Source organism: Bacteroidia bacterium (genome assembly GCA_033391075.1).
Classification (GTDB): domain Bacteria; phylum Bacteroidota; class Bacteroidia; order J057; family J057; genus JAWPMV01.
In genome coordinates, this window is sequence record JAWPMV010000001.1 from 115,343 (window position 1) to 173,013 (window position 57,671).

Genomic DNA, 57,671 nt, shown 5'->3' on the forward strand with positions numbered 1-57,671 from the left:
GAAGTTTCCAAGAATAAGAAGCAACAATATGTCCGGATTCCAGATGCATTTTACCCAAAGCTTTATAAAGCCTTTCATGGATGTAAATCCGGTAATTATCTGTTTGGGAAGGATGGCTTACCTGGACCTGGGCATTTGAGCTATAATACAATGGGGAATAGGCACAGGAAGATTCTAAGATCGCTCAAATACCCCAAGGGATATATGCTGTATAGCTGGAAGCATACGGGTGCTGTGATGGCTGTGAAAGCCGGAATTCATATTAAGCAATTGCAGATCCAGCTTAGGCATCATAGTCTGGACCAGGTAGATCAGTATTTAAGAGATTTGGGAGTTAGTGATTTATCGGATTTGGCTAGGAGTTTTCCTGGGATTTAGCGTTGATTAGCTTCTTTTAGTTAGGTGAGGTTAATAGAACGATACCGGGAAACATTTATATTGTTGTAGTATTTAAATCGTAAATTTGTTCTATAAATTTATTAGGGCCTAACTTAGGTAAGTATTTGAAATTCAATTTACTGTTTCTGGCCCCTGATCTTAATAATATAGATATATGGCAGATAAGCCACATCTCAAACTTAACTCTGCTCAACAACTTGAAAGCTCAATTGAAATGAAATTTAACTATGGCTTTCCTGAGGAGGAGGAAAAAGATAAAAAAACAAAGGATACTGATTACGAATTTAAAATAGTTCCATTCAGGGGGTACCTAAGTCGAATTAATTCTGAAATTCAGCGTAGGAGATCAGAGAGGAATCTTTTATTACAAGTCCCTTCCCATATTAACTATGTTAAAATCTCGTTTGTGGGCCAATTTAATATAGAAAAGTACTATTCAGGCTGGATTAATGATTTTGGCTTGCTAGGTGTGAATTTTTCAAAGTTTAATAAAGAAGGATTATTTGCTGTGGCAGATGAAGAGAGGCTTCATAATTTTCTTGAAAATATTAACAATTTTATTATAAAAGAGTCTGGGGTTAATACTAGTATCGAATACAATCGAAAAATCTTGTATGTAGATGAATTTGAACTACTTACAACTGAAGATATCATTAATTATCAAGAAGTTGGTTCTTTAATGAACTTTCAATTAGTGAACTACCCAATAGAGTCTCCTGAGGGTAATCTGATTTTGAATCATCTGTATGGTTTTCTTGAAAGTAATCAGATTATTTATAGTTTGAATTCTGATTCCAATGTTCTTGAAATTGAAAGGGCTTCATCAGAAATAATTGAAGAAATAGTTCGGAATTTTGATATAATTTTGAATGTTACTTCTTCGATTTCCCCTGTAATTGGTCCTTCCTCCTTCAACATTCCTGAAAGGTCATATGGGTTCGTAGTGTCAAATCCTAATGATGATTTGCCTATAATTGGAATAATTGATACAGGAATCAGCAACTCTACTCCGCTGGGTCCTATTATTATAGATGATGATTCTTTTAACCTGACAGATTCGAGTCCATTTATTGACACTGCTAATGATGGTTATGGGCATGGAACTGCTGTAGGAGCATTAGCTGCTTTAGGCCGTAAGGCCTACCAGGCAAATTACAGAGGGGATATTGCAGCGGATGCTAAGCTGCTATCTATGAAAGTTTTTGAAGGCGATAACGATTATTTGTCTCAAATTAAAGTCTTAAGTCTCCTAAAAAGAGCTAAATCAAAATATCCGGAAATTAAGATCTTTGTTCTTACAATTTGTTTCAAGGAAAATAAATTAACTAACCAGGATATTTCTACTTATGCATTCGAATTAGATAGATTTTCTCATGAAAATGATTGTTTAATATTTATAAGTACAGGAAATAATAATGAAGCTGCTAACCAAGCAAATTATGATTTAAGCTATTTTTTAAATGAGGAGACAAATATATGTTCGCCTGCGGAGAGCATGAATAATATTATTATTGGTGCTGCCGCTGGGAATATGAAAGACGGTGTTTTTAAGGGGATATCAAATGGAATGGAATTCCCTACACTCTACACACGGAAGGGAAATATTGAACTAATACCTACGTATCCTAAGACTAAACAAAACAAAAACCTTTTCAAACCGGATGTAATTGAATTCGGAGGAGATTATGAAGTCTATGGTAGCTTTATTGTACAAGGTGAAGAGGCTTCTATTGAAGTCTTGTCTTCTAATCCGGCAGAAGGTTATTATAGTCATATAGGTACAAGCTTTTCAACACCCTTAGTGTCCAACATTGCTGCCCAAATTCTTAAACTATATCCATCTTTGAAGTCCCAAACTATAAAAGCCTTAATTATTAATGCCGCTTCCTCGGATAAAATTCCTTTTGAAGATCAATTTTCTAAGCTAAGAAATAGACTAGTTGGCCATGGTCTTGTAAACCCTTCCAGGAGCCTATTATCAAACGATAATCATATAAATTTCGTTATTGAAGACGAAATTTCTCCTGGAGAATTAAAGGTAATGCCAATAAATCTTCCTAGATATTTAACAGAAGATGATTTAGGGAAACGTAGAGGTTTATTAAAGGTTTCTTTAACACTTTGTTTTAGCTTTGATCCTGTATTTAATAACCATCTGGGGTATTGTCCTATTCATATGGCATTTTCAATTTTTCGAAATCATACTGCTCATCAAATCATTCAAAAAGAAGATGAAATCAAATCTAAATTAAAATCAGCCATTTCTTGGTCGCAGAATAATAGGTATAAACAAAGACCAATTCCTGCTTCTAATTCTCAGAAACTTCAATTTATGATTAATGTGAATGAATTATTAGATGAAGATTCGATATTTAAATTAGCCGTTCATTGTTTTCTTAGTCCGCAAATACTCTCAATTGATAAGTATCAAATTAGCCATCCGTTTTCAATGGCTATTTCAATAGAAGAAAACTTGCCTGAATCCAGGCAAACTGGAAGGCTTTATTCGGAATTAATAGAAATCAATAATCTTGAAAGCATTTCCGAAATTGAAATTGATGCTAATGAGTTGGGAGATCTTGAATTAGAATAACATAATATCTTGTAAAGATATTATTACTCTGCGTCTAAAGCCCTTTTCTCTTCTTGAATTAATTCATTCCAAATGGCGGTACTAATAATAGGGTGGGAAATACTTTTTTGGGATAAGATACTTCTCTTGATTGCCGTCACTAATGTTTTTTGGATACTATAATACGATAGATTTTGAGCACCCTCAATTATTTTATTAACAGTTTTTGAGGATTTGTCAAATTTGAAAATTCCATCTTTAAGAGTGAGTGAAATTAATTCTTTGATCCTTTTCGTATTAGGCAATTGAAACTCAATACTTAAGTCAAATCTACGCAAAAGAGCTTCATCTATCATTTTCTTCTGATTAGTCGCTGCAATGACAAGGCTGTCTTGAGGCAAATAATCAAATAATTGAAGAATTGTATTTACAACTCTTTTCATTTCTCCATGATCCTGGTCATAATCTCTTACTTTGCCAATAGAGTCAAACTCATCAAGAAATATTATACATTCTTCTGAAGATGATTTTCGAAAAATCTTTGCAAGATTTTTACTAGTCTCTCCAAGTTTAGAAGAGACTATTGCTCCCAGATTTACAACTACCATTAATTTTTCTAGCTCTCCTGCAATTACATAGGAAGTAAGTGTTTTTCCACATCCAGATGGCCCATGAAGAAGGATTTTATTAGAAATTGGTAAATCATGTTGTCTTAATAGGTCGATGTTTTGGTGTTCTTGGATAAGAAATTGTAACTTTTCTTTAATGTTATCTTCACAAACTAAATTGTTAAGTCGATAATCTGAGGTGAGTTTCTCTAAAATGAGATCTCCAAACTCTCTTTCATCAACCCTATTATAATATTCTTTCGTACCTACCTTGGTAATTCCGCTTATTTGTTGCTGACGCAACGATTCTTTTAGGATAGACTGAAGTTGGACCGCGAAATTGACCTTTTTCGTTTTCTTAGAATGCTCAATAAGTTTGTTTAAGACATCCATTAGTCTTTCTTGATCATTTTCCAGACCATATTTTGCAATGTCTTTTATATAATCAAATTGGCTCATTCTGGTATTAAAGTAAGGAAAAAAATAGAAAGTGCTTTTGTTTTGCTAAAAAAAATTGCAAAAATTAAACAACTTGTATTAAAACAAACATTGATTCTTTAATAATACGATTTGGTTCTGCTATCAACTAATAATTGTTCTCTAAGACAAGTTGGGAAATTGTTGGAGTAATTAAAATTACTTATTCGCGTAATAATTACCATCTAATCCTTTGCTCCAATTTATTTTTATACTCGTCCCACTTGCGCCTTTATCGGCATTGCCTCTTTGTGAATCTTTTTTCCGTAAATTTGTTCTCAATCAAAAACACCATGAAAATAAGATTACAAGGAAAATTTAGATCCCTATCTGATTTTGAAACTCCCGTGTTACCTAATCTTTGCATAATTACAGGGCTTAATGGATCTGGTAAATCACAACTATTAAGTTTACTGAATAATCTAAATGATCGACAGGAAAAGGAGGTCTTCTATGACGGTTATAACTTTAAGATTGAAATTATTTCTGACTCCTATGTTCCTGGTAAAATTGCCAATTTTCACTTCAATGGAATAAGCTTTAGTCATGATCCTTCATTTAGAGAAACCCCTGAGGCAATTAAACACAGAATTAGTTCGAATTTAAATACAATTCGATCAGGAAGCACTGGATATAAATACTCGAAAATAATTGAAAGTATTTCTAAGGCTTCTGGTAAGCCTCTAGACCAACTAACACAAAAGGATATTGTTGATTATGAAATTTCACCAAAAGACCTAATTGGAGATGAATTTTTTAGAGACCATATACACGAGGTTTTCTATTATTATTGCTGGATTAGAGAAGAAAATCAAGCAAAAAGTTACAGAAACGAAAAGTTTAGAACTTCCTTTGAGATTTTCTCAAATGAAGAATTCGATAAAAAGTACGAAGCACCTTGGATATTAATCAACAAGTTCTTGGAGAAGATCAAATCGCACTATCTGGTTGAAGGAATTTCTGTAGAAGAGTTTTATAAAGACAAAAACTTTATACCTAAACTCCGCCATAAAGAATCAAATGAGCTTATCCGATTTAACAGCCTATCATCTGGTGAAAGAGTTATGATGTCTTTGGCTGTAAGTCTATATAATTTTTATGTAAGTGGATCTCATACTTACCCTAGCATATTATTGTTAGACGAACCAGATGCGATGCTCCATCCCTCCTTAACCCGAGATTTTCTCGAAGTAATTCAGGAAGAAATTGTTAATAAGCGAAATATTAAAGTTTTCCTGACAACTCATTCCCCTTCGACAGTTGCTTTAGTAGATGAAAATTTTCTCTATGGGATGTCAGCAACTGGCAAAAGATTTTTTAAAACTACAAAAGATAAAGCATTGTCTTTATTAACCTCAGGCTTGAATACTTTAAGTATTGATTATGAAAATAGGAGACAGATTTTTGTAGAGAGCAAATATGACCAAGAGTTTTATGAGTTAATAGCTAGCAAAATAAAAGACCAACTCATTGAGGGCATTTCCCTGCATTTTATACCTTCTGGAATTGATAAGGTTCCTGTTTCAAACGAAGTGCCGGATGGCGATAGTAAACGTGTGCGTAATGTAGTAAAAGCGTTGTCTGAAGATGGCGGAAATAGAAATATTTTTGGGATAATTGATTGGGACGGTAAAAATAGCCCAAGCATGAATGTCTTTGTTAATGGAAATAGTATTAGATACAGTCTTGAAAACTATATATTTGATCCCATAATATTGTCTGCCTTTTTATTGGATCTGCAAATTCTGTCAAGAGATCAATTAGGTTTAAGCGATAAAGAGAATTATACAGATCTAAAAACCTTCTCTGATTTAAGATTGAAGGGAATTTCTGATTTTATTTGCGAAAAGATTAAAGCTAATATAAAACTTGAAAATTTAATTGGTGGCACAAGTACAGTGCAATACTTAAATGGTAGTAGGATTGAAGTGCCTAAATGGTACTTAGAATATCCTGCCCATGAATTAGAGAATTCCGTAATTGATACATTTCCAAAATTAAGGTCCGAGTTCGGCCAAAAGGTGAATATGCCTAATAAGCAGAAATGTCTTGACAGCGATAAAAACCAATCTTCAAAGAAAGAAATTGAGGCGAAATTTGAAAATAGACTTAAACAGCTAATTAAAAGGAAGATTGTCACCAAAACTTTTGACAATCTTCCTGGATTTATTCCTGTCGAAATCAAGGATCTACTCTTGGGTATTCAAAAAAAGAGCTGAAGCTTATTTTATTCAAAATTCAACCTCCTCCTCCTCTCTCTAACTCCCTCATTATACTTCTGAATCCTGCACTTCCTCGAACAAAACTTTGCCGATTTTCGCTTCATGATTGCCTGTTTCCCACAGTTCTGGCAAGTGATTTCATAGCCATGAATCTCCTTATTCTGCACAATAACTTTCTCAACTACCTTTTCAATGATATCGGGGTTTTTGGGTGCAGACGGGTCGTGTCTGCGTGTATGCGCATGCACTTTGTAGCCAATTTTTGAGGATTCCGGTTTTGATTTCGGAGGAGCTTGTCCAGGGATTTGTGTAGGCTCAATTCCCGTAATTTGAAAGTTTCGAGATTGAAGAAAAGCTCCCAATCGCTGAAGCTGAATCTCATAAGCTGTCTTATCTGAAGACGCTTCCAATGCTCCAAATTCAATTCCTTCGCGAGTTGACCTGGCTTTGTATACCCAACAGAATCTATGGCAAAGAATATTAAGAATCTCAGCCAAAACAATAAAGAATACCGCTATCCATGCATTGCCACCTGCGAGCTCGTCGTTTTTCATGAGTGCTGTAGAGAGTTGTGATTGTGTTTGGCGGTTTTGACGTTCGCGATTGTCTCGGGCTTTGCTGAGTTCATTCTGCATTTTGTCTGATAAGGCAATGGCTTCATTGTTGAGCCGATCTCTGAGGGTACGGTATTTCTTAGGATCATATCGCTTGATGGATTCCCGCTTTTGGTCGATGGAGGATTGGTAGTTTTGGACAATGCGGAGGGAGTCGCTGGTCCATGTGCTTTTAGTTGCCAATTGACTATTCTGAGCTCCGAGCTTTAAGTGCGCGGATTTGTCATTGATCTGATAGACCAGGAGGTATAATCCTAAACCACTTCCTACGATGGATAGGAGAGAAGTACCCACGGCCTGGTATAAAAGACTCGAACCTGCTTTCTCTTTTTTGACTTTGGCTTTGAAAAAGTCAGAGAGTGAACGGGTTTTGACGATCTCATTGAGAGATACCAGGCCTATGCACATAATGAGGCTAATGACTCCAATGATGCCATCTGTGAGGGTGATTCCTTCCTCTAAGATGCGGTTGATGTTGAAGGACAGGAATACTCTTAGAAACAGCAGGGTAATCCCTGAGAGGTAGGGGAAGAGCTGTTTAAAAGCATTGGAAAAAAGGAACTGCATGCTTTTTCGATCCCGGTAGGTTACGGGAGCGAGGTCTTCTTGAAAACCTTCGTAATCGTCTTTGCGATCTGCGAGGGTTTGGCTGTCTTCGTAAATGTCTGTTCCCAGATATTCACGGGTGGAACGATTGAAAAATGGAATGCCCAGCCTTGATTTAGATATTTGGGCGCCAATAAATCCTGGTAGACTCTTCTGATCTTGGGTCTTTGGAGAGGAAGTCTGAGATTCAAACCCTCTGCTTTCCAGATCCGATAGATCTTTTTGTGATTCCAGCCATATCCCAGATTTCTTAGGTAATGGAAAACCATCCAAAATCCCCAGGCGATGAATCTATTTGTTATCTGATGTAAAAGATCGGCTATGTACTGATCCACTTCTTCAGGCCGGTGGCCTTGTTTGCGACGATAGTAGGTCTGACGCCGAAAGCTCAGAACAACACACTTACGCCGGACACTTCGATCCGGCTTAATCTGATCTACCATTTCTTCCCTTTGTCCCGGGCCGAAATCTTTTTTGCGTATTCGTAGCCTTCTTGCAAAATCTCATGATCGATCTTCAGCTCTGCATACATTTTCTTGAGCCTAGCATTCTCTTGTTCTAGCTGTTTGATCCGGCGTTTGTCCTCATCCTGTTCTATGGCCAGGTCTTTTTTCCATTTGTAGAAAGTAGCTGGGCTAATCTGATGGACGCGGCAGATTTCGTCCACGCTTTGACCAGCATCGTGTTTGGCCAGAATGGCCATCCGTTGGGTCTCTGTGAATTTGCTCTTTTTCATCACTGCTTTTGTTGAATGTAAAAATTATCCATGATTTTTTCTACTTTTCAACGGGTGCTCCGTTTGGGAAGAGGACAATGCTGCTCGTCCTGAAAACCTTTGGAATTTTGTTATGTTTAAACTTCCTGATCTTAAAGAAACAGTTCATGGGTTATTGGAAAGTAAATGATTGGTATTTAAGAATTTCTCTACTTAGAATTTCTAACAATATCAACCTATCTTTATTTTGCCCAATACTTCTTTAAGGGGAGGAAACCAGAAACAGTTATACGTTTTTCAAGCAACATCTGTATATGATCATAATTCAACCTATCCTTGCCAGGATCAACATAGTTAAGTTTTTTAAGTTTTAATAAAGGAGTAAGGTCAATGTCAGATGTATTTCCAAGGTAAATTGTCTCTAATTCTTGGAGGTTTGAAAGAGGGGAGAGATCCTTTACGGAAGAGTATACAAGATGTAATTCTTTTAATTGTTTCAACTCTGAAAGAGGAGATAGATCCTCTACCTCAATGGAATTAAGATTTAAATATTCAAGGTGTATAAGTCCAGAAAGGGGGGAAAGATCTCTTAATCGATAGAGGTAGGCATCTAAACTTGGTTCAAGTTCTAAGTGCCTTAAATTCTTAAGCTTAGAAAGGGTTGAAAAATTTTTTACTTTTGTATTATACAGGTTAAGGTATTGTAATTGTTCCATCTTTGAGAGGAAAGAAAGATCTATATATACATCATCTACTAATGTTATTGTGACCCCTGAACCCTGCTTTCTTGTTTTCTTGTCTGCATCTAAAAAGCGAATATCTAAATGTTTAAGGTTATATAACTCTGATAAAGGGGAAATATCTAATACTTCTGTAAAAGATAGGTCTAATGATTCCAAATTTTGAAGATTTGAAATAGGAGAGATATCAAGCGTAAATTCGTGCGCAGCTCGCCTCAGGTCAAGGAGTTTTAATCCATTAAGTTCGCCTAATTTGGTCAGATCAAAAATTGGTGGCCGAATCACATTACTGTATCCACCTCGAGTGTAATGTTTCGCTTTTGCCCACTTCTCAGCTAGGTCCCAATTTTTAGGCTCCTTAAATAAGGGATAAAATTCTCCACCTTCAATATCTATCCCTTCAATCTCAGCGTCAAGAATACTCCTATTTACTCTTGCATTAGTAATGGTAGCGTGCTTAAGATTGCATTTTCTTAAATCCGCAAAGATAAAATCAACATTTGGAAGATAAGCGTGTGATAGGTCTTCTCCAGCGAGGATATCAGGATCCATCTTTAGTAGGATATTTGCTGCATTGCTTCCCATCCATTTATATTTATCCTTCTTATTACTCTCTTTTATAAGCTCGAGGAGCTTGCCTTTTTGGGGATTCAATCCTCTAATAAAAACATTAAGTTCTTCTGTTAATTTAGTCCTAGAAAAATAGTCTAATTCTTTATTATTGATCTCCTTTACAAATTTTCTAGCAGTAAGGTAATCTCTGAAAGATTTATGTGAGATCCTGAAACGCTCATTGCCTTCATTTATCAAAAACGAAAAGGTTAAAAATTCATTTAGGTATTTTTGATATTCCCACTCTCTTTTTATGTCAAAATAAGATTTTAATTCTAACTCATCTTCTAGTAGTGGCACTTCAAAATAAAGTGTATCGTTCATATGCATCCAAGCGGAAAGTTTCTCAAGAATTTCTATTCGTTCGCCTTGGGAAATTTTAAACGGGATTTCCGTATCTTTTCTATCAAGTTCAGAAGTGATTGCCTCCTCATATAAATCGGTTGCCTTTATAGATTCCTGGTCTTTCTTGTTTTTAATGGCGCCTTCTAAATGATCAATAATAATCTGTAGTAAAACAGGGCGGGAGGCCAAATCTTTTAATCCTGGTATCTTTTGTATTTGTCTCCATCTTTCTTCTGGATTCTTATCATGACTTTTTAAATACTGCCTGATTTGTTTATCATTAAAACTATTCAAATGAAGAAAGGGTAAATCTTTTTCTTGTTCCACTAAGAAGGTGTTCCAACGTTCTTTATCCGATGAAAAATATTCTTGTCTTACAGTCAAAATTATTTTTGACTTTGAATGGCTACTAATTAATCCCTTTATTTTAAGATAATTAGTACGTTTTTTACTACTATCAATCTCTTGGGTCATTTCATCAAATCCATCTAGAATAAGCAAAAACTCTCCAGAATTAAGTTTCTCTTTAAACCGATCCAAACTGAGATCTTTGATAGCTTTATTGTTAAGCTGTTTAAGTATAAATCCGTCCATACTTTCCTCAAAGTCCCTCAGAGTGAAATAAAATGGAATCGGCTGCTTATAACATTGAAATATTTGGTTCTCTCTATCTATCTCTAGATGATTATGAGCTAATTGATGGGTCAAATATTCAGAAAAAGTGGTTTTACCTGTTCCATATTCTCCTAAAATTACAAGGATATTCTCCTCAGAATTATCTATCCAATTTGACACAAAACTATCAATGGGCTCATATATTTTTTTTTCAAATGGTTTGAGATCGTTTTCTGATACCTCTTTGCTAAGGGCCTTTTGCTTTGTTATTTTTTCAAAGTCCTTATATTTCCTTTTATGTCCGGCAATAGGGATATAATGATCAGTATCTATGTATTTCTCTTGAAATCTCTCGCGCGAATATGCGAGTTGTTCCTGAATTTGATAGTCGAACGTATTTTTTCTATTCTGGTCTAATAAATCAGCTATCTGTTTATTTTGCCGCGTAAGTTCATTATATAATTTAAGCATACCTGGACTCAGGCTATTGTCTACCTTTTCTTGGAACTTAATAGTAAAAGATTCTATAAGCTTTTTTAGAGCCTCCTCATTATGATATTTAAATGGTATTCCTCCAAACCGTTCATTACTTGTTGTAAAATGGATAAACAACCAGTTAGTAAACTGCTCTTGATCAAATTGAGTATTTCCTTCATGTTGAGCGAGCCTATAGTTCCTTTCAAAAAACAATCTGACATCTTTATCCGCAAATAATAACATGATCTTTGGTTCTTCCCACATGATATCCATATCTAACAAGCTATGGATATAAACTGAATCAAATGATTCTTTATTCATCTCAACTGGTAAACCAAGTTTTTGTATAAACTTCACAAACCTTATCTGCTTACTGGCAGCTTTAAATGTTTTGGATATGACAAAATCAATCAGAGAACCTGTTATCTCTGGCCATAGCGGTTCAAAAGCTTTTGAAATACTCATCTATTAAGGTTTTGTTGAAATATACAAAACTGGTCGAATAGCTGAGGTGTGAGTAGTCTTAAACTTAAAACGAACTCTCAATAAAATTTCCTCGATTCCCCATAGAATCTTAATTTGTCTCCAACCCGGAGACAAACTCCAAATTCAGAGACAAAACTACCCCTGACTATCAGTGATTTAGCAAATATGTTGGAATTCCCCCCTGCGCCACTCTAAGCCACAGAATATTGACAGCAATATTTTGTGGCTTATTTCATTTCAGTGCCCTCCCTCACCCCCTCCAAAATCATACGTATCAGGAAAATGGACATATGGACAAGATCGAACTATCGATTTTGGCTAATATGCATTTGAGGCTTTGGACGAAAAATTAGCTCCTCAACGCTATACGTCCATTCCTCAGGTTCTGTAGCTTTCTTAATACTAAACTCATGCAAGAAAAAGAACCCATATCTAAATTGATCATAAAGGACAATCCCTGGTGGAAACCCCTCTATTTATTTCTCGAAAAAGTATTCCTGCCCCTGGAGTGGTTTGGCTTTTATGTAATCATGCGCCCCTTCAATTGGCTATTGGAACAACTGGATCCATTGAGCCATAAACTGGACGGCACCCAACTCAAAAGGGTTTTGCAGCTAGTCATTTACCCGCTCTTTATCGTCATCACAATTATCGTCGGTTTTAAGCTGGTAGAAAATGGATTTACCTTTCGGAGTTTTCTTGGGACCATCATCCTCTACCTCATTTTGGGGGCGATCTTTGCTCCCCTCGAACGCCTGATTCCTTTTAGCAGAAAGTGGCTGGCAAGTGAAGATGCATCTACGGATGTGATGTTGTTTTTTGGCGGGAAGTTTTGGGGAGATTACATCAATCAGCCCTTGAAGTTGGCTACCATAGCCCTTGTCGTTCAGGAGATTTCACCGGAAATAGGTCGGGACATCTGGCCCAGTTTTCTAAATCCTATAGTCCAGGTATTTCTATTGCTGAGTGTAAAGGATTTTTTTCGATACTGGTATCACAGATGGATGCATGAAAATGAATTTATGTGGCGCTGGCATGCCGTTCACCATTCTTCCGAACGATTGTATTGGTTCAATGGGACAAGATCGCATCCCCTCGAATGGCTGGTGTCCAGTTTTATCTGGGCCTTACCGCTCGCCTTTATTAAGGCGCCGGTTGAGATCGTTTTTGTAACCGGATTATTGGGCCGAACCATCGGACGTTTTCAACATACCAATATGGACCTCATCCTCGGGCCTTTGGATTACATTTTCTCTTCGCCCAAAAACCATCGCTACCATCACTCCCGCATACTCGAAGAAGGAAATTCAAATTATGGAGGGGATGTCATATTTTGGGATTTACTTTTTGGTACCTTTCATCTACCAAAAGGCGAAGAACCCAGCGATGATATTGGCCTGGCCGACATGCCCAATTATCCGCAGAGTTTCGTGGGATTGATGTTCGCTCCTTTTATTCATGGCAGCTTGAAACGGGAGGCAGAGGAGATACATTTACAAAAGGCAGCAGGACCACAGGAACCATAAACAAATACTTAAGCTTATATTTTCTATGTCAAAATCTTATCGTATTGCAGTAGTAAACGGGGACGGAATCGGAGAGGAGATTGTTCCGGTTAGCCTGGAGGTGCTACAGGATGTGGCGGCCACCTACGGCTTCGAATTATCATTTGAGTCCTTCCCATGGGGAGCTGGCCATTACCTCAAGCATGGCCAGTTTATGCCCGATGATGGCTTGGATACCCTGGCTAACTTTGACGCCATTTATTTTGGAGCAGTTGGATTAAAGGAAGTAGATGATACTTTGCCTGCTATGCTGTATACCTTCAAAGTAAGGACCCACTTTCAGCAATATGTAAACTATCGCCCGGCCAAATTACTGCCCGGCATCAAAAGTCCCCTGAGGTATAAAGGAGAAGAGGACATCGATTTTGTAGTGATCCGGGAAAATAATGAAGGAGAGTTTGTCCAAAATGGGAAGATTATCGATCCCGATAGCCCCTATGGACTTGCCACAGATACCAGTGTATTTACCCGTCGAGGCATAGAAAGGATTGCACATTATGCCTTTAAACTGGCGATGAGGAGAAGGAAAAGTCTTACCAATGTCACCAAGTCAAATACCCTGATACATAGCCTTGCTTATTGGGACCAGGTGATCGAAGAAGTTTCACAACAATACCCCGAAGTCAGCTACCAGAAAATGTATGTGGACAATGCCTCCGCTAACTTTATCCTGCATCCGGAATACTTTGATGTCATTCTTACAACAAATATGATTGGGGATATTCTCAGTGATCTGGGAGGAGCAGTAATGGGTAGCCTGGGCTTGGGACCCAGCGGAAATATCAATCCGGAAAAGGATTTTCCCAGCATGTTTGAACCTATTCATGGCTCTGCTCCGGACATTGCCGGTAAAGGGATTGCAAATCCCATTGGTCAAATTTGGTCAGGAGCTTTGATGTTGGAGCATTTAGGGGAAAGTCAGGCTGCGGCTGCGATTGTAGAGGCTATTTCGGAAACTACAAAAGCGGGATTACTGACACCAGATCTCGGAGGAAGAGCTACAACATCTGAAGTCGCTGCTTCCATTCGCCAGAAACTAAAACAGGCCAAAGCCATTAGCTAAATATCGTCCTATGGATCCTTTCCAAAATTATCGGATCATAGATCTGACAAGGACCCTGGCTTCTGATCAACCAGGGGTCGACTTTGAGCAATCTCGAACCGTGGAGAGAGACGGCTGGAATGCACGAACCCTCCATTTATATTCTCATACCGGTACCCACATGGATGCCCCTCTTCATTTTGGAGTGAATGAGCAAAGCATAGAGGAATTTCCTCCCAATAGATTGATGGGGAAGACCTGGATTGCGAAGCTGGATAAAGTGGAAAGTCATCAATTGCTGCGACCTTCAGATTTGGGAGGAATAGGGGATAAAATAAAAGCGGGAGACAACCTTATCCTTCAAACGGGATGGAGCAAGAAGGAAGATTATCAGGTATTCCGAGATGAACTTCCAAGAATTAGCAAAGAACTGGCTCAGTGGATCGTCGAAAAGGGAATCAATCTGCTGGGGGTTGAACCTCCTTCTGTGGCCGATGTGAATAATCTGGAAGAGGTTACGGAAATTCATCATATCCTGATGAAAGGCGATGTGATCATTGTAGAAGGCCTGGTGAATCTGGACCAAATACAATCCGAGATGGTTTACCTCATGGCTTTGCCCTTAAAATTAGAGAATGGGGATGGCTCCCCCATACGTGCGCTTGCATTCGAAGCCCTAAACGAATCCCCATGAATGAGATAATTTCTGTACGTGATTTTGAAGCGCAGATTCCTGTTTTGCCTGAAGATGATTTGCGAGAGGCAATCCAAGAGCGAATGAGACAAAGGGATTGTTCGGTCATTGTGCTGGATGATGATCCAACCGGTACCCAAACGGTACATGGGATTTCTGTGCTTACAGAATGGTCAACGAAAGTCATTCAAAAAGAACTGGAGGCAAAGACTCCTTTGTTTTTTATCATGACAAATTCGCGGAGTTTGCTTCCTCAAAAAGCGAAAGAACTTGCGATCGAAATTGGTCAAAACATCGGGGAAGCTTCCAGGAAGACCGGACGAGATACAATCATTATCAGTCGAAGCGATAGCACCCTGCGAGGACATTATCCAATTGAAGTGGAAGGTCTGCTGCAGGCATCAGGCGAATTGGATACCATTAGATTTATCATACCTGTATTTTTCGAAGGAGGCAGAATTACGTTTCAGGATGTCCATTATGTTCGGGAGAAAGAGCATATGATTCCGGCTGCCCAGACTCCTTATGCAAAGGATCCCGTTTTTGGCTATTCTTCTTCCGATCTCAAATACTACGTAGAAGAAAAAACGAAAGGAACCCTAAAGGCTTCTGAGGTATTTTCACTATCGATCCAAGAATTAAGGAATAGTTCTGAAGAAGAACTAGTGGGAAAATTGAGCGCTTTACCTGCGGCTACAACTTGCATTATTAATGCCGCTCATCCCTACGATTTGCAACGCTTTATTATCGCTCTCCTTGATTCCAAACGGGCTGCTATTTGTCGAACTGCAGCTTCTTTTGTTAGTGCCATGGCAGCTCTGCCCGATAAGGAATTGCTCAGGGCTTCAGATTGGAAAAGAAAGGAATCTTCGGGTAAACTGATTCTTTTGGGTTCCCATGTTCCTAAATCGACCGCACAGGTACTCAATCTGCTTTCTCATGATGCCTTACACAGCTTTGAGTTGAATCTGGAAGAACTCTTATTTTCGGATACGGCAGATGAGCAGTTGAAAAAGATTATCAAAGAAATGAATGCCTTACTTCAGGAGGATGCGTCGGTTTTGGTGTATACCCAACGGAAATTGATCACTGCGGCTAGTGATGCGGAGAACCTGCATATAGCTGAAAGAGTTTCGGATTTGCTCTGCCAAATTGCTGCTGGTCTGGAAAAAGCCCCTCATTTCATTGTGGCCAAAGGAGGCATCACTTCCAGCGATATCGCAACCAAAAGTCTCAATATAAAAAAGGCCCTGGTTATGGGGCAGGTTTTTCCCGGAGTTCCTGTATGGCGAGCGGGACCGGAAAGTAAATTTCCCGATATGCCCTATGTAGTTTTTCCGGGCAATGTCGGAGAAGAGGATACCCTCAGTAAATTGATTTTTTCAAGCTAAAAACATGTCTACTACTACTCAAACTAAATCCGGAATTGTACCGGGTCGATATATCGTCTCTTTGGGGATGTTCTTATTGGCTTTATTGCTGTACATCGATCGGGTGTGTATCTCTGTGGCCAAAGATCCCATTGCAGAAACTTTGCAACTTTCAGATAAGGCCATGGGCTGGGTACTTTCCACTTTTGCGCTTGGTTATGCCTTGTTTCAGGTGCCGGGTGGAATGATGGCGGATAAATGGGGACCGCGAAAAGTCCTGGCTGGCATAGTGTCTTTCTGGTCCTTGCTTACCGCACTGACGGGAGCAGCCTGGAATTTCATTTCCCTTCTGCTTTTTCGCTTCTTTTTCGGGGCAGGAGAAGCGGGTGCCTTCCCCGGACTTTCGAGAGCTATTTATTCCTGGATACCCCTCAAAGAAAGAGGCATCATTACCGGTATCAATTTTTCTGGTTCTCGTTTGGGGGCGGCTTTTGCTTTACCGCTGGTTGCCTGGTTGATAGATACTGTAGGTTGGCGACTTAGCTTTGCTTTTCTGGGAGGTATTGGGGTAATATGGGCCTCCTTATGGTACCTGGCCTTCCGGGATGATCCACAGGAACATTCTTTGATTTCTGAAAAGGAAAAAGACTTTATTGTAGAAAATCGACAAGAGCAAACAAAAAAAACAGAAGAGGCTAAACTCTCTTTTGGAAAAGTATTGCAAAGCACAAATGTCTGGTACACCATGCTGCAGTATTTCTGCAGCAATTTTACCTTCTTCTTCGCCCTGACCTGGTTGTTTCCTCATCTCAAATCGACTTATAATCTGGAAGCGGTAGAGGCCGGTTGGTATGCTTCTGCTCCTTTAGTTATGGGAGCAGTTGGAAACTGGTTTGCGGGCTGGTGGGTAGATGATCTCTATAAAAAAGGCAAGTGGAATCTTTCTCGACGACTGCCTGCAATTATCGGATTTGCCTGTGCAGCAATTGGTTTGCTCGGAAGTGTATTTCAGGAAAGTCCCTTTGGTGCGGTTCTGTTTTTAAGTCTGGCAATATTTGGGGCAGATATGACGCTGCCTCCTTCCTGGTCGCTTTGTGTGGATATTGGTAAACGAAATGCAGGAATGGTATCCGGCACCATGAATATGGCTGGCAATATTGGCTCCTTTATCACGGCACTTGCTTTTCCTTATTTAGCGGCCTGGACAGGAAGCTATACCGGCTTCTTTTATGTAGGGGCTAGCTTAAATATTCTGGCCATCTTTCTTTGGATGCAGATTAAAGCTGATAAGCCTCTTTTGAGTACCTAAGATCTCTAATTATGTCTGAGAAAGTCCTGAAAGTAGTTTGTGTTGGTGCCGGATATTTTGCGGACTTCCATTTGGAGGCCTGGAAGCGAATGCCAGGTGTCGAACTAGTGGCGATATGTGATTTGGACGCACAAAAGAGTGCTGCATTCGCCCAAAAATACCAGATTCCCAATAACTACACAGATTACCGGGAGATGATCCAAAAAGAGAAAGCCGATCTGATCGATGTCATTACCCCTCCTGCCAGCCATCTTGAAATCTGTACCTATGCTGCCTCTCAGGGACTTCATATCATTTGTCAAAAACCCTTAGCTCCTACTTATCAAGAGGCAATAGAATTGGTCGAAACGGTTCAAAGCTATGATGTACGCTTTATGGTGCATGAGAATTTTCGTTTTCAACCCTGGTTTCGCTTGATGAAAGAAAAACTCGATCAGGGAGTATTAGGAGATCGACTACATCAAATCAATTTTCGTTTCAGAACGGGCGATGGTTGGCAGGAAGATGCTTACATGAATCGTCAGCCCTACTTTCGCCAAATGCCCCGCTTGCTTATGTTCGAAACTGGCGTGCACTACATCGATACCTTCCGATTTTTAGGGGGCGAAATTTCGGCTGTTTACGCTCAATTGGATCGCTGGAATTCCAATATCGCCGGAGAAGATGCAGGTTTGATTATGTTTGAGTTTGAACAGGGAGGTAGAGCCATCTGGGATGCCAATCGATACAATGAATCTCAGGCAGAAGATCCTCGTTTTACCTTTGGAACTTGTTGGCTAGAGGGGAACAAGGGAGCCTTGCATTTAGGGACAGATGGAAAAATTGCTCACCATCCGCTGGGTGAAAATTCGACAGAAATCCCCTACAAACTGGAAAAGAAAAACTTCTCCGGAGACTGTGTGTATGCTACTCAAAAACACTTCATTGATGCACTACATGCAAATAAAGCCTTTGAAACCTCGGGCCAGGACTACCTGAAAACCCTGAGGATTCTGGAAGCGGTTTACGAAAGTGCCAAACGAAAGCAAAGAATTGAAATTTCTGCTTTTAGTTCATAAAGAAATTCCCCTCCAAAAGATTTTTTTTAGCAGGGGGGTGGGGTAAAACCCTTCCTACCTATTTCCTCATCAAATCATCAGAATGAGGAAAGCAATCACCTTTATTTTTTACCTGCTTATTGTTGTCTCGCTTGGGGCGCAGGATCTTAGCCAGGATTTTAAAAATTGGTATCTCTTCAGTACCAATCTGCGCTTCAGTAAGACAAGTTCGGTCACGATTGGCCATTTGTCATCCTTTGATGTCGAGGGCTATCAACACAAGTTTATCCAAAATCGGATCAGCTACAACCAAAAATTTGGGAATCAGTGGTCAGGAAGTATGGCTTTTTCGCATAGCCTGATCAAAAGGAGCTCTGAGAATCTTCCTTACCATCGTGCAGATGTTCAAATCAATCATCGGCTCAAATGGGATCACTGGCGAATGACCAATAGCCTGAGACTGGAAAAGTACTTCCCTCAACTTTCCAAATTTGGGGCACGAGCTGTTCTCTCTAACAAATTTCAATACTACAACAGAAAATGGCCTCTGCGTATCTCGCCCTTTGTCAGGAACCAGCTTTTCTATTATCAGGGAGGAGAAGAGATCCGATATTTTCTGGATGAGGGAGAAATCGGTGGAGAAGATGGATTTGAAGAGGAGAATTTCGTGGAAAGTTCACCCAATGGATGGCATCGATATCGATTCTCACTGGGAGCTAGGATGCGCTTGAGATCGAATTTATACCTGACTCTCTTTTACACCCTACAAAAAGAATTTAATACCGGACTCGGAGAGTTCAAGCAACTACATGTTCCCAATGAAGCGGGAACTTCAACCAGACTTTCATTCAACAATTATTCATTGCTGGGCCTGAGCCTCGCTTATACTATCAAATTATATTAGAGATGATAAACAACACAGAAATTAAAAAAGCAATAATCTGTAAATCCGTTAAGAACTTTAAGATCAGTACAGCGGGTATCAATCACTACATCCCTAAAGCTGGAGACGTTGCCATCTTTGAAGTCTTAAGCATAGGTAAACACAAAGCCATACAAGGTGCCAGCGGAAAGAATAGTTACATCTTCCCCGGGGATACCATCATGGCCACCTTCGGCAATCGCTATGCGACCAATCAATTTGAAGGCTATGTACCGACGCAGGTGGAAGAGCAATACCAGATTTTAGGACAAGGAGGTTGTATCGGCGTGCTCAAAAGTACCCATGCGAAATTCGATAAAATTGGTGCGACGGAGTTGAAATTGCTGGGCTATGCAGTGGATGAAACAGGAGGAATTATCAATACCAAATACCTTACAGAAAAACCCTTGCCCTTTAAGCCAGAAAAGAAGCGTGATTATGAAGTGATCCTCTCAGTGGGTTCCAGTATGGACAGTGGGAAAACCACTTCTGCGGCCTATTTGTGTAGAGGAATCAATAAGGCTGGAAAAACAGTAGGCTTTATCAAGTTGACAGGTACCGTCTATTCTCGGGACAAGCGATTTGTAAAAGATTGTGGGGCACATACAGCCCTCGATTTTTCCAACCTCGGCTTTCCGTCCACATATATGTCGCCCCTGGCCGAAATCCTGGATATCTACGAGACTCTTTTGGCAAAACTGGAAGAGATCAATCCGGATTATGTGGTAGTGGAAATCGCAGATGGTTTACTGCAGCGCGAGACCAAAATGCTCCTGCACAATCCTGCTTTTATGTCCACCGTAAATCATATCATGCTGAGTTGCGGAGATAGTTTGGGCGTCTTGAGCGGACTTTCTTTCCTCGAAAACATCAACAGAACTCCATTCGCCATTTCCGGCCTTATCAATGTCAGTCCTTTGCTGGTGGATGAGTGTAAAAGAAGTACGAGCATTCCGGTACTCGATCTGAAAGACCTGGAATGTCCTCAGGTGGTCAATCGGCTCCCGAAAAAGAAAGTGATGAAAAATGGCGTGCCTGCATTGATCCAGAAAATTGCCTGATATGAAGCAATGGATCTTATTGGGGCCTTTTTTCAAAAGGCATAGAAGTAAACTATCAGTACTTAGTTTGGTGGGCATACTTTCGGGTATGTCTGCCATATTTCTTCCTGTCAGTATCGGGAAGTATTATACCCTGATGTTTGACTTCGAAAGTAAGCGTTCTGCCTTCCTCGACTTTCTGCCGGATTCCTTTTTTAACTCAGTACCAAATTTTCTGCTCTTCTTCTCGATCTTGATTGCCATCCATATGCTCCTGGCTTATGCAAGGCGATATTTGATGGCTTCGATGGGGGAAAGACTCACCTATGAACTCAGAAATCAATTGTTCGCACACCAATTGCGATTGGAGACTCGGATTTATGAGGAAAAGGGCATAGGAAAATACTTGCTGAGGTATAGTGGAGATCTGAAGAGCATCCAGAATTATCTGACCAAAGGAATCATCGGATTCGGTATCGATATCTTCATGATCTTACTTTTCCTTTGGGTGCTTTCTCGTATCTCTCATTCTCTTACGCTGATCTCCTTTTTCGCGATTCTGTTCATGCTCTTTCCTCTTTCGGTCCTGAATTACAAATTGCAGGACATCTCTGAGCAGAGGCGTAATCAGAAGTCAAGTTTGTTGGCATTTGTCAGCCAACGATTACAAGCCATTATTACGATCAAGGCCTTCAATCGTGAACGACCAGAATGGGAGCGCTACCTTAAGCGTTCAAGTAAAAATTATCAGACAAACCTCCAGTTTCATCGTTTATCCAGCCTCATTTTCATCCTGGTGCCGGGCCTTTTATATGTCATGATCGCAGTAATTATGTATTCCATCTATTGGCAGAAATCGAATGGAATCGAAATAGACCAGGCTGCTCTTTTATCGGCTTTTTTGCTGATCATAACTATGCTTCCGGTCATGAGGCGTTGCTTGCGGATTATGGTATGCTGGAAGTTGGGCCTTATTTCCATTAGAAAACTTCAGCGCGTATTGGATCTTCCTATTGAACAAGGAAATTTTCAAGACGAATTGATCCTGGGCGAGGGGAATATAAAGTTGGATCAGCTCTCTTTCGGTTCGGCAAATCAACGAGTGTTTCAGAATCTATCTGCAGAATGGGCACATCAGGGATTACATCTGGTAACGGGTGGGACCGGTTCCGGCAAATCCCTTCTGATCAAAATCCTTCTGGGGATTTATGCAGAATATGAAGGCGATATATTCATAGATGAACAAAACATCCGACAAAGCGATGTCAAAAGCCTCAGAAAAATGTTGACGGTCATTTCAGCAGATTATCCTTTGTTGGGGAAAACAGTTTTCGAAGCGATCTCATACAGTCGTAAGCCAAGTAAAAGAAAAGGGGCGGGTCTCATGCTGGATCGGATACAGCAAGGCTTAGCTGAAAATGCAAAATTGAGTCTGGATGATCGGATCGGAAGTCAGGGGCATGGACTGTCGAAAGGGCAGGAGCGTATCCTTTTGTTTACCCGAGCATTGCTCACTCGTAAGCCTATCTTGCTGCTAGATGAGCCTTTCAGTTCAATAGAGCCTCACATTCAGCAACACCTTCTGAAATTGATCAAACGATTGAGAAAAAAGCGTACCATTATCCTCTTTCTTAAACAGAATGATCTACCCAAACTTAGCTTCGACTCAGTACTGGATTTGGATTCTTTTCAAGCCGAAGTCCATCAGGCGGTCATGAAAAAATTGGGGAGCTAGTTTAGAAATTCAAACGAACCGAAAGATTAGGGGTAAAGCCCAGAAAATTTCTTTCTTCTTCTATGATTTCCGGCCGTTGATCATCATCTACATCATCCAGAAAATAAAAGCGCTGCCAGACATTCTCTCGATTGTAGACATTTTGAAGAGAGAATCCTATTTGACCCGAAAAACCACCCATCCTTTTTTCAAATTTATACCAAACGGAAAGGTCCAGTCGATGGTAGATAGGTAAACGAGCTCCATTTATAGGTCCAAATTTAATCTCATAGAATCCGTCGATGTCATCGGGATCATTCGGATCAACAGGTTCGTCCGGATCGTCTGGGAAGAAAGTGAGTCCCTCAGCTCGAGTGTAAGGGGTTCCTGATTTCAGAATCCAGCCAAGCGAGATCTCAAAAGGTGCGAGATAAAGATTGTGTACCCATCGAAATTGGTGAGGACGATCAAAAGAAGAGGGGAAAGGATTATCATTAAGATCTGCAAAGGTATTCCTGACCTTCGAAAGGGAGTAGGACATCCAACTTTGATATCTTCCAAACTTCTTTTTAAGCATGAAATCCAGTCCTATGGCAGATGCAGAGCCCAGGGCAAAATCAATGTCCATAGAATTATTTCGATTGAATTGATTGATCGAACTGAGATCCTCGGTTTCTTTCCAATAGAAATCCAAATCTATCAACCAGCCTTTCTTTTTAAACAAGCCACCAACGGAAAGCTGCCGACTTTCTATGATGGGTAATTCTTCTTCAGACCCAGGAACCCCTGATCCTTCCGCCAATAACCACACACTCTCCGAAACATTGGAAACATCCAGGTCCCCTTGTCGCAGCGATCGGATCAATTGAATGTACTGACCATAAGAAGATTTGAACCAGATATCTGGAGAAATTTTGTAGTGGAAGCTAATGACCGGATTCACCAGGGTTTCATCAAGTCCAGGAATGCGATCAATCCGAATCTGGGGCTGAAAATCAATTTTGTCTTGCCAGCTGTAGTGATAGCTAAGGAAAATACCTTGAGCAATTTCTGCAGCTTCCAGGGTATCAAGTACCGGATCACCAAAAGTCGAAGTCTCATCAAACTCGAAGAAATTTGAATAAGAATTGTATTGGTAGCCTGCACTAAAAGTTCCTCTTTGACTAGCCTGATAATCAACAGAGATTTTTGCTTCTGTATTATCGAGGGTATTTAGGATTGTTATCTTATTTCGCTCCGTCCCTTCTTCAAAAATGCCGAGGTCTTCATTGTTTAAACTATAACTGGCCTGACTCAGACTGACTTGGCTCTTCCAGCGCGAATTCCAGGTTCTGCTATAGAAAAAATTAGCTCCTCTAAATTCAACATTGTGTGATCTTTCGGCCAGGATACTGGATTCATTGGAGGCAGCATTGAAATTGAATCGATCACTGTTTTGCATGAAACTGAGGCTGAGGTAATCTTTAGCAGTTGGGGTAAAAACCAATTTTCCATTCAAATCTCTATAGGAAAGACTGGTTTGGTCTCGGAAAACCGGAATGTCTTCTTCCTCATCTTCATCAATTATTCCTTGAAATAGATCTTCTTGCCTGCTTCCGCTAAAAAGTTTGTTTCTATGTGCGGAGAAGGTTGGGGTATCGAATAAATCATTGTCGTGAAAGGAAAGCCGTCCAGCCAGTAGAAATGCAAATTTTTCTTTTAGTGGGACATGGAGCATAAGGTCAGCATGGGTAAAATTCGCATTTACAACCGCATGAGGTTTATCTGGGATAGAATCTGGTAAGGATATTTCCAATAGGCCCGAAGTCGCTCCCGTGTACTGAGCGGGGATGTAGTTTTTGAAGGCGGAAATCTTTTCAACCGTACTGGGAATAAAAGTGGTCAGGGTGCCAAAGAAATGTGCCTGTTTGTATATGGGAATTCGGTCCCAGTAGACCATCAACTCATCACTGCCGCCCCCTCGAATATTTATCCCGGAAGCTGTTTCATCATTAGACTCAATACCGGGTAAGGACTGGACGGAAAGTAAAACATCTGCTTCGGCCAGGCCCGGTAGCACCTTCATATTCCCGGGATTCAGAATAAACTGAGCGCCTTCGCTCAAAGTGATCGCTTCATTGTTGTATTCTATCAAGACCTCTTCCAATCCAACGGAATCAGCTTCCAGGCGGATCGTGAGGCTTTCGGGCATCTTATCCTGAATCCGGATGTATCTGTTGATATAGCCGATATGATTGATTTGTAAAAGGGAATCCTCTCTAGCATCATACTCCATCTGCGCGATTCCATTTTCATCTGCATAAGCTCCTCTTCGACTATTGAGCGATCTGACAATTGCATAGGCCAGAGCTTCGTCATTGTCATTGTCCTTGATGTGAATGGATAGTTTTCTCCTCGCTTTTTGGATATAGAAATAATTGCCTTTGCTTCTTTTCGCCTGTAGATCAAAGGGATTCAATAAGTCATAGAGGAAATCTTCAATGGCTTGATTATTCGCATACATACTCGCTTCATATGAATTGAGCAGTTCAGGGGAATAGGAAAAGTAAAGTTGATAGCTATCAGAAATATCATTGAGAATTTCTTCCAATGGCTTTTTAGCAGTTTGATAGGTGATTTGCTGAGCCTGAAGACCCAGAGACGATCCCAGCAAAAGGATGAGTAAACAAAAATAGGGGAAGGGCTTTCTATTTAAAGATAACGAGGGTACGTGCTTCATCTAATTCATACTCGATGTTAAATGGACCTAAAACCTGCGCCAAGGCTGTTTCTAAATCGCCCGTCGGGAAATTTCCTGTAAAAACATTTTGCTGATCAATGCTTCCTGTAAATTGGACTCCATAAATTTCCTCCAGTTGCATGAGGACCACAGAAAGCGGAGCATCTGTTAAGCGAATATTGCTGGAAAGCCAAAGGGGTTGTACCAAGGCTGTTTCTGTTCGTTCAGGACTTTTATCCTTTACTGCCAGGACCTTTTCGCCCGCCTCTAATATTTCCTTAAAACCATAAGCTTCTACTTGTACTTTTCCGCTAAAACAAACCACCTCAAGGCTATCCTCCATTTCTGTGATCAGGAAGCTGGTACCCAGAATGCTTACCGTTCCATCTTTCAACTTGATATCAAATTTCTCTCCTTTTTCCACCTCAAAAAAGGCTTCTCCTTTCAGAAATACTTCGCGATTATTTTCCCAATCCGATGCTGCATAACTCAGAAAACTTCCTGCCTGTAGTTCGATGCTTGACTGATCCGGTAAGACGACTTGTTCTCGCTTTTCGGCTAGAATTTCTTTCGCTACTATCTGCTCTCCCTGCCTCAGCCAAAAGAATCCAATCAACAGAATGATGACCGCAGCAGCTGCGAAGTACCAAATTCTGCCTAATGAGACGACCTTGCCTTCTTCTTGCTTTTCTGACTGTATCCGCTTCATCACTTTCCCTAGTTCTGCCGTTTCATCATATTCGCCTACTTCAAAAGGCTTAAGAGCCTCAGCCGTAGCCACATAGGATTCATATTCCGGAGAAGCTTTAAATGATCGGAGTTCTTCTTCGGTCAATTCGCCACTCAGCCATCTGGATAGAAATGTCTCATCTGTTTCCCAAGCTTTCATGTCATCTTTCGTTTCTGGTATAATAATAGATGAAATGCCTTTTACCCCATCCCCTCTATAAAGATTTTTTTGGGTGAAGGAGATCTCTCATTTTTTTTAGTGCTTTTGACATACGTTTTTCCACCGCTTTCTGACTGACTCCCAGACTTTCAGCGATTTGTGCATAGGTCATTTCCTGCATACGATTCATCAGAAATACTTCTCGCTGACCCTCCGGCAAGGCCTCAATGGCGTCTTCCAAACGCTTTTTGAATTCATCTGCTTCCAATTGAAATTGAGGGTCTTCCTTTTCGGTCTTTTTTCCCAGGCTTGATTTGTAGCGTAAACGCACTTTCTTTTTTTCTACTTGCTGGAGGAATTCATTTTTCGCAACGGCAAATAGAAAGGCCCGGGCTTTGGTAGGAGGAACATCTTTGCATTTCTTCCAAAGCTTGACAAAGATGTCTTGAACCAGGTCTTCACTTAGTTTGAGATCACCGGACATAAAATAGAGATAGTCTCTAATAGAGCGAGAAAGACTCGTAAATATTCCCGAGAAAGTCTTCTCTTCACATACGTTAGAGGGCTGCTCCATCTATCAGATCATTATGAGCCGCCAAAGTAAGGAATTCGGGGCAATGCTCAAGGCTCAAAGACGAAATCCTTAAACACTGGTTTAATTTTTAGCCCCTCTAATCCTTAGTATCCTCTCAAAACAATCGTAAATTCAATCCTTAGCATTTAATCTTAGCTTATGTCGCGCAAAATATCCTGGGACGATGTGCCCAAAGAAGAGGTAACACCGGCCATGACTCGTCAAATGGTTTATGGTGAAAAAATCATGATTACCCGTTTGAGTTTTAAAGACGGTTTTGAAGTACCTACTCATAGCCACGAAAATGAGCAGATTACCCAGGTTTTTAAAGGAACCATCCGTTTTTGGTTTGGAGAAAATCGGGAAGAAGAATTTGACTTGCATGCAGGCGAAGTGGTAGTAATTCCTCCTAACGTTCCGCATGCTGCATTGATGATAGGTGAGGTGGAAGCCTCAGATACCTTTGCTCCTCCCCGTCAGGACTGGATCGATGGGACTGATGATTATTTGAAGAAGTAATTTGATTCAATTTTTTTAAAGGTATTCACAGGTGCGCGTAGAAATAAAAAAGCTTGAGTCTGGGAACCTATCGGAATTTCAGGAATTGCTAGACCTCTTCGAAAGGGTCTTTGAAATGAAAGATTTCATATCCCCACCTCAGCAACACCTTTTGAGAATTCTTCAAAACCCTGATTTTATTTGTCTGGTTGCAAATAAAGATGAAAAGATTCTTGGAGGCCTTACTATCTATGTTCTGCACCAATATTATGCTACCAGACCACTGGCATATATCTATGATTTGGCTGTTGATAATGCATATCAAAGGAAAGGAATTGGAAAACAATTAATCTCTGAGGCGAAGAGATATTGTCGGGAAAAAGGCTTTGAAGAAGTTTTTGTTCAGACAGACAAAGGGGAAGCAAATGCGGTTAATTTTTACCATGCTACTCAACCCAGCGAAGCCGAAGAGGTAATTCATTTTTACTACCTCTTTGATTAAATCATTTAATTAAAAATGGATATTAAACGAGCCAATAGATTTGATACCACAGAGCTGAGCTCTCTAACTTTTCGTTCAAAATCCTATTGGGGATATGATTCAGCTCAAATTAAAGCATGGGAAAGTGAGCTTAGGCTTTCCGAAGAATACATAGAAAATAAGGGGGTTTATAAGCTTCTTGGTGAGCATGTTGTAATTGGTTATTATTCCTATTTTGAATTGAACAGGGAGCTTGTTAAGCTGGATAATTTATTCGTTGATCCTCCTTTCATTGGGCAAGGCTATGGGAAAATACTCCTAGACGATTTTCTACAGAGAATCCAGAAACTTGGATATAAAGAAGTACATCTTGATGCTGACCCACATGCAGAGTCTTTTTACATCAAACACGGCTTTAAAATCATCGGGCATCTGGAAAGCAGTATAAAAAACCGTTTCCTTCCTGTTATGGCAATGGAACTTTGAACGAAGAGCAAAAAAAAGCATGGTATATATAATACCATGCCCAACTACACGGTGAATATTAACGTCATTACACGCTGCCACCGGAATCTTGCTAAAGAGTTAGTTACAAGAGAAAATGCTAGTGAAAGCACTCTGTGTTTTTCTTTCTTATTTCCTAAGCTTTACTCAGCAACTAAGCCTTTTAACAGACAGAAAGGAGAAGTGTATAGGCTTCACTCTCTCTGCAAATTCTATCCTAATTACGTACTGCAAATAGTGGATCAAATCTGAAGAAATTCTGGAGGAAAATGCCAGCTTTTTCACTGATGATTGATAATAAAAGATTAATATATTTTTACAGAATTTCTCCAGATTTTATTCCCAAATTCGCATTTTGAAAAATTAAAGGCATGCAGAATTATCTGGGTTTTCTCTCTCAGAGTTATTATTTCCCGTCGGAAATATTTCAGGTTATTGAAGATGAACTATATTTCCATAAGATAAACCTTATGGAACTGATCGAGACCTATAAAACACCTCTTCGTTTCACTTATCTTCCAGTTATTTCCGGCAAAATTAACCAGGCGCGTTCATGGTTTGACGATGCGATTAAGGCAAATAAATACAACGGCAAGTACATCTACTGCTATTGTACCAAGAGTTCGCATTTTAAACACGTACTCGTAGAAGTATTAAAAGCGAATGCCAAGCTCGAAACCTCCTCGGCCTTTGATTTACCGATGATCAGGTCCTTGTATAGAGGAGGGTTTCTTGATCAGAGAATCCTGATTCTTTGTAATGGCTTTAAGGATTATGAGTATAAGCAAAACATTGTGGATATGATCCATGATGGCTTCACCAATATCATCCCAATATTGGATAATAAAGAAGAGCTTAACTTTTACCTTGCCGAACTTGATGAGCCCTTCTCCATTGGAATTAGACTATCTACCGAAGAGCCGCCAGACTCCAATTTCTACAGCAGTCGGTTGGGATTGAAAAAAACAGAGATCATTCCCTTTTACAAAGAGAAAATAGCCAACGATAAAAGAGTAAAGGTAAAATTGCTTCACTTTTTTGTTCATACGGGTATCCAGGACTCCCCTTTTTTCTGGAGCAATCTCAGGGATTTGGTTAATCTTTATTGTGAGCTAAAGAAGTTGAACCCTGAATTGTCGATGTTGGACATTGGAGGAGGGATGCCTTTTCAGAATTCTCTTGACTTCGAATTTGACTATGAGTACATCGTCTCCGAAATCGTTAGAACGATAAAGGAGATTTGCGATTCTCATGAAGTTGAAGAACCGGACATTATCACGGAGTTTGGAAGTTATACGGTAGCTGAAAGTAGCTGTACCTTATTCAAGGTTTTAGGGCGAAAACAGCAAAATGATCGGGAAAAATGGTTGATGATAGATGGAAGTATCATCAGCATGTTACCCGACGTTTGGGCCCTTAACCGACGATTTATTCCATTACCTATAAACAATTGGGATGCTGGATATGAAAGCGTATTTATCGGGGGAATGACCTGCGATAGTGATGATTATTATAATCATGAAGCCAATGTAGACGCAATTTATATGCCTGCTACTCGTAAGCAACAATTCATGGGCTTTTTCCATACGGGAGCTTATCAGGAAATTTTAAGTGGAGTTGGAGGGCTTCACCATTGCCTCATGCCTGACCCCAAACATGTAATCATGGATGTAAATCCGGATGGGAGTTTGTTCAGCAGGGTTTTGCACGAAGAGCAAAATTCCAAACAGGTAATGAAAATCCTGGGCTATAAGTCATAAAAGGCCTATGAAAAAGAATAATCTAAACGATTTTGATCCTAATGGACCTGGACTTGATAATGGACAGCTCTATGGTCTTGCATTTAGTAAAGGAGAATCCGAATTGATCCTGTTGGAGGTTCCCAGAGATATCACGGTTTCCTATCGAATGGGAACTCATAAAGGGCCAAGTGCAATTCTGGATGCCTCAAGGCAGGTAGAATTGTATGACCCTTTTTTTCCTGATGTTTGGAAATACGGAATTTACCTTGACAAAGCTTCAGAAAACCAGCAGTATGAAAATCTCAGGTTAAGGGCGAAAGCAGCTGAAATAATCCGAAAACTAGAAGCTGGTCTATCTCAGGATGGTTTTGAAGAAGTGTTACAAGAAATAAATGAATCTTGTGAAAATTGGGATAAAAGGATTAAGGCTAAAGCAGAACGAGTCCTTAATTCCGGTAAAATCTGTGCGGTTTTGGGGGGCGATCACAGTTCCCCATTGGGCTTGCTGCAGGCTTTGGCCAGCAGAGGAGAAGTTTTTGGGGTTCTTCAAATCGATGCTCATATGGACCTGAGAATAGCTTATGAAGGTTTTGAGTATTCCCATGCTTCAATCATGTATAATGCTCTTCAGATCCCGGAAGTAAGTCGGATTGTTCAGGTAGGGATTAGGGATTATAGTGAAGAAGAGTTAAATCTTTACCACGATTTCCCTGAAAGACTCAGTCTTTTCTCGCAAAGAGATATAGATCATTTAGAATTCAGAGGGGTGAACTGGGCTTCTCAAGTCTCCCGAATCATAGAGCATCTCCCTGAAAAAGTTTACCTGAGTTTTGATATAGACGGATTGAATCCTTCCTATTGCCCAGATACCGGAACTCCTGTTCCTGGAGGGTTAAGTATGGCCCAGGCTATATTTTTAATTGAATCTCTGGTAAAGGAAAATAAAGAAATCATAGGGTTTGATCTATGCGAGGTAGCCCCAGGGAAAAACGAATGGAATGGAATCGTGGGGGCTCGACTTTTGTACAGGCTTTGTGCATGCACCTTAAAAAGTAAATTAAATAATCAAAATAATGAGTGATCGTCCGGTTTCTTCATTCCTTGAAACCCATTTTAAACATTTCAATGCTGCAGCATTGGTAGATGCTGCCAAAGGCTATGATCAATTGTTGGCGAATGGCGGTAAAATGATGATTACCCTTGCCGGCGCAATGAGTACGGCTGAATTGGGTAAGTCTTTAGCCGAAATGATTCGTCAGGACAAAGTTCAGATAATAAGTTGTACGGGAGCGAATCTGGAGGAAGATATTATGAATTTAGTGGCTCATGACCACTATGTCAGAATTCCCCATTACCGAGACCTTAGCCCTGCAGAAGAACGAGCCTTACTTGATAAAGGCTTAAATCGAGTTACAGATACCTGCATCCCTGAGGAAGATGCTTTTCGTCGAATACAAGAACATATCTTCAATAGATGGAGTTACGCTCACGCAAACGGGAAAAGATTTTTTCCTCATGAGTATATGTATCAAATGCTATTATCCGGTGATTTGGAAGAACATTATCAGATAAATCCCCAGGATTCCTGGATGCTGGCCGCTGCTGAAAAGAATTTGCCCATTGTTGTACCTGGATGGGAGGATTCTACTATGGGAAATATTTTTGCTTCCTACTGCATAAAGGGCGAATTGTCTCCAGGCTGCATGAAATCAGGAATTGAGTATATGATGTGGTTGGCTGATTGGTACAAAAAGGAGTCTTTGGATTCCGAAGTTGGTTTCTTTCAGATAGGTGGAGGTATCGCAGGTGATTTTCCCATTTGTGTGGTGCCTATGTTATACCAGGATTTGGAATATGAAGATGTGCCATTTTGGTCCTATTTCTGTCAGATTTCGGATTCCACAACTAGTTATGGCTCGTATTCAGGAGCTGTTCCAAATGAGAAAATTACATGGGGGAAATTGGACGAAGATACGCCTAAGTTTGTAATCGAATCCGATGCTACAATTGTTGCCCCATTGATATTTGCTTATCTGCTCAATTGGTAAAAGAAAACCAGGCCTTTAATGGCCTGGTCCCAAAGTCCTAATATGCTAAATATTAAATTGGACAAGTAACTAAATTATAAAGCGCACTATTGTATGTTTTATTCTATATCTGCATAACTAGAGGAGCCTCTATTGCGAATTTTCTTAAACTTCCCTCCATTGTTCTCATACCCATCCTCATAGTCTGAATATTCTTCGTCATTGTCATCGGGCCCTTCTTCATAATCATACTCATCTCTGAATTCCCAATATCCCAAAGTAGGTTGAATAGAATCTTTGATGAATACGTTTACTTTTTCTACACTTACGGATATTGGGCGACCCATATACAGCTCTCCATCGAGCTCTTGAACTGCCTCAAGGGCATCAAGAATATTTGCCATTTCAATGAAAGCAATTCGATTTTTTTTGGATGACGAGAAAATCTGAATTCTTTCTACTTCTCCAAATTCAACAAATAAAGCCAAGAGGTCTTCTTGATCAACCGATAAGTTCAGATTCGAAACAGTAATCTTCATGATTTTGGTTTTAAAATCCATTAAATATCAAAAATCATCTGGAATAGATCCTAGGCTTTTGCTTGTAAACTTAGCGCAGTATGCGGGACCAGCAAGAGTCTGCGCTTATCGATTAATTCCCCGGTCTTTTTACAGATGCCGTAGGTTTTATTCTTGACCCTCACAAGAGCTTCTTTCAGTTGATAAATAAAGCGCTCTTGACGTTGAATCATGGTAAAAAGATATTCTTTCTCCGCAAAGTCCGTATAATCATCTATGCTGTTTATAGTAGATGTTGCATGCTCTTTCGAAGACTCTAAAGAATCTAGAAGCTGCTCTACAGTTGCTTGAGCTTCTGAAAGTTTCTGTAGGATAACTGCCTCAAAATCAGCAAGGTATTGATCGCTGTACCTGAGTAATTTTTTATTCGTTTCTGTCATAGGACTCAACGATTGATTCTTCACTAAATTAAAATCGCTGGCTTGAATTAATTGGTCAGTCGAAATAATGATCCTAAATCACAAAAACAATTCTGGAGTAATTCTGGAGAAATAAACCTTTTCAATAAACCACCTAAATTTTATCCGGAAGGAATTTGTTTTAAAGGAAAAAGAGTCTTTGTTAGCAAATTTTTTTTCGATTTTTTCTAGGATGTGATTTTCTCCAAAATTTCTCCAGAATTCAATTCGAAACTTGGGTTATCATTAAAAACCTTAATCTTTAACCACTATGAAAAAGTTCAAATGGATGTATTTCTCACTGTTGATTGTACTTTTTTCATTGCCAACACTTTCCTTTTCTCAAATGGTAGCTCCTTCTTCCGATTCTTCAATTGAATGGCAGTCAGAGGGGAAACCGAAAAAGGGAAAAAAGAAAAAGAAGAAAGAAAAAAAGAAAGCTAAAAAGGATAAAAGAAAAACCTCTGATTCTGAAGAAGAACAATAAAAATCTGAACCTTAATGGATTGTGCCCTCACTATTTTGTGAGGGCTTTTACATTTATTTAAACCATTTGTAAGATGATTCATCCTGATACAGAATTAAGATATATCAATCCTTCCATCGGTTATGGAGTAGTCGCGAAAAAGCTTATACCTGCCGGAACGATTACTTGGGTCATGGATGCATTTGATATTGAACTTCCCCCGGAGAAACTGGACAGTCTTAGTGCTGCCTATAAAGCCAAAATTGATAAATATGCATTTAGAAATAGAGTAGGTAATTACATCATTTGCTGGGATCATGGGAAATATATCAATCACAGCTTTGATTCAAATTGCCTGACTACAGCCTATGATTTTGAAATAGCTATAAGAGACATTTTTCCTGGTGAGCAACTTACAGATGATTATGGATACTTAAATATCAACACCCCTTTTTATGCATTTGATGAAGGTTTGGAAAGGAAAGTGGTGTATCCTGATGATTTGCTAAGGTATTATAAGGATTGGGATAAAACCCTTGGAAGGATTTTTTTTCTAATAGAAAAAGTCAATCAACCTTTGAAGAAGTATTTTGAAAAAGAATCCTGGCAGGAAATCCAGCTTGTTCTGGAAGGTAGAAAATATATGAAATCAATCCTTACAAACTATTTCCCTCAATTGTAAGCAAAGCAATATACCCTTCTAGTAAATTTCCATGATGGAGCTCCCTTGTCCAAAGACAAACTGGAGCTCCTTTTCACATTAGCTTATTTTACTCAATTCGTTGATCAGTCCACCCAGGTAACCATTTGTGATATGGGCTTTTTCCCGATAGACTTCCTGTTCCATCAATAAGTCATGCAATTGGGGGAGATTGTAATAAGGCACTCCCGGATAGAGATGGTGCTCCAAATGATAGCTGACATTATGCGGTGCCAAAAAGAATCTTTCAAAGAGGTTTGTTTTGACCGTCCGTGTTGAATTCAAGAGGTGGTCCCGCTCCAATTCTCCAAAATGCTCGGAAACACTTCGCACATATTGGAACATGAAGAAGGTAGATAGATAAGGGATAACCCAGTACAATAAGTAGGCTTTCCACAGACCTAAAATGCTCAGAATAGCAGCAAGAATCACATAAAAGAGTATGCGAGGAAGCTTAGTTTTGAAGCTGGCTTTTTTCTTTGCTCCAGGGGCATTGGCGGGAGCAAAGCGTTTGAGGAACCAAAGGGCGTCTAAAAATCCCCGGATCAGGGTGAAATAGGCGAGAACTGTAAAGATAAACTCAGCCCTGCTTTTTGGGAAGGTAAAATCTCTTCTTCCCAGTTTGAAAAACCAATCCGGATCATCTTCTGTGTTCAGGTGTTGGTGGTGCTTTAAATGATTTTTTCGATAGACTTCTATGGATGAAAAAATGAAGTACATCGAAAGATAATTGGTTAGCAGATCATTGAGCTTTCTGTTTTTCATGAAACGAAAATGAGCCGCATCATGCATAAGAATAGCCAATGCATGCATTCTTGCTCCAATGATGGTAATGCTCAGGAGATAGAGTAGGGGATGAAAATACAGACTACAGAAAATAGCCGTAGTGAGGATGATTCCCCAATTCAAAAATATATCTCCCAAATGTCTGGAAGCCTTGATCTCATACAAAGCTTTTACTGCTTTTTTCTCTACCTGGAGGTTTAGGTCTCTTGCGTCGTTTGTAGGCATAAAAGGAAGTATTTTTATTTACCTACAAGTAAGGCTTGAAAGGGAAAAAAATGCAGTACGGAATTCCTAACTATCTACCTACGGTTTTCCGTAAGAAAAAATAGTTTCTTCTTGAAGTCAGGGATTTATTTGGTTTAAACTTTTATGGAAAGGAAGAAGAAAGTTCAAATTCAAGTATCAAGTTCAAACTCAAAATAGAGCTATTTCCCTGTACTTGAATTTTGCGCTTGAACTTGAATTTAAGGGCAGTCGAAAAGCTCTTTTCATGTTAATACTCTGAAATTGACTATTTGCAGCCTGCACACATTCGTAGATGGTGGTTTTCAATAGAAAAAGGAGAGCCCAAGCGCTCTCCCACAGATAATAAAGATTAGCTTTCACTAATTCCTTCCTATGTCTATGTGATTTCAATTCGTATATACTTTCTGCCCACTTATACCCCATATTCGAAAAAGGCCTGTGGGAATTTCCATTAATTGGAAATTAAGGGAAATGGGGCTTGAGGCGAAAGGGTTCAATTTCGTCCCAGCCGATATGTCATCCCCAAATAAAAATCACCACTCCATTCCCAGTCTTTCTGCTTAGCGAAAATGCTATTAGCTGCCGTAAATTCTTTTGCTGTGAATGCATTCAAACCCAGGCCAATGGTTCTTTCAAAATGGAGATCGAGATGGCCTCCTACTTCCAGCCGATGAATCGGCAGAAATTGAGATTGCGTATCACCCTCAGAACTATGTTCGGCATAGATGACTGGAGCATAGGTGAGGCGGGCTCCTATGCTTCCATAGGCACCATCCGTCAAACTGGCTGCATAGGTATAAGAAGGAATGCCCGTAATGGCAAGGCTCAGTTTTTTTGATTGACTTTCAGCATTAGTATTTTTCTCCCACCTGATATGGGCGCCTGCTCCGAGAAAGGTCCTTTTCAGAGAAACGGGTCCATAGACTCCAGCGATTAGTTGATAGTTTTTAAATCGATACACCTCGTCAATCGGAAAACGTAGCTCTGCCTGCCAGTCATTAAAACTGCCGCTGAAATTCCTGAAGTTGTAGCCAAAGCCGAGCTGGGCTTTCCCTTGCCAGGAAATTGAGAAGAAGAACGTGTTTTGACCGATCGTTTGGTATCCGAAAAAAGACTGTGCGTGTAGGGTGGTTGAAGAGAAAAAGAAGAATGAGCAAAAAAGAAGTGTATGAGTTATTGTACGAATTTTCATGAGTCAAAGATTATTTCGATGTCTTGGAAATAGGAATTACGAGTCGAAAGCTGAAGCTCCTCATATTGGGAGATCTACGACCATTAGCTGCATATGGAGGAGCTTTTAGGCTGACATAATCCAAATGCCCCTGAAAAGGAAACTTCCCATCAGATAGCTTTTCAAAAGGAATGATGAGGCCAAAACCATAAGTAAAGTCTGTCAGACGATCTTTATTAGTGCTAACCCCCAAATCGTCCAGGTTATGGGTGAAATAACCGAGACGGAGAGCTAAAACCTGATTCAGAACTCCTTCTGCTCCCAATTGGAAGCTCGTTCTGAAATCACTATTCAACACATTCATATGCTCTGCGGTAAGGGTCAGGGCAAGCTCAACGGATTTGTTTCCCGGAATGTCAAAGCTGCTCAGGACTTCATAGGCTGCTCCTATTCTTGCAACTGCCGGGAAGTTATTTGAAGCTTCTAATCCCGTGGGGCTTTGAAAGCTGATCGAGGAATAGGTGAAATTGTTGAAGCTTGCTCCAAAGCGAAGATTTTTGTTCTCTGCCAGTGGCAATTGATAAGTAGCCCCCAAATCAAAATGTAGGGACTTTCCATTGGGTGCATCATCGAATAGTTTCAGTTCAAAGAGATTGATATTCGCTCCTAGATTGAGGTTCTCGATGACTTCCCCCGCCAGGCTCAAAGCAATATTGCTGCTTTTTGGATTGTCCAGGGGAAAACGGGTTCCATTGATTTCTGTCGAAAAACTGGTAGGTCCGATAGCCAACTGATTGAGGCTAATTCCTGCATAGATACCGGGTAATACTTCACGTCCATAGCCAAAGAAATAATAGTCAGATTGAGTTAGGGCATAAAAAGGAGCCGAGGTAGAGAAACTGATCTCTTGTCCCTGAATTCGAGCCAGGCCAGCTGGATTGAAGAAAATAGAAGGCATCGTTCCTCCTATTGCGACATCAGCTCGTCCCATGGCTTCCGTTTTTGCCGTAGGGAGATTGCCGAAAAAGTACTCTTGCTGGAAACGGTATTCGTATTGTGCTGAAACAGATGAGTAAAAAATGAGTAAGCAGATAAAGAGAAATAAAGTACGCATGTTACAGGTCATTTCTCTTACATCGAAAGGGCCTCAAAAATGTCATCAGATTTGCCCTGATTTCCCATGCACTTTCTCCGCATTTATCTCTAACTTCGCCCCCGCATCATAGCAAAATGAATTTATGACAAACAAAAACAGCCTTATTAAAAGCCTTCTATTACTGATATGTTGGATAGGAGGAATATCTTTTTCCTTTGCCCAGGAGCATGAAGCAGACACCACCAAAAGAAATTGGTTGGGAAAAACAGCCCATAAGATCTTTGGGGCGGAGAGAGATCCTGGAAAGCCTCATTTTCTCGTTTATCCTACTTTGGGATACGCACCTGAAACGAGTTTCGAAATAGGAGCATCTGCATTGGCCCTTTTTTATGCCAAAAATGATCATATAAATAACCGCCTAAGCGAAATCAAGCTCTTTAGTTTCGTAACCACCGAGCGTCAGTATGGCATCTGGTTGGAACATGGAATTTATGGAGACAGAGATAATTGGTTTTATCTGGGAGCAGTACGTCAACAGCGCTTTCCTCTCCTTTACTATGGGATCGGCAATGAAACTCCCGGAGATGATCCGATTCTGATTAATGCCAATTATACCTTGATTCGTGAGCGTATCCTGAAAAGAGTGGCCCGTAACTTTTTCATTGGTCTGGAAATCGATTTTCAAAGACTCTATAATGCGGAGTTTGAAAGGCAGGCGATCCCGGAACCTCTGGGTGCTGAAGGTTCGCTTAATCTTGGTTTAGGATTAGGAATCGTTTATGATAGCAGGCAGAATGTATTGAATGAAAGAGAAGGCTTTTTTGCGGAATTGGCTTTCCTGAATTACAATGATAGCTGGGGTAGTGATTATGAATTTAATGGAATCTACTGGGATGTGCGAAAGTTCTATCCCATGAGTGTTGATAAAAAACAAGTGCTTGCCTTGCAAGCGGCCGGAACCTTCGTGCGTGGAGACGTACCTTTCAATCAATTGGCTTTGCTGGGAGGAGAAGTGCTGATGCGTGGCTATTATTTAGGGAGGTTTCGGGATAATAATTATGCCGCTGCACAAGCCGAATACAGATTCCTTCCTTTTCCCTTTAGCAAAAGATTTGGTGCTGCTGCTTTCGTTTCAGCTGGTATGGTCGCAGAAGAGCCCGGAGATTTTCGCCTGAATAAATTTCTGCCTGCTGGTGGAGCCGGCTTACGCTTTCTTCTGTTCCCTCAAAAAGATATTTATGTTCGTCTTGATGTGGCTTTTACCAAAGAAGGAAGTGGGATTTACTTCTTTACCGGAGAGGCCTTTTAAGGTCAATTAATTTTTACATAATAATAGACAGAAACATTTTTAGGTCGGGTTTCGCGGGAATCTAAATGGGCAGAACTAGGATTTACTCCATGTGTACTATGCTTACCAGGATTGGAATTTGCAGCAAAATCTGCAAATCTTAATTTTCCTATTTGAGAATCTGCTTTTTTATCTGATCTGCCCATTCCTATTGCATGCGTATGATTTTGTAAAGCATCGTTTTGAAATACACCTGCTGCTGATCTTCCTCTATTTAATTGTTTTTCGTTTAGGGCCCCTGCACCTCGATTTTCGGGAAACATTTGATTTACTCCGCGGATAAAAACCCCTCTTAAATCTGGAATCGTAAGCAGGCCTGATTCAGCATATTTGGACCCTTCTACCTTTCGTCCGTCACAAGGTGCCCAAATACTCTTTTTTGCATCAAATATTATGGGAAGACCATTGACCTCACTAAAAGTAGCATAATCAATAGTAGAAGAAATGATGCTGCCAATAGGAACTGTGCCTTTGATGGGGCGTAGTATCGAAGTGCTGCCATCCTGCTGATAAGATTTCGCTTCAATATTCCTTTCGACATTATTTTCGATTGTTTTCTCAAGATTAGTTACTTCTTGTTGACTTGCTGATGGAGAAACGTATTCTTTTATAAGAATTGTTCCCATTGAAGAAAATACACCTATCAGCGCTAAAGCAATGGCTTGCCAGGCACGTATCTTCTCAACTTTTACATTTGTTGGATCAGCTATTCTTTGTTTTTTTCGGAAGAGACTCATGGATGGTTAATCTTTAATTTTTCTGCTTTCTTTAGTCCTGATATTTAGTAAAGGAATATCAACTGCTAATGAAAGACTTAACCTCAGGCTTGGAGTAACATTAAGTATATTTTCATTTGCCCCTACTGATTTTAAGAAAGCTGTACGTTGAATTCCCAGATTGGTAGAAATAGGACTATTTGCCCAACCCCAGGATATAAAGACTCCGGGAGAGAAGATTTCTCTTAGGAATATCTTTGAAAGGACAGTTTCATTGTCAACTAAACGGAGCTCCGTAATTGCTCCCAAATCTATTAGAGAAAAGAATAGACCCAAACTATGATGCTTTTTGCTAATTTTCCCAAAGCTCCAGGAAATACCTAGCGGAGCTGTTATTCCTAAAACAGAATCCACATTTGCTACTCCATTTATTGGGAACTCAATACCTGCGTAAGGCCCTACATAAGCATTAATAGAAACATTCGTAAAGGATTTTCTTTTGATCATGGAAGAACCAGGAGGAAGAGCATAAGTCTCTAATACAGTATTAAATTCTTCAGGTTTCTGTATTTGAAGAATTGCTGCGATGAAGGAACTGTATTTTTTAAATAATTTGAGTTGTCTATTAACTCTCTCTAATTTTTTCTCCTCCTCTTTGTTGCCATTAGCGTACTTTTTTATGGCCTTTTGTAAGACAAGTTCTTGATAAAGAATGGATACGTTAAAAAGGGCCTTCGGATACTGTTTATCAATGACATTGCTTAAAAGGCGGGTAAACTGATCTATTACCCCAAAAACACTTGCTAACTCACCCTCATTTCCTTGAATATTCAGTTTGTTTACTATATAATTTGCTTTTGCAAATATGACATTTGCAGCCATTATATAAGCTGAGATCTCATTTGCTGGTAATTTTTTAGCGCCTGATTCACGGCTTTTTTTGAGCAATGCAGATATTTTTCTTGTATTAAAAATTATTTCTTGGAAAGGGGCTTTTAGTTCAAAATAATTTTCGGCAAAAAGATTAAGTTTATCGGCTAGGGATGTGCTATCTTCGAATTGAATTTGATCTATTTTGGCCTGTTGTATCAAAAGGCCTAAATATATTTTGAATATATCTGGATTAGTAAGAACCAAATTCGTGATCGAATCCTGTACCCAATATCCGTGTTTCTTGATTAACTCAGTCTTAGGTTCCCTTATTGATTCAGAGATTAATCTGACTGTAGCTAATCCTCCAGCGACATCTTTCGGGAATGGTTTTAAATATTCTTTGGTCAGACTTTGAATGATTTCTCCCGGATGTTGTTCATTTTTGATTCCAATGGCTATATCCGCAGCAAAAATAACAGCAGCCTTATGACTTGTATCCGAAAAAAGCCGGGAATTATCTTTAATGATTAGCTCTTTAAAGTTCTCGGGTAATGAATTTAGATCGGATTGGAATTGTCCTTTAAGCATAGGAATATGTCGATGGAAGAAAAAAATATCATCTCCGATCATTTCCAGGCCTTTGTGTGTGGCGGGTAAAAGGCTCCTGAATTCTGGATTATTTTTACTTGATATCGCCCGTTTAAAATTATCGAAATATCGAATGGCTAATTCTTCCTTGCTTCGATTAATGAGGAAAGTAACCAGGCTGTCAATCAATTGAGTTGTATTCAGGCCTCCTACACTTCCTTCAGAAATAGAAAGAAAATTATTTTGAATTTCCCCTATCCTTACGCATGCCTCCTTTGGGAAATTAATTCCTTTCAGCATTGAATTTTTACTCAATTCAGTGGAATCCTTTATTTTATACTTCGTTAAAAATGCTTTGACTTTGCAAGGCATATCTTTTTGGACGTGGAGCGCAATAGCATCATAGACGATAGATGAATTTTGTTCGACTTCACTAGAAGCAGCTTCAGGAGTACTTTCTGCGACAATTTGAATACTGAGTACATTTTTTGTTGGCTTACAAGTGATTTTTATCTCGAGTCCAAACTTACGAGCCTCTATAAAAGACCCACTTAAAACAATCGTATCCCCTGCCTCATATATTTTCGATTCACCCTTAGAAAAAGAAAACTCTTTTTTTGCACTAAATCCGATTAAGCTTATAATATCTCCTTTCTCTGCTTTAAGAGGTGTCTTGGGGGATGTATTTACATTCCATTCATGAACCTTTTGTGCAAAAGAAGTAGTAGGTCCCAATAGGGAAAAAAGGAATAATAGGCTAACTGTTAGATATCTTTTCATAACTATGAATTGTTTTCTTCAATAATTGCGAGATTTAAATCCCTGAGTATTCTATGCATGGGTAAGACAAAACTGATACTGCTGCCATCCGCTTCATTCAGGCACCCTACAATTATTCCCAGCGTTTTTTCCAGCTTGTCTGGACCTACGAAACAATTGACCAGAGAGCCAGAATCTCCTGACTGTGTCAGGGGCCCATCATCGGAACCCAAGCTTATTAAATTGTACAGGGTATAAGCTTTTTTTGAATATTTGTGGCTAAATGGATAATCAACATCAATATTTTGAATATAAGCGTCTTTGAAGTAGTCTTTACGCTTATAAATCCTTACAGGAGTTTGGTTTAATTGATCGTTGATATCGGGCACATGTACTTCTTGTATGGTCCTGAATAAATGCTCGGTCTTTTTAGTAATTTCTATGATACCTGCATCCATAGTATTTGACCAAATCACTTTCTTTATCTTACCTAAACTATGATCCTGTTCTCCATTAAAAACCAGCGAGGCTCCGGTTTTACTCAAAACATGCCCACAAGAGAGGATGCATTTATTCGGTGAGTCAAGATTCAACAATTTGCCTGCTATTGTTCCTGTGATTGTCCTTCCTAATTGTGTTTGTTGAACTTCGTCGATATGGTTGCGCCCTTGAAATTCTGCATATTCCCGTTCCTTTTTAATCACTTCAACTTTTTGATTGGATTTTTTCCTTTTAAATTCATCTGGAATTTCCTTCAATTCGAAGCCTTTGAAATGGGAGACTTCGATTACGTACTTTATGGCTTTGTTCTCCTTTTTTATAAGAACTTTGTTTACGGCTATTACTCCCTCCAATGCCAGCCATTTATCGCGGTTTTTCGCCAGAACCAAATCAACCGGATTTAGGCTTAAGACTCTTTTGCCTTGATTTTTATTTTTTACCGTCTTTGCTTCTGCTATCCTTTCTGTAGCTTTTTTCTCCTTTTCCTCTGGTTTTTTCCCCGCTCCTCTTAATGCAACAAGTTTTGTCAGTAAATCGAACCAAAAGGGAGCCCCAAGACAAAGAGCAAGAGCTGTGATGACAAAGCCCCAAAAGGGCGTTTTGGCAGGATTGAGTTGAGCTAGGATGTGCCGTAGTTTTCCCCCAAACCCAGTGGAGCTTTCCCCTTTCAGTTCAAACTTTTCTGACGAAATCTTTTGAAGCGCATCTATCCTGACGTAAGAACTATTTGCAAGCGTATTGATGCGTATCATAGCTCTTTGGTGATCCTGATTTACGCTTCTTTTAAGCGCTAGCAATTCCTGAATCTCTTCTATCTCTAAGCCTTCCAGATGCAGTTCATTATCCAGGCTATCAGTAAGTTTTTGTGCTTTCATGGCCTTTTTGACCTGTGTATTTAGCTTTTCCCACAGTTCATCTTTTTGCTTAAAACTTGTGCTTTTAGTTTCCAGGGGGAATTCATGCCCCAATCCTAACAGAATATCTGTGTTTTCTACTTCCTTGCTTATTTCATTTATGGCTCTGTATAATTGATCTTCTACATATTGACTATCCAAACGACTGATCATCTCGCTCATTTTGGAATCCTTATCTGCCGCTGCAGTTGCAAGTTCAACTATTTGTTCGCGGGCAGTATGGTCCTTGGAAAGTACTTTGACAATTTTAAAACTATCTACATTCAGGATGGCGGCAATTAATATACCCACCCAAAAAATGAGCATTCTCATTTTTCGCTTATACCAACCATTTACCCGATCCATCATTTCTTCATACCATAGCTCAAGCTTTTGGATAAATAGACCCATATCGTCATCTGCATCCTCCAGCAAGGAACAAACTTGCTGACAAGTATTAGGATCAAAATGAAGCGCATTATTTTGAACACTAAATTTTATCTTTCCCCAGTCGTGTATGCCTCTACCTTTTTCACGCAGCATATGGATCAAGGTAGCGCTGAAGGTTTGGGAGGATATATAACTGGGTTTACTTTTCTTGAACAGAAAAATATGGTTAAAGAAATTTACTTTGGTCCCCTGGGAGAGGTAGCGGATTGATGCCTGATTATAAAATTCTCGTGCCTTGCTTTCATGAAATCCCTTAGGGGACAATAGGAAGAAATGTCGAAGTTTGCGCACAAATCCCTCTGGTATGTTTGAAGTTTCCTGATCTTTAAGATCGGTCAACATATTCGTAATGCCCTGTTTTAATATTCTGGCACGAAATCCCATCCAGGTGGAAAGCATTTCTACAATTAAGGACATGAAAATGCTGTAGATGAGGTAGATGAATACCAGACCTAAGGCTAATTCTAGAATGTTTGTGTTCATCTTGAGGATATGCTTTTTGAAAGTCCGGGGTCCCTAAACCCCGGATCGTTGACTGTATCAGTATAAGAAATAAGGAGTACTGGACAGTTCTTTACCATATTTCCAGGTGTATTCGATTTCTTATTTCCTGGACTCAAGATTCCAATTATTTATCTTTTAAACTGAGGGATTTGGTGGAGGGGATTTTTCGAGCCGTGAAGGACTGATATGAGGCAAGGAAACTAGAGAATAGGTATCCGTAGTTCCACCTGAGTTCCCCTGGCTTCATTTTCCTGAGTATATAAATCAATGATTTTCAGGCTGGAGGCTTTGCCTGTTTTTTCTGTAAGTAAGTCTAATCGTTTTTGAGTGATTTCCAGGGCTTTGGAGGTATGATTTTTATTCTTTCCCGCAGACATTTTCCTACCTACTCCATTATCACTTATTGTACAAACCAGGCTGTCTGATTCCTGATAAAACACGATCAAAATTTCGCCTTTTTCTTTTTTCAATGCCAAGCCATGAATTATAGCATTTTCGACAAAAGCCTGAAGGATCATGGTAGGAACGAGGGTTTCATCCCAATCCAATCCTTCTTCTATTTCAAATCGATAGGTAAATGCTCCTTCAAATCTAATAGCCTCTATAGCCATATATTCTTCCAGCAATTTCTTTTCCTCTCTTAAGCTGATATATTGATTTTTTGCCAGTTCGAGCACCTTCCTGCTTAGGGCACTAACTTTCATCAGGAGTTTATCAGCACTTTTTACATTTTTGTCCCATATATAGCTACGAATAGAGTTCAGGCTATTGAAGATAAAGTGTGGATTCATCTGGACCCGTAAAATAGTGGTTTCCAATTCTGCGAGTTTTTGCTGCTTACGGATATGGGCAATTCGATTTCTGTAAAGTGCATAGAGCCCCGCCAATGCAAAGACTAAGAGGATAAAATAATAGAGGCTTGTTTCGGTGAAATAAGGCCTGAGACGTAGGCCCATACGCAGGGGTTCATTTGACCATTTACCTTCTGAATTGCTGGCATATAGTTCTAAGGTGTAGTTTCCTGGATCAAGATCAAAATATCGCACAAAAGGATCATCGCCTTGGTTTAATATCTGCTTGGATTCATCTCTGAGTACATAATAAAATTGACAAGCCTTCGGATTTCCATACTCCATCGCTGAGAAATAAAGGTTTATGCTGCGTTTATCTGGGGGAAGAACCAATCGTTTAATTTCTCTTCCTTCATATTGAGTGCTCTCATAAAACAGCCCTTCCCTTACCAGATCTCCATTGATTTCAATTTTGGTGATGGTAGGCCGGGCTAAAACAGAGTGTTCATTGATTTCACGGGGATCAAAAAGACTATATCCATTGGTTCCTCCAAAAAGGAGTTTTTGATCTTTTGTTTTACTGTAAGCATAAAAGTTGAACTCTGTTTCCTGTAAACCATCACTTTTATCAAATATTCGGAAATGATTAAAAGGCTCCTCTTGAGTCTGATTTGGAAGTATGTTGGGATTGTAGATGAGAAGACCATTGTTCGTACTGATCCACATTCGGTTATTACTGTCAAACTGCATCCCATTGACTGTTAAAAATCTCTGGTTGAAAAAATCATCCTTTTTCAAATCGAACTCATTCCCCTGTTTTTCAATCCAATAGAGCCCTTGCGAACTGCCTAGCCAAATACGTTTTTTGTCAGGACTTTCGGCCATACAGTAAACGAGGGGACCAAATGGGAGAAATGCTTTGAGATGCAGGTTTTCGTTGTTTTTAGTATAGATTTCAATTCCTGATCGATATTTTGAGGTATAAAGATTCGCGTCCTGATCTTCATAAATCACGGTGAAATCACCAGATTTCCCCTTATCTAAGTCTGCTTTTTCTAATCTGTATGATTCCTCTTTTAATTCGAATATTCCATCTCCGAAAGATGAAACGAGAATCCTACCGGACTTAAGTTCTTTTATGTAGGTAGCTACAATTTTGTGTTGATTGTATGCATTGGATCTTGGTACAGCCTGGAAATTTTTTTGACTTGGCCTTAAAACAAAAAGGCCTAAATTGCTGCAAACCCACATTCTGGATTTACTATCCTGAAAGATATAATAGAGTTCTTTTTTATCCAGGATTTTATCATTTTGAAATTTCGTCCAGGCGGGTCTTACTATTTTTCCATGTTGATCAGTAATAATCAGGGAAGTGTTTGTAATGGACCAGATATTCCCCTCTGGTCCTTCGCTGAGAGACTTAACGTTTTTTTGTGAGTTGTCAAGGCTTTTTTGTAAGAAACTAGGGAATCGTTTTTTTTCTAAATTACAATAGAAAATTCCTTCAGAATTTGTTGCGATCCATAAAGTATTGTCTGGGTCCAGATACATTCTCCTAATAGAACTATTGAAAGGCATCACTAGACCATTCTGAATAGAATAGATGGTTTTGGTATATGCTTTAGATTTCAGGTTAAATAAAAAAAGGCCTTGTTGGGCAGTTCCTATCAGCAAATGATCTCTATCATAAGGTATAATGCCCCGAATAGCCTTGATAGTATCTGCTTGAAAATCAGTAAAGCATTCGAATTCATCTCTATCTTTAGTAGTAAGGACCAATCCCTGATCTGTGCCAACCCACAAGTTCCCATTATCTCGGTGATGAAATGCAAATGCATTGTGTGCGGGATGTTTTTTTATCAATTTTGCAGAATAATCTCCTCGAGGATTCATTTTGTATTCACGAATTTCCCATCCTCCTTTTCGGGGTAAGTATAAATGATATACTTCTAAATCCCGTGAGAATTTTATATGTATACCATCTAAATCGAAATTTGGTATTTGATCTATATATATATAAGCCGAATCTGGTTTTCGAGAGTTTATAGCAACTAAATCAAACCTGCTAATTGAACTGTCTGCTGGAATTAAAGCCCATAAAGAACTTCTCACTGGATCGAAATGCACAATATGCACATCGTTTATTTCCTTCCCTTTTCTATCTCTTACAGCAATTCTATTAAACTGTTTTGAATCATGAGAATAATAGTGAATCTTTTGGGAGGTGCTAAACCAAATATTTCCCTCATTATCTTCAAAAAAACCACTTTGCACTACAGGATCAAAAAGCTGTCTATTGTCTGTACTATCTGGTAAATACTGCATGACTTCCTTACCATCATATCGATTTAAGCCATTGATAGAACTTACCCAGAGAAAATGATGGGAATCTTTTCGGATGACATGTGTATAGGTATTGGAAGTTAATCCTTCTTGGGTCGAAAGCTGATGTAAATACAGGATTTCCGCTTGGCTGTATAAGTTCTGCCAGGGAAATAAAAACCAACTCCCAAAGCATATGCTTAAAAATAAACAGGGCAATCGCATGAAAAACTATTTTGTAGGAATTACAGATTGTCTACAAAATAGCATTCATTTGATAATAGGTATAAAAAAAATTAGCTTAGTCGCCCTTCTTCTACCTCATTTTGCCTCATACCCAAACCTTCTAAAAAAGGAATCGAAGGAGCATAGAAATATTCACCACCTTTTAGTTTAATGATTCCTTCAAAACTATAAGGAACTTCCTTTACCTCTTTTGTATTCCAGTCTAGAATCCATTTATATGGATACAATTCTCCTTCTTCAAAAGGACGGCCTATTATGGGATCATAGCCAGTTTTTTCTTGTTCAAAATCTGGATCATTAGACCACTTTATTTTCATCTCTTTAAACTGGGTGGAAACATTTGCTTGATATCCCATGAATAAAAGTCCTACCTTCTCCTCTCCTTTATGATTAATTTCTTTATAAGGTATCCCTCGGCGAGCTATCCGCATATTGAATTTTTTCCCCTCTTTATATTCGGTTCCATTTTGAGTTATCTGTGCTTTGCTACGTGGATTGGTTTTTCTAATATGAGAGAAATAAGGACAACGGGAATCCCCATCAAATCCATCTCTATCCTCGACAGGTTTATATTTATTGAAGTTCTTGATTTTTAAAATGGATTCAATATGTTGATTTTGATGATCCATAATTGGATGATCATATAATTCAAGAGGAGTTCCATCTCTGAATCTGCCGAAGATCTGAGCCTCAACGAATGCTTTCTTTTCCTCAAATCCTTTCTGATACTTCTTAAGTCCAAATATCTTGTAAGTAAGATCTTCTACCATCCATTCAAACCGGGCAACATCTTGCTCCAATTTTCTAAATACCATATAGCTGCCTAAATGATCATCTAAAACAATCTCTCGGCTCTTTTCTAGAAGTTCCTTTCCATTTTTTTCCCAAAAGGGAATTTTGCTGAGACCATCCCGAAATCCAAAAGGTTCCCGAGCGTCCCTCCTATTTCCATTGTGGTAAATCATCCTACCTCTTTCTGCAAATAAGAATTTGACAGAACATTTCCGGCCCCAATAATTTGTAATTTTCATAGCTTCTTCCTCCAATTTGCTAGAGTCATCACCCGCTAGCTGGATCAACATGTCAACCTTTTTTTCTCTTCTCCAGGCGTACTTTAACCAGGGGTTTTTACTTTTGGAGCCTGGAATATGGTCATTGACAGCAGTTTTATTGCCGCTACTTGACATCCCTTTCAGGAAGGTTTTATCATCTGGAAACTTGTCAATTAGACGATTATTCTTCGTTTTTTTGAATCCCAAACCTGATAAATATAGAAAGTAGACATTTGGCTTTGATTTTAAAAATTTATCAATATGCTCCAGGTCAAAAACCTTCTTTTTTCTTTCTTTTCCATAATCCAGTCTCTCACTTAAAATTTGTTTGGCTGAAGTTATTTTTTGTGAAAATTCGGATATTGTATTCTGGATATTGGATTTTTCATCTTTACTTAAATTATCACCAAAATGGAAAAAGAGGCAAATAACAAATTCTCTCTTATGAGATTCAAAGATATTTCCTTGTACCTGGTTTAGGATATCCAAAGTATCCAAGCCTTCCAAGTAAGGTTTTTCAATAGGTCTGACGTTTCGATTCAAACCTGATTCTTGAGCTTTTTCGTAGGCCATAATTAATTTATTCTTCGTCTCCTTCGTCTTCTTCAACTAATTCTAATTCAAATTTTGTTTCGGGTCTTTGGAAAGGAGTACATAGAGCAGCCAATAAAACAACTCTTCCGTCCTCTCCATCAAGAATATCAGTCGGATTTCCAGCATCATCATCATCTTCTACGGCAGCGAATATGTACGAAGGACCTTTAAACACATGTCCATGTCCATTGATATCCAATTCGCAGGCTTTGATCATACCACCAATAGTAGCAACTGTTTGAAAGTTATCTCCACTTGTGAAAACTTTCCCTTCCAATACTTCCTCGACATTTGGCTTATGAAAATACCTAGCCAAATGAGCTTTAATAGAATTCGTGTATTTAATCGTTCCGTGTTTTCCTTTTTTTACGATTTTAATTGTAGCCATAATAAAGACAGTATAGTTAATGGGTGAATTACATGTTTGCTTTACTAAGCCTTGGATAAGATGATCAATCTATCGTGAAAGGAATCTTAACCTAAGACATGGAGTTTGTGCTAATTAGAGCCTACGTATTTGAGAACAAAATTCTTCTGTTTTCATCTGTAATTTGACTTTGATCAACACTCAGTATTCTCGAGCTCTAGATAAAAATTATTGTTTTAATCAGATTATATAAAACAAGGAAATTGAGTCCTCTTGCAGGGAAAGATATCTTTCAAGCAGGGAGGCAAATCCGAAACTCCTAAATCTCCGCCATAGCTCTATAAAACTCATCTAAATAACTTCTGGCAAGATCAACCCTGCTACCATCTTTCAATATTACCTGCTGTTCACTTTTGTTGTACTTTTTGACAAATCGAAGATTGATCATGTTTGAACGATGAATCTTTAGAAATTCTGGATAGATTTCAAGCTTGTTTACATAATGCCCTAAATTCCGGGTTGATATTATTGCTTTGCTTTCTCCATTAATAAATATTAGGGTATAAGAATCATCCGCTTTAAAGTGCTTTATATGTTCTATTTCATAGTATAAATCCTCCGAAATTACAGATACTTTCAATTTGCTTGGGAGCTTTTTATTGATCATGACATCCCGAAATACCTGTATTTGTTCCTCGGTGATTCGTTTCTGCTTTCTTTTAAGTGCATGTTCAATTGTTTTTGACAGATCTTCGCTATTTATGGGTTTTAATAGGAAATCAAGGTCTCCAAATCGGATGGCAGTCAAAGCATATTTATTGTGAGCCGTGATAAAAACTACCTGAAAGTCTGTCTGCTTGATTTTAGATAAAAGCTCATAGCCCAAACCATCTGGCAGTTCAATGTCTAGAAATAAGAGCTCGGGCTTATATTTCACAAACAATTCGATTCCTTCCTGCAAATTGTATGCTGAGGCCACTATTTCAATCTCTGGATGCTCTTCTGCTAATAAGTGTTTGAGAATCTTATGACTCGAAGGATCATCATCTACGATCAAGGTCTTCATAGACTGTTCTGTTAAGGGGAATTTGATGTAAAATAAAAATACAAATGCATGCAATATTTAGCAAATAGGAATGTCGAAATAATTGGGTATGAATCATACATGTTTTATACAACAGGAGTATTTTTATGGACCTTTAGGTTTATTTTTTTGCCCCGCATTGAGAAATATCAGTGCGGGGCATTCCTTTTCTCATTCCTAATGGCCTTACTTCCGCTTTACTTCAAAGTAAAAAGGAAGAAATGCTAAATAAAAACATTGGAATCTGGCTCGATAGTGATAAGGCTTACATCTTTAGCTTTTATCAGGGAAAAGAAGAATTAGAGATCATCTATTCTCAAGTTGAACACTTTCAGGTGCAGGGGGGCTATGGCTCCGGTACGACTTATAAACCGCAGGAGGCTGTCTCTGAAAGCAAATACCTACACAGGAAGAAAGCTCAGCTCAAGGATTTTTATTCACGGATAAAAATGCGCCTGAAAGGAGCAGAAGCCATAGCCATTTATGGGCCAGCAGAAGCCAAACTCGGTTTGAAGAAAAGCATCATGAGTTGTCAGGAACTAAAAGATAAGATCGTAGCCTTCAAAAGCTCCGGAAATATGACCGACAACCAAAAGCGGGCGCTGATGCGAGACTTTTTTCAAAAAGAATACCTAAACCGCAAGCTTAGTAGCAATTCTCAATAAAGGAAATACGATCCTTTACCTCTATGGAATCAATTTTTAACTAAATATAATTATCAACATGAGCTTATTAGTCAATAAGAAGGGGGATGGGTTCATGAGGCCATTTGGATCTCTCATCTCAGACCTGTTCGACGATAATAGTTTTTGGGAAAAGAATTTCATTCGTGGAGTTTCTTTCCCAGCCGTAAATGTCAGGGAGACAAATGAGAATTTTGAAATTGAAATGGCCATACCCGGTTTGCGAAAAGAGGATATGGATATCAAAATTGAAAATGGGATGTTGACTATTTCCTCTGAGAAAAAATCAGAGCGGGAGGAAAAGGAGGAGAATTTCACCCGCAAAGAATTCAATTATTCCTCTTTTCTGAGATCATTTAGTCTACCGGAAAATGTGGATCAGGAAGATATCAACGCATCTTATGCAGAAGGAATTTTGACAGTGGTCCTGGCCAAGAAAGAGGATTCCCTTCAACCACCACCCAAATATATTTCTATCGATTAGCATCTCTCCAATGCTAAGTCCGACCGACAGGGCCAGCCATCCCATAAGCTGGCCCATTTTCTTTATCTTATTTATATGGAAAACATCAAACAACAACACGAAAATATTCATGGCAATCGTGGCCGTCTGGGGAAGATGCAGGAGTATTTAGGCGAATTTGTATATGGAGGCATAGATGGTGCAATCACTACCTTCGCGGTTGTGGCAGGTGCCGCTGGGGCGTCCTTTGATCATACAGTTATTATTATACTGGGACTGGCTAATCTGATCGCAGATGGCTTTTCTATGTCTGTGGGAGCTTATCTGGCCCAGAAATCAGAGAGTGATTCATACAATAAGCACCGTAAAATAGAGCTCTGGGAAATTGATAAGTGGCCGGAATTGGAAAAAGATGAGATAAGGGAAATCTATCGGGAGAAAGGATTTCAGGGGAAACTTTTAGAAGAAGTTGTGGAGGTGATAGCCAAAGATAAAGAAGTGTGGGCAGACGAAATGATGCAAGGAGAACATCAGATGTTGCCCGATGGGAAATCTGCTATTTGGGTAGGAGTAGCAACCTTCATTTCTTTTGCCATCATGGGTTTTATACCCCTGATGGTGTATGTACTGCCTTTTATGCAAACCGAAGAGCCTCTTTTGCTTGCGACTATACTCACCTTGACAGCTTTTGTTTTTATCGGATATTTGAAAAGTTATGTGACGCAGACCTCTGCAATCAGGGGAGTATTGGAAACCCTTTTGCTGGGAGCAATCGCTGCGAGTCTGGCATATTTTGCAGGGACGGTATTGGAGGGGATGATTGGGTGAAACTACTTTTTTCTGTAGAAATCCAAGGTATCTGGGTCTTCATTAAATACCATACGGAGTTCGTTCTTAGACAGGAAGATTGTTTCTACCTCAAGGTTCTCCTCCATATCTGTTGGATCGGTGAGAATCAAGTATTTGTTATCTGCCAGCTTTTCTATTGAGTACTCCAGCGTATTCGACTCATCCATTGAATACCACCTATATGTCTGCAGAGAATACAAGTATTTATCAACGCTTATCGTATAGGTGTCATTTCCCTCTACTGGGGGAATATTTATTCCTGAGTCTAAACTTTGGTGTACGAAATTTTCTTTTACGCAATGTTCCCAAACCCCAACAAGTGGATCGGGTTTGGAACAAGCAGATAAGGCAAAGAAAAGAATCAGAAAGGTTCTCATGGATAAAGGATATGCGATCATATGTGCTTATCCCAATGTAATGAATTTTCCTCAATTCACTTCCTTCTCCGGAGCCTTCAAAGCCGGCAAATCTTTACTTCTATAAAGCTCATTGAAGGCCTTTACATCCTTATCCATAATTTCCTCAAGTACTGCTTTATGTTTTGTCCAGGCAGCATCCAAATCTTCAAATCTTGTTCTATAAGATTCCGGTACGCTGGGATCATAGGTGTCCAGGCTACTTTTTATCAGGAAAAATTCAGCGTTCATACCTGCAGGCCAATTGAGGGCATCCTGAAAGCCGCTCTGTCTCAATTCAATTACCGTAGATTGCCAATCGCCGATCTTATTTCCTAATTTTTCCCCGGCTTCTTTCAAGTCTTCCGCACCTTCTGTAGTTCCTACTTGTTTTAGGATTGATTTGATTTTAGCATTCATCTCCATGGTCGAATTGATAGAATTATGGAGTTCATTGATGCGGCCTTCTATGTTTTCGATCAGGCTTTGCTGAGCATCCCAGGCTTGTTTGGAAACCCTAATGTCCGGAGGATCAAGAATCACAATATCAACAGTAGAAGATTCCTCTCCATAAGTCATACGTGCTTTGTAATTGCCGGGAGCAACTCTATGTCCCCGATAATCAGCTCCCAATACAAAGGTATTGGGAATTTTTTGAAGTCCATCTGTTCGGAAATCCCATACAAATCGATTGAGTCCGGGCTTCATAGGAAGCATAGCACTTTGTTGCAAAGGTAAATTCCCTCTTCCACCGGCCAGCATGATGGGTATTTCTTCCTGCGTTCCCTTGATCGAACGGATCACATCTCCTGCTTCATTGAGGATTTCCAGTTTGAGTTCTCTATCATCCAGTTTGTCGAGGTAGTAAACCAAAGGCACTCCTTCAGGAGGATTTTCCCCAACCGCATGCTCCGTAATCAAATAAAAGGGAGGAGCATTGAATATGCGATAGTGAGATTTGGGCTCATACAGTTTCATGGACATTCCTCCGAATTTCCCTTTACTCTGCTGAAAAACGGAAAGATCATCCAAGACCCAGAAAGAACGACCTGCTGTAGAAGCGGCTAAATCATTGTCTCGAATGATGAGGTCCGTAATCGGAACAACGGGCAAATTGAGTTGAAGCCTGTCAAAGTTTTTTCCTCCATCAACGGAAATATAGAAGCCTCTTTCTGCCCCTGCATACAGGATGCCGGGCACTCGGTTATCTTCTCTTATTACCCTGAAAAAATCATCTTTCTGAATGTCTCCTCCTATCTCCGTCCAGCTAGCTCCGTAGTCAGTAGATTTATAACTATAATTCCTGAAGTCATTGAATTTGTAGCGGGTTGAAGCGAAATAGACAGTTGCAGGGTCATGGGGAGAAACCTCCATCGAATGGATCATTGTCTCTGGTAATCCCTCGGGTGTGATATTGGTCCAGTTCTTCCCTCCATCTTTGGTGATATATACCAGGCCGCAATCAGAAGCCGTATAAATGACTTTTTCTTCATGGGGAGAAGCGGCTACATAATAAATCGTATTATAATTTTCTCCTCCTGCCCCTTCATTGGTAAAAGGTCCCCCTCCTTGCCCCTGATGACTGGGATCATTTTTGGTCAGATCTGGACTGATTGCTTCCCATTTAAGTCCTCCATTTTCTGTTTTAAAGAGGACATTTCCACCATAATACATCACTTTGGGATCCTGGGGGGAGTTGATTAAAGGAGCATTCCAATTGAAGCGATACTTCATGTCTTTTGCCTCATAGCCCAAATTGGTCATAGGGTAGGGCATGATATCCTTGCCTTCCTTGGTTTTGGTATCCAGCAAACTGATGCGCCCATTGAAACAGGTACCAAAAATCACCCGAGGATTTTCTGGATCATCGAAGGTAACATAGGCGCTTTCGCAACCTGGTCCATTGTACCAGTCACGGGTCAGGATGCCATAGCTTTTGCTACGAGTCGTAATGGCAACAGAGAGGTTGTCTTGCTGTCCGCTATATACCCAATAGGGTACCTGTTTATCAGCATTGATGCGATAAAATTGAGCAGTTGGCTGATTATTCAAAGTCGACCACGTTTTCCCTCCTGAAAAGCTAATAGTTGCTCCTCCATCTTCTGCCATGGCAAAATTCTGGCTGTTTTTCGGATTGATCCAGAAATCATGGCAATCTCCATGAATGACTCGCATACTTTTGAAGGTCTTTCCTCCATCTATAGATTTCATCAAGGGAGCATTGAGTACATAGACTACTTCCTGATTTCCAGGATCGGCAAATACTTCCATATAATACCAGGAGCGTGCGGTCAGGGTTTGATTATTGGATTTTAGCGTCCAGGAAGCGCCTGCATCATCGGATCGATATAATCCAGCCACAGCCTTTTCTGCTTCTACTATTGCGAAAATTCTATTGGGATTAGCTGCTGAAACCGAAAGTCCAATTTTGCCCATCATCTCGGGTAAACCCTCAACTATTTTCTTCCAGCTTTCTCCTCCATCTGTAGATTTATAGACGGATGAACCTGGGCCACCGCTTTCGACATACCAGGGAGATCTTTTATGTTGCCAGGTCGCTGCATAAAGAATTCGGGGGTTGGAAGGATCCATCATGAGGCTGGATACTCCTGTATTTTCATCTATGAATAATTTCTTCTCCCAGCTATTGCCTCCATCTGTACTTTTAAATACGCCCCTTTCTGTACCCGAACCATGAACCGGTCCTTGCGCACCGACATAAACCGTATTGAAGTCCTGGGGATGAATGATGACATCAGAAATGTGTCGGCTTTCTTTCAGGCCTACATTGATCCAACTTTCTCCTGCATCCGTTGACTTATACACCCCATCTCCATAACTCGTCATAACTCCTCTTACTGCATGCTCTCCGCTGCCTACATAAATGACATTGGGGTCGGATTGACTTACCGCTATATCTCCTATAGATCCTGTTGTAAAATATCCGTCTGATAAATTTCGCCAGTTTTCTCCGGCATCTTCTGTTTTCCAAACTCCTCCTCCGGTATAGCCAGCATAATAAACGGCATCATTAGCAGGTATTCCTGTAATGGCATTGGCCCGACCTCCTCTGAAGGGACCGATATTTCTCCATTTAATTCCGTGGAAAAGATCAGGATCAATTGCCTGATGAGAAGGAGTCTCTTGTTTTGCTTTCTTTCTCTTTTGGGCGAAAGTAGGAGTCGGGATAGCCAAACAGACTATCAATAGATACAGTAGCGTAGATTTCATTAGACCAAAATTAGAAATCTATGTTACTAAAAATGATGGACAAAACAATCTCCTAAGCCTAATGCAGGAAATTATTTTATTAATCTCATGACAATACTTCGATCAAAATCTCCTGCTTTTTGTGGGGTTTGGGTCCCTTCTGTAAGTACATCAACATTGAGTTTTACATAATCAAAAGCTTCCTGAATAGTGATCATATTATCTCCATTTTTATTGGCAAAACCCTGATTGATCCCTTCCAGCAAATAATGAGTGAAATAACTCAGGCCAACCGTCCCGTATTCAAGTGAACTTTGACTGGCACTACTGGATAAAAGCATTGTGATTCCAGAGTTTCGATAGTCTTTTAGCATGTCCGACACAGCTCCCATGTAAAAAGCCGATTCGCTGGCTCCGGAGTGGCAGGCGTCAACGATCATCAACATTTGACTGGATTTGCTTCTTTTGAGCAAAGTCTTGATGGAAGAGTGATAAACCAGGTTTTCGCCTGTAAGGGTATTGAAATCCGAGGCCGCAAGACCTTCAGGAGCTCCATGTCCTGAAAAGAAAAATACAATGCGGTCATCTTTGCCTGCCATACGTGCTGCCCAGGTAACTGCTGCCAGAATATTGTTTTTAGTAGCCCGATGATCAGTTAAGATTTGCATATGATCATTGTCCAGGGCGGGAAATCCATGTTTTGCCAGGTAGTCAGCCATTTGGATGGCGTCATTGCTTGCTACCGATAAGTCTAGTTGATCTTCCTGATAATCAGTGATTCCGACGACTACGGCATAGGTTTCCCCCTTTAAATATTTAGGATGGACTAATTGACATTTAAGAAACAGGCTGGGAAAAGAAATAAGTAGGAAGGAAAAGATAAATCTCTTTAAGCTCATATAAGCGAGAAAGTGTTTGTTTTATTTCCTGCAATATACAAAAAACAAATTATCCATTAAATACATTCGTATCTCTTAATTCACATCTGTAGTTTATCTGATTACATGTCCTCAAATAGCCTCTTTTTGATTGGGCCAAATGGCCTAAGGGATTAGGTTTTATGAAGAGGATTTCCTAGCTTATATTCTGTAAATCTAGCATGTATGTCGACCCAACCGAGCTCTCAAACTACTAATGGTATAAGAGTAAGCGTCAGAACCGCTTACATCAAGGATGAATCTTCTCCTGCCCGCAATGAATATGTTTTTGCATATCAAATAGAGATCCACAATGAGTCCCCTCATGTGGTTCAATTGCTTAGCAGAGAGTGGAATATTATTGATGCTTTTGGGAGTAAGCGGAAGGTCAAAGGCCCAGGTGTAGTAGGGAAACAGCCGGTTATTCATCCGGGTAAATCCCATAGCTACGTAAGTGGGGTCAATTTCAATAGTCCTGCGGGTAAGATGTTCGGATATTATACCATGCGGAGACAGATCGATGGATCAACTTTTCTGGTAAGCATCCCCGATTTCACCATGCTGGCACCCGTAATTATGAATTAGCCGTAACTAAACGGCTCCCAATATCTTTTCAGGTCTGATAGAAAAATGGCTGGTGTGATAAACAACCTTGGCATCCTTGATCAATAAGACCTGGGGAGATTGATGAACTATGCCGAATTCTGCAGCAACTTCATTAGAGACTGATCGATAATTGATCAGATCGAGATAATGAAGATCGGTTTCCTCAGCGAGGCTTTCACTGGAGGATTGGAGCAAATGATTGACTTGTGCTGAAATCCCACAACTGATGCTGTGTTTAAAAATAAGTTGAGGCCTCTCAAAAGAAGCCTCTTTAATTTCTTTCAGCTGAGCTACCCCAGTTAGAGGCTGCCACTTGTTCATATAATCAGAATTATCTGTGATTTCCTACCTTGGTAGCCTGGCAAACATGCTGGTTACAGGCACTGCTAAGAGTAGCTACTGCG

The 57,671-nt window shown here is 39.7% G+C and carries 48 protein-coding genes (1 of these 48 cut by a window edge); 25 read left to right on the forward strand and 23 right to left on the reverse strand.

Translation table 11 applies throughout. From position 1 onward, the window contains the following. A protein-coding gene (locus R8P61_00465) for a site-specific integrase (protein ID MDW3645516.1) crosses the window boundary here: on the forward strand, positions 1 to 378 show its 3' portion. It extends 693 nt beyond the left edge of the window; 378 of the gene's 1,071 nt are visible here — the last part of the coding sequence; its start codon lies beyond the left edge, outside the window; the stop codon is at positions 376 to 378. 175 nt (positions 379 to 553) lie between these two features. After that, on the forward strand, positions 554 to 2,992 hold the full coding sequence (locus R8P61_00470) for a S8 family peptidase (protein MDW3645517.1): 2,439 nt from the start codon (positions 554 to 556) through the stop codon (positions 2,990 to 2,992). A 23-nt stretch (positions 2,993 to 3,015) separates the two neighbouring features. Here the strand turns inward: R8P61_00470 and R8P61_00475 are convergent, their stop codons facing one another. Then, complete coding sequence (locus R8P61_00475; protein MDW3645518.1) at positions 3,016 to 4,038, reverse strand: ATP-binding protein; 1,023 nt, start codon at positions 4,036 to 4,038, stop codon at positions 3,016 to 3,018. Positions 4,039 to 4,349: 311 nt separating this feature from the next. Here R8P61_00475 and R8P61_00480 point away from each other — a divergent pair, with 311 nt between their 5' ends. Further along, positions 4,350 to 6,275 carry an ATP-binding protein gene (locus R8P61_00480; GenBank protein MDW3645519.1) on the forward strand — a complete coding sequence of 642 codons (1,926 nt, stop codon included), beginning with the start codon at positions 4,350 to 4,352 and terminating at the stop codon, positions 6,273 to 6,275. Positions 6,276 to 6,283: 8 nt separating this feature from the next. Here R8P61_00480 and R8P61_00485 read toward each other — a convergent pair whose 3' ends face one another. The 3 genes from R8P61_00485 to R8P61_00495 form a co-directional block, all read right to left on the reverse strand. Beyond that, positions 6,284 to 7,771 carry a hypothetical protein gene (locus R8P61_00485; GenBank protein MDW3645520.1) on the reverse strand — a complete coding sequence of 496 codons (1,488 nt, stop codon included), beginning with the start codon at positions 7,769 to 7,771 and terminating at the stop codon, positions 6,284 to 6,286. Between the two features lie 163 nt (positions 7,772 to 7,934). Further along, positions 7,935 to 8,234: a transposase gene (locus R8P61_00490; GenBank protein MDW3645521.1), complete on the reverse strand. Its 300-nt coding sequence runs from the start codon at positions 8,232 to 8,234 to the stop codon at positions 7,935 to 7,937. A gap of 221 nt (positions 8,235 to 8,455) precedes the next feature. Next, the gene (locus R8P61_00495) at positions 8,456 to 11,467 is read right to left on the reverse strand and encodes an NACHT domain-containing protein (GenBank protein ID MDW3645522.1); all 3,012 of its coding nucleotides are present in this window, start codon (positions 11,465 to 11,467) and stop codon (positions 8,456 to 8,458) included. A 431-nt stretch (positions 11,468 to 11,898) separates the two neighbouring features. Here R8P61_00495 and R8P61_00500 point away from each other — a divergent pair, with 431 nt between their 5' ends. The 9 genes from R8P61_00500 (at position 11,899) to R8P61_00540 (ending at position 22,202) form a co-directional block, all read left to right on the forward strand. After that, entirely contained in the window at positions 11,899 to 13,014 is a 1,116-nt protein-coding gene (locus R8P61_00500; GenBank protein MDW3645523.1) for a sterol desaturase family protein, read from the forward strand. A 25-nt stretch (positions 13,015 to 13,039) separates the two neighbouring features. Continuing rightward, entirely contained in the window at positions 13,040 to 14,116 is a 1,077-nt protein-coding gene (locus R8P61_00505) for an isocitrate/isopropylmalate family dehydrogenase (protein MDW3645524.1), read from the forward strand. Positions 14,117 to 14,126: 10 nt separating this feature from the next. Beyond that, positions 14,127 to 14,789: a cyclase family protein gene (locus R8P61_00510; protein MDW3645525.1), complete on the forward strand. Its 663-nt coding sequence runs from the start codon at positions 14,127 to 14,129 to the stop codon at positions 14,787 to 14,789. Further along, positions 14,786 to 16,180 (forward strand): four-carbon acid sugar kinase family protein, encoded by a 1,395-nt coding sequence (locus tag R8P61_00515; GenBank protein MDW3645526.1) that lies wholly within the window; start codon positions 14,786 to 14,788, stop codon positions 16,178 to 16,180. The genes R8P61_00510 and R8P61_00515 overlap by 4 nt, the downstream gene beginning before the upstream one ends. Positions 16,181 to 16,184: 4 nt before the next feature. After that, positions 16,185 to 17,468, forward strand: coding sequence for an MFS transporter (locus R8P61_00520; protein ID MDW3645527.1), 1,284 nt, complete (start codon positions 16,185 to 16,187; stop codon positions 17,466 to 17,468). 11 nt (positions 17,469 to 17,479) lie between these two features. Beyond that, positions 17,480 to 18,526: a Gfo/Idh/MocA family oxidoreductase gene (locus tag R8P61_00525; protein MDW3645528.1), complete on the forward strand. Its 1,047-nt coding sequence runs from the start codon at positions 17,480 to 17,482 to the stop codon at positions 18,524 to 18,526. 82 nt (positions 18,527 to 18,608) lie between these two features. Beyond that, a complete protein-coding gene (locus R8P61_00530; GenBank protein MDW3645529.1) occupies positions 18,609 to 19,409 on the forward strand; it encodes a hypothetical protein in 801 nt (266 codons plus the stop codon). Positions 19,410 to 19,411: 2 nt separating this feature from the next. Next, positions 19,412 to 20,488 carry a hypothetical protein gene (locus tag R8P61_00535; protein MDW3645530.1) on the forward strand — a complete coding sequence of 359 codons (1,077 nt, stop codon included), beginning with the start codon at positions 19,412 to 19,414 and terminating at the stop codon, positions 20,486 to 20,488. A 1-nt stretch (position 20,489) separates the two neighbouring features. Next, on the forward strand, positions 20,490 to 22,202 hold the full coding sequence (locus tag R8P61_00540; protein MDW3645531.1) for an ABC transporter ATP-binding protein: 1,713 nt from the start codon (positions 20,490 to 20,492) through the stop codon (positions 22,200 to 22,202). 1 nt (position 22,203) lies between these two features. Here the strand turns inward: R8P61_00540 and R8P61_00545 are convergent, their stop codons facing one another. The 3 genes from R8P61_00545 to R8P61_00555 are packed head-to-tail and all read right to left on the reverse strand — an operon-like array spanning position 22,204 to position 26,363. Beyond that, positions 22,204 to 24,900, reverse strand: coding sequence for a hypothetical protein (locus tag R8P61_00545; protein ID MDW3645532.1), 2,697 nt, complete (start codon positions 24,898 to 24,900; stop codon positions 22,204 to 22,206). Continuing rightward, complete coding sequence (locus R8P61_00550; protein ID MDW3645533.1) at positions 24,869 to 25,789, reverse strand: FecR family protein; 921 nt, start codon at positions 25,787 to 25,789, stop codon at positions 24,869 to 24,871. The genes R8P61_00545 and R8P61_00550 overlap by 32 nt, the downstream gene beginning before the upstream one ends. Before the next feature lie 55 nt (positions 25,790 to 25,844). Next, positions 25,845 to 26,363 (reverse strand): RNA polymerase sigma-70 factor, encoded by a 519-nt coding sequence (locus R8P61_00555; GenBank protein ID MDW3645534.1) that lies wholly within the window; start codon positions 26,361 to 26,363, stop codon positions 25,845 to 25,847. A 159-nt stretch (positions 26,364 to 26,522) separates the two neighbouring features. Between R8P61_00555 and R8P61_00560 the strand changes: the two genes are divergently transcribed. The 6 genes from R8P61_00560 (at position 26,523) to R8P61_00585 (ending at position 31,636) form a co-directional block, all read left to right on the forward strand. After that, the gene (locus tag R8P61_00560; protein ID MDW3645535.1) at positions 26,523 to 26,882 is read left to right on the forward strand and encodes a cupin domain-containing protein; all 360 of its coding nucleotides are present in this window, start codon (positions 26,523 to 26,525) and stop codon (positions 26,880 to 26,882) included. 31 nt (positions 26,883 to 26,913) lie between these two features. After that, complete coding sequence (locus tag R8P61_00565) at positions 26,914 to 27,363, forward strand: GNAT family N-acetyltransferase (protein ID MDW3645536.1); 450 nt, start codon at positions 26,914 to 26,916, stop codon at positions 27,361 to 27,363. A gap of 15 nt (positions 27,364 to 27,378) precedes the next feature. After that, positions 27,379 to 27,828, forward strand: a complete 450-nt coding sequence (locus tag R8P61_00570) for a GNAT family N-acetyltransferase (protein MDW3645537.1) — start codon at positions 27,379 to 27,381, stop codon at positions 27,826 to 27,828. Positions 27,829 to 28,217: 389 nt separating this feature from the next. Next, positions 28,218 to 29,606 (forward strand): arginine decarboxylase, encoded by a 1,389-nt coding sequence (locus R8P61_00575; protein MDW3645538.1) that lies wholly within the window; start codon positions 28,218 to 28,220, stop codon positions 29,604 to 29,606. Between the two features lie 7 nt (positions 29,607 to 29,613). Next, positions 29,614 to 30,669, forward strand: a complete 1,056-nt coding sequence (locus R8P61_00580) for an agmatinase family protein (protein MDW3645539.1) — start codon at positions 29,614 to 29,616, stop codon at positions 30,667 to 30,669. Beyond that, positions 30,662 to 31,636, forward strand: coding sequence for a deoxyhypusine synthase family protein (locus R8P61_00585; protein ID MDW3645540.1), 975 nt, complete (start codon positions 30,662 to 30,664; stop codon positions 31,634 to 31,636). The genes R8P61_00580 and R8P61_00585 overlap by 8 nt, the downstream gene beginning before the upstream one ends. A 98-nt stretch (positions 31,637 to 31,734) precedes the next feature. Here the strand turns inward: R8P61_00585 and R8P61_00590 are convergent, their stop codons facing one another. Then, positions 31,735 to 32,154: an RNA-binding protein gene (locus R8P61_00590; GenBank protein MDW3645541.1), complete on the reverse strand. Its 420-nt coding sequence runs from the start codon at positions 32,152 to 32,154 to the stop codon at positions 31,735 to 31,737. A 50-nt stretch (positions 32,155 to 32,204) separates the two neighbouring features. Further along, complete coding sequence (locus R8P61_00595; GenBank protein ID MDW3645542.1) at positions 32,205 to 32,573, reverse strand: TraR/DksA family transcriptional regulator; 369 nt, start codon at positions 32,571 to 32,573, stop codon at positions 32,205 to 32,207. Positions 32,574 to 32,862: 289 nt separating this feature from the next. Here R8P61_00595 and R8P61_00600 point away from each other — a divergent pair, with 289 nt between their 5' ends. Together R8P61_00600 and R8P61_00605 are read left to right on the forward strand one after the other, a co-directional pair. Further along, positions 32,863 to 33,078, forward strand: coding sequence for a hypothetical protein (locus R8P61_00600; GenBank protein ID MDW3645543.1), 216 nt, complete (start codon positions 32,863 to 32,865; stop codon positions 33,076 to 33,078). A gap of 73 nt (positions 33,079 to 33,151) precedes the next feature. Then, positions 33,152 to 33,739, forward strand: a complete 588-nt coding sequence (locus R8P61_00605) for an SET domain-containing protein (GenBank protein MDW3645544.1) — start codon at positions 33,152 to 33,154, stop codon at positions 33,737 to 33,739. A gap of 78 nt (positions 33,740 to 33,817) precedes the next feature. Here the strand turns inward: R8P61_00605 and R8P61_00610 are convergent, their stop codons facing one another. The 3 genes from R8P61_00610 to R8P61_00620 form a co-directional block, all read right to left on the reverse strand. Next, positions 33,818 to 34,768, reverse strand: a complete 951-nt coding sequence (locus R8P61_00610) for a fatty acid desaturase family protein (protein ID MDW3645545.1) — start codon at positions 34,766 to 34,768, stop codon at positions 33,818 to 33,820. A gap of 514 nt (positions 34,769 to 35,282) precedes the next feature. Further along, positions 35,283 to 35,981 carry a hypothetical protein gene (locus tag R8P61_00615; GenBank protein MDW3645546.1) on the reverse strand — a complete coding sequence of 233 codons (699 nt, stop codon included), beginning with the start codon at positions 35,979 to 35,981 and terminating at the stop codon, positions 35,283 to 35,285. A 10-nt stretch (positions 35,982 to 35,991) separates the two neighbouring features. Then, the gene (locus tag R8P61_00620; GenBank protein MDW3645547.1) at positions 35,992 to 37,074 is read right to left on the reverse strand and encodes a hypothetical protein; all 1,083 of its coding nucleotides are present in this window, start codon (positions 37,072 to 37,074) and stop codon (positions 35,992 to 35,994) included. A 124-nt stretch (positions 37,075 to 37,198) separates the two neighbouring features. On the opposite strand from R8P61_00620, the gene R8P61_00625 reads away from it, so the two are divergent. Beyond that, entirely contained in the window at positions 37,199 to 38,365 is a 1,167-nt protein-coding gene (locus R8P61_00625) for a BamA/TamA family outer membrane protein (protein ID MDW3645548.1), read from the forward strand. A gap of 2 nt (positions 38,366 to 38,367) precedes the next feature. Here the strand turns inward: R8P61_00625 and R8P61_00630 are convergent, their stop codons facing one another. The 7 genes from R8P61_00630 to R8P61_00660 all read right to left on the reverse strand — a co-directional run bounded on the left by R8P61_00630 (position 38,368) and on the right by R8P61_00660 (position 50,126). Beyond that, entirely contained in the window at positions 38,368 to 39,141 is a 774-nt protein-coding gene (locus tag R8P61_00630; protein ID MDW3645549.1) for a hypothetical protein, read from the reverse strand. 6 nt (positions 39,142 to 39,147) lie between these two features. Beyond that, positions 39,148 to 41,361: a hypothetical protein gene (locus R8P61_00635; GenBank protein MDW3645550.1), complete on the reverse strand. Its 2,214-nt coding sequence runs from the start codon at positions 41,359 to 41,361 to the stop codon at positions 39,148 to 39,150. A gap of 2 nt (positions 41,362 to 41,363) precedes the next feature. Continuing rightward, positions 41,364 to 43,667, reverse strand: a complete 2,304-nt coding sequence (locus R8P61_00640) for a hypothetical protein (protein ID MDW3645551.1) — start codon at positions 43,665 to 43,667, stop codon at positions 41,364 to 41,366. A gap of 221 nt (positions 43,668 to 43,888) precedes the next feature. Continuing rightward, on the reverse strand, positions 43,889 to 47,026 hold the full coding sequence (locus R8P61_00645) for a two-component regulator propeller domain-containing protein (protein ID MDW3645552.1): 3,138 nt from the start codon (positions 47,024 to 47,026) through the stop codon (positions 43,889 to 43,891). A 71-nt stretch (positions 47,027 to 47,097) separates the two neighbouring features. Then, on the reverse strand, positions 47,098 to 48,672 hold the full coding sequence (locus R8P61_00650) for a Dyp-type peroxidase (GenBank protein ID MDW3645553.1): 1,575 nt from the start codon (positions 48,670 to 48,672) through the stop codon (positions 47,098 to 47,100). A 7-nt stretch (positions 48,673 to 48,679) separates the two neighbouring features. Beyond that, positions 48,680 to 49,081, reverse strand: a complete 402-nt coding sequence (locus R8P61_00655) for a hypothetical protein (GenBank protein MDW3645554.1) — start codon at positions 49,079 to 49,081, stop codon at positions 48,680 to 48,682. Between the two features lie 298 nt (positions 49,082 to 49,379). Continuing rightward, complete coding sequence (locus tag R8P61_00660) at positions 49,380 to 50,126, reverse strand: LytTR family DNA-binding domain-containing protein (GenBank protein ID MDW3645555.1); 747 nt, start codon at positions 50,124 to 50,126, stop codon at positions 49,380 to 49,382. Between the two features lie 239 nt (positions 50,127 to 50,365). On the opposite strand from R8P61_00660, the gene R8P61_00665 reads away from it, so the two are divergent. The 3 genes from R8P61_00665 (at position 50,366) to R8P61_00675 (ending at position 52,118) form a co-directional block, all read left to right on the forward strand. Then, on the forward strand, positions 50,366 to 50,809 hold the full coding sequence (locus R8P61_00665; GenBank protein ID MDW3645556.1) for a hypothetical protein: 444 nt from the start codon (positions 50,366 to 50,368) through the stop codon (positions 50,807 to 50,809). Positions 50,810 to 50,867: 58 nt separating this feature from the next. Beyond that, entirely contained in the window at positions 50,868 to 51,311 is a 444-nt protein-coding gene (locus R8P61_00670; protein MDW3645557.1) for an Hsp20/alpha crystallin family protein, read from the forward strand. A gap of 75 nt (positions 51,312 to 51,386) precedes the next feature. Then, entirely contained in the window at positions 51,387 to 52,118 is a 732-nt protein-coding gene (locus R8P61_00675; GenBank protein ID MDW3645558.1) for a VIT1/CCC1 transporter family protein, read from the forward strand. A 2-nt stretch (positions 52,119 to 52,120) separates the two neighbouring features. On the opposite strand, the gene R8P61_00680 is transcribed toward R8P61_00675, so the two are convergent. The 3 genes from R8P61_00680 to R8P61_00690 all read right to left on the reverse strand — a co-directional run bounded on the left by R8P61_00680 (position 52,121) and on the right by R8P61_00690 (position 56,643). Then, on the reverse strand, positions 52,121 to 52,516 hold the full coding sequence (locus tag R8P61_00680; protein ID MDW3645559.1) for a hypothetical protein: 396 nt from the start codon (positions 52,514 to 52,516) through the stop codon (positions 52,121 to 52,123). A gap of 51 nt (positions 52,517 to 52,567) precedes the next feature. Then, entirely contained in the window at positions 52,568 to 55,765 is a 3,198-nt protein-coding gene (locus tag R8P61_00685) for a glycosyl hydrolase (GenBank protein ID MDW3645560.1), read from the reverse strand. 71 nt (positions 55,766 to 55,836) lie between these two features. Beyond that, positions 55,837 to 56,643 carry a caspase family protein gene (locus tag R8P61_00690; GenBank protein ID MDW3645561.1) on the reverse strand — a complete coding sequence of 269 codons (807 nt, stop codon included), beginning with the start codon at positions 56,641 to 56,643 and terminating at the stop codon, positions 55,837 to 55,839. Between the two features lie 204 nt (positions 56,644 to 56,847). On the opposite strand from R8P61_00690, the gene apaG reads away from it, so the two are divergent. Continuing rightward, positions 56,848 to 57,246 carry a Co2+/Mg2+ efflux protein ApaG gene (apaG, locus tag R8P61_00695; protein MDW3645562.1) on the forward strand — a complete coding sequence of 133 codons (399 nt, stop codon included), beginning with the start codon at positions 56,848 to 56,850 and terminating at the stop codon, positions 57,244 to 57,246. Between the two features lie 6 nt (positions 57,247 to 57,252). On the opposite strand, the gene ytxJ is transcribed toward apaG, so the two are convergent. After that, positions 57,253 to 57,588 (reverse strand): bacillithiol system redox-active protein YtxJ, encoded by a 336-nt coding sequence (gene ytxJ, locus R8P61_00700; GenBank protein MDW3645563.1) that lies wholly within the window; start codon positions 57,586 to 57,588, stop codon positions 57,253 to 57,255. Positions 57,589 to 57,671: the final 83 nt, after the last annotated feature.

Excerpts from the sequence above, each read along its gene's own strand:
- R8P61_00470 (MDW3645517.1), top strand. The coding sequence starts at position 554 with ATGGCAGATAAGCCACATCTCAAACTTAACTCTGCTCAACAACTTGAA.
- R8P61_00475 (MDW3645518.1), bottom strand. The coding sequence starts at position 4,038 with ATGAGCCAATTTGATTATATAAAAGACATTGCAAAATATGGTCTGGAA.
- R8P61_00480 (MDW3645519.1), top strand. The coding sequence starts at position 4,350 with ATGAAAATAAGATTACAAGGAAAATTTAGATCCCTATCTGATTTTGAA.
- R8P61_00490 (MDW3645521.1), bottom strand. The coding sequence starts at position 8,234 with ATGAAAAAGAGCAAATTCACAGAGACCCAACGGATGGCCATTCTGGCC.
- R8P61_00495 (MDW3645522.1), bottom strand. The coding sequence starts at position 11,467 with ATGAGTATTTCAAAAGCTTTTGAACCGCTATGGCCAGAGATAACAGGT.
- R8P61_00500 (MDW3645523.1), top strand. The coding sequence starts at position 11,899 with ATGCAAGAAAAAGAACCCATATCTAAATTGATCATAAAGGACAATCCC.
- R8P61_00505 (MDW3645524.1), top strand. The coding sequence starts at position 13,040 with ATGTCAAAATCTTATCGTATTGCAGTAGTAAACGGGGACGGAATCGGA.
- R8P61_00510 (MDW3645525.1), top strand. The coding sequence starts at position 14,127 with ATGGATCCTTTCCAAAATTATCGGATCATAGATCTGACAAGGACCCTG.
- R8P61_00515 (MDW3645526.1), top strand. The coding sequence starts at position 14,786 with ATGAATGAGATAATTTCTGTACGTGATTTTGAAGCGCAGATTCCTGTT.
- R8P61_00520 (MDW3645527.1), top strand. The coding sequence starts at position 16,185 with ATGTCTACTACTACTCAAACTAAATCCGGAATTGTACCGGGTCGATAT.
- R8P61_00525 (MDW3645528.1), top strand. The coding sequence starts at position 17,480 with ATGTCTGAGAAAGTCCTGAAAGTAGTTTGTGTTGGTGCCGGATATTTT.
- R8P61_00530 (MDW3645529.1), top strand. The coding sequence starts at position 18,609 with ATGAGGAAAGCAATCACCTTTATTTTTTACCTGCTTATTGTTGTCTCG.
- R8P61_00535 (MDW3645530.1), top strand. The coding sequence starts at position 19,412 with ATGATAAACAACACAGAAATTAAAAAAGCAATAATCTGTAAATCCGTT.
- R8P61_00540 (MDW3645531.1), top strand. The coding sequence starts at position 20,490 with ATGAAGCAATGGATCTTATTGGGGCCTTTTTTCAAAAGGCATAGAAGT.
- R8P61_00545 (MDW3645532.1), bottom strand. The coding sequence starts at position 24,900 with ATGAAGCACGTACCCTCGTTATCTTTAAATAGAAAGCCCTTCCCCTAT.
- R8P61_00550 (MDW3645533.1), bottom strand. The coding sequence starts at position 25,789 with ATGAAAGCTTGGGAAACAGATGAGACATTTCTATCCAGATGGCTGAGT.
- R8P61_00555 (MDW3645534.1), bottom strand. The coding sequence starts at position 26,363 with ATGGAGCAGCCCTCTAACGTATGTGAAGAGAAGACTTTCTCGGGAATA.
- R8P61_00560 (MDW3645535.1), top strand. The coding sequence starts at position 26,523 with ATGTCGCGCAAAATATCCTGGGACGATGTGCCCAAAGAAGAGGTAACA.
- R8P61_00570 (MDW3645537.1), top strand. The coding sequence starts at position 27,379 with ATGGATATTAAACGAGCCAATAGATTTGATACCACAGAGCTGAGCTCT.
- R8P61_00575 (MDW3645538.1), top strand. The coding sequence starts at position 28,218 with ATGCAGAATTATCTGGGTTTTCTCTCTCAGAGTTATTATTTCCCGTCG.
- R8P61_00580 (MDW3645539.1), top strand. The coding sequence starts at position 29,614 with ATGAAAAAGAATAATCTAAACGATTTTGATCCTAATGGACCTGGACTT.
- R8P61_00585 (MDW3645540.1), top strand. The coding sequence starts at position 30,662 with ATGAGTGATCGTCCGGTTTCTTCATTCCTTGAAACCCATTTTAAACAT.
- R8P61_00590 (MDW3645541.1), bottom strand. The coding sequence starts at position 32,154 with ATGAAGATTACTGTTTCGAATCTGAACTTATCGGTTGATCAAGAAGAC.
- R8P61_00595 (MDW3645542.1), bottom strand. The coding sequence starts at position 32,573 with ATGACAGAAACGAATAAAAAATTACTCAGGTACAGCGATCAATACCTT.
- R8P61_00600 (MDW3645543.1), top strand. The coding sequence starts at position 32,863 with ATGAAAAAGTTCAAATGGATGTATTTCTCACTGTTGATTGTACTTTTT.
- R8P61_00605 (MDW3645544.1), top strand. The coding sequence starts at position 33,152 with ATGATTCATCCTGATACAGAATTAAGATATATCAATCCTTCCATCGGT.
- R8P61_00610 (MDW3645545.1), bottom strand. The coding sequence starts at position 34,768 with ATGCCTACAAACGACGCAAGAGACCTAAACCTCCAGGTAGAGAAAAAA.
- R8P61_00615 (MDW3645546.1), bottom strand. The coding sequence starts at position 35,981 with ATGAAAATTCGTACAATAACTCATACACTTCTTTTTTGCTCATTCTTC.
- R8P61_00620 (MDW3645547.1), bottom strand. The coding sequence starts at position 37,074 with ATGCGTACTTTATTTCTCTTTATCTGCTTACTCATTTTTTACTCATCT.
- R8P61_00625 (MDW3645548.1), top strand. The coding sequence starts at position 37,199 with ATGACAAACAAAAACAGCCTTATTAAAAGCCTTCTATTACTGATATGT.
- R8P61_00630 (MDW3645549.1), bottom strand. The coding sequence starts at position 39,141 with ATGAGTCTCTTCCGAAAAAAACAAAGAATAGCTGATCCAACAAATGTA.
- R8P61_00635 (MDW3645550.1), bottom strand. The coding sequence starts at position 41,361 with ATGAAAAGATATCTAACAGTTAGCCTATTATTCCTTTTTTCCCTATTG.
- R8P61_00640 (MDW3645551.1), bottom strand. The coding sequence starts at position 43,667 with ATGAACACAAACATTCTAGAATTAGCCTTAGGTCTGGTATTCATCTAC.
- R8P61_00645 (MDW3645552.1), bottom strand. The coding sequence starts at position 47,026 with ATGCGATTGCCCTGTTTATTTTTAAGCATATGCTTTGGGAGTTGGTTT.
- R8P61_00650 (MDW3645553.1), bottom strand. The coding sequence starts at position 48,672 with ATGGCCTACGAAAAAGCTCAAGAATCAGGTTTGAATCGAAACGTCAGA.
- R8P61_00655 (MDW3645554.1), bottom strand. The coding sequence starts at position 49,081 with ATGGCTACAATTAAAATCGTAAAAAAAGGAAAACACGGAACGATTAAA.
- R8P61_00660 (MDW3645555.1), bottom strand. The coding sequence starts at position 50,126 with ATGAAGACCTTGATCGTAGATGATGATCCTTCGAGTCATAAGATTCTC.
- R8P61_00665 (MDW3645556.1), top strand. The coding sequence starts at position 50,366 with ATGCTAAATAAAAACATTGGAATCTGGCTCGATAGTGATAAGGCTTAC.
- R8P61_00670 (MDW3645557.1), top strand. The coding sequence starts at position 50,868 with ATGAGCTTATTAGTCAATAAGAAGGGGGATGGGTTCATGAGGCCATTT.
- R8P61_00675 (MDW3645558.1), top strand. The coding sequence starts at position 51,387 with ATGGAAAACATCAAACAACAACACGAAAATATTCATGGCAATCGTGGC.
- R8P61_00680 (MDW3645559.1), bottom strand. The coding sequence starts at position 52,516 with ATGAGAACCTTTCTGATTCTTTTCTTTGCCTTATCTGCTTGTTCCAAA.
- R8P61_00685 (MDW3645560.1), bottom strand. The coding sequence starts at position 55,765 with ATGAAATCTACGCTACTGTATCTATTGATAGTCTGTTTGGCTATCCCG.
- R8P61_00690 (MDW3645561.1), bottom strand. The coding sequence starts at position 56,643 with ATGAGCTTAAAGAGATTTATCTTTTCCTTCCTACTTATTTCTTTTCCC.
- apaG (MDW3645562.1), top strand. The coding sequence starts at position 56,848 with ATGTCGACCCAACCGAGCTCTCAAACTACTAATGGTATAAGAGTAAGC.
- ytxJ (MDW3645563.1), bottom strand. The coding sequence starts at position 57,588 with ATGAACAAGTGGCAGCCTCTAACTGGGGTAGCTCAGCTGAAAGAAATT.